The organism is Robinsoniella peoriensis (genome assembly GCF_000797495.1).
In the GTDB taxonomy this organism is placed as follows: domain Bacteria; phylum Bacillota; class Clostridia; order Lachnospirales; family Lachnospiraceae; genus Robinsoniella; species Robinsoniella peoriensis.
This window is the reverse complement of record NZ_JTGN01000001.1, coordinates 699,556-757,226: the sequence shown is the minus strand read 5'-3', so window position 1 is coordinate 757,226 and position 57,671 is coordinate 699,556. Positions and strand designations below refer to the sequence as shown.

At 41.9% G+C, this 57,671-nt stretch carries 44 protein-coding genes (2 of these 44 only partly in view); 36 read left to right on the top strand and 8 right to left on the bottom strand.

From position 1 onward, the window contains the following. Positions 1 to 196, bottom strand: partial view of a DUF1846 domain-containing protein gene (locus tag QR40_RS03160; RefSeq protein WP_027293252.1) — the start only. The gene continues 1,283 nt to the left of window position 1, outside the view; only the first 196 of its 1,479 coding nucleotides appear in the window; it begins with the start codon at positions 194 to 196; its stop codon lies beyond the left edge, outside the window. A 196-nt stretch (positions 197 to 392) separates the two neighbouring features. Here QR40_RS03160 and ftsH point away from each other — a divergent pair, with 196 nt between their 5' ends. The 4 genes from ftsH (at position 393) to QR40_RS03140 (ending at position 6,344) form a co-directional block, all read left to right on the top strand. Continuing rightward, positions 393 to 2,474 (top strand): ATP-dependent zinc metalloprotease FtsH, encoded by a 2,082-nt coding sequence (gene ftsH / locus QR40_RS03155; protein ID WP_081998763.1) that lies wholly within the window; start codon positions 393 to 395, stop codon positions 2,472 to 2,474. Positions 2,475 to 2,556: 82 nt separating this feature from the next. Next, positions 2,557 to 4,404 carry an excinuclease ABC subunit UvrC gene (gene uvrC, locus QR40_RS03150; protein WP_027293253.1) on the top strand — a complete coding sequence of 616 codons (1,848 nt, stop codon included), beginning with the start codon at positions 2,557 to 2,559 and terminating at the stop codon, positions 4,402 to 4,404. A 59-nt stretch (positions 4,405 to 4,463) separates the two neighbouring features. Further along, complete coding sequence (gene hprK, locus QR40_RS03145) at positions 4,464 to 5,405, top strand: HPr(Ser) kinase/phosphatase (RefSeq protein WP_027293254.1); 942 nt, start codon at positions 4,464 to 4,466, stop codon at positions 5,403 to 5,405. A 6-nt stretch (positions 5,406 to 5,411) separates the two neighbouring features. Further along, positions 5,412 to 6,344, top strand: coding sequence for an ROK family glucokinase (locus tag QR40_RS03140; protein WP_044293240.1), 933 nt, complete (start codon positions 5,412 to 5,414; stop codon positions 6,342 to 6,344). 105 nt (positions 6,345 to 6,449) lie between these two features. On the opposite strand, the gene QR40_RS03135 is transcribed toward QR40_RS03140, so the two are convergent. Next, on the bottom strand, positions 6,450 to 7,505 hold the full coding sequence (locus QR40_RS03135) for a BtrH N-terminal domain-containing protein (RefSeq protein WP_044293239.1): 1,056 nt from the start codon (positions 7,503 to 7,505) through the stop codon (positions 6,450 to 6,452). 219 nt (positions 7,506 to 7,724) lie between these two features. Here QR40_RS03135 and QR40_RS03130 point away from each other — a divergent pair, with 219 nt between their 5' ends. From QR40_RS03130 to QR40_RS03110, 5 genes are all read left to right on the top strand, one after another. Beyond that, positions 7,725 to 9,254, top strand: a complete 1,530-nt coding sequence (locus tag QR40_RS03130; RefSeq protein WP_044293238.1) for an ABC transporter substrate-binding protein — start codon at positions 7,725 to 7,727, stop codon at positions 9,252 to 9,254. Between the two features lie 124 nt (positions 9,255 to 9,378). Then, a complete protein-coding gene (locus QR40_RS03125) occupies positions 9,379 to 10,248 on the top strand; it encodes an ABC transporter permease (protein ID WP_044289842.1) in 870 nt (289 codons plus the stop codon). Positions 10,249 to 10,267: 19 nt separating this feature from the next. Beyond that, positions 10,268 to 11,161, top strand: a complete 894-nt coding sequence (locus QR40_RS03120) for a carbohydrate ABC transporter permease (protein WP_027293259.1) — start codon at positions 10,268 to 10,270, stop codon at positions 11,159 to 11,161. Positions 11,162 to 11,241: 80 nt separating this feature from the next. Beyond that, a complete protein-coding gene (locus QR40_RS03115; RefSeq protein WP_044293237.1) occupies positions 11,242 to 12,996 on the top strand; it encodes a sensor histidine kinase in 1,755 nt (584 codons plus the stop codon). Further along, positions 12,974 to 14,557 carry a response regulator transcription factor gene (locus tag QR40_RS03110; RefSeq protein ID WP_044293236.1) on the top strand — a complete coding sequence of 528 codons (1,584 nt, stop codon included), beginning with the start codon at positions 12,974 to 12,976 and terminating at the stop codon, positions 14,555 to 14,557. The genes QR40_RS03115 and QR40_RS03110 overlap by 23 nt, the downstream gene beginning before the upstream one ends. Before the next feature lie 82 nt (positions 14,558 to 14,639). On the opposite strand, the gene QR40_RS03105 is transcribed toward QR40_RS03110, so the two are convergent. Further along, on the bottom strand, positions 14,640 to 17,480 hold the full coding sequence (locus QR40_RS03105; RefSeq protein WP_063837565.1) for a transglycosylase domain-containing protein: 2,841 nt from the start codon (positions 17,478 to 17,480) through the stop codon (positions 14,640 to 14,642). Between the two features lie 288 nt (positions 17,481 to 17,768). Here QR40_RS03105 and QR40_RS03100 point away from each other — a divergent pair, with 288 nt between their 5' ends. The 3 genes from QR40_RS03100 (at position 17,769) to QR40_RS03090 (ending at position 19,815) form a co-directional block, all read left to right on the top strand. Continuing rightward, entirely contained in the window at positions 17,769 to 18,419 is a 651-nt protein-coding gene (locus tag QR40_RS03100; RefSeq protein ID WP_044293235.1) for a YigZ family protein, read from the top strand. Between the two features lie 108 nt (positions 18,420 to 18,527). Then, entirely contained in the window at positions 18,528 to 19,352 is an 825-nt protein-coding gene (gene murI / locus QR40_RS03095; protein ID WP_027293263.1) for a glutamate racemase, read from the top strand. Positions 19,353 to 19,362: 10 nt separating this feature from the next. Further along, entirely contained in the window at positions 19,363 to 19,815 is a 453-nt protein-coding gene (locus QR40_RS03090) for a YwiB family protein (protein ID WP_027293264.1), read from the top strand. 86 nt (positions 19,816 to 19,901) lie between these two features. Here QR40_RS03090 and QR40_RS03085 read toward each other — a convergent pair whose 3' ends face one another. Continuing rightward, entirely contained in the window at positions 19,902 to 20,384 is a 483-nt protein-coding gene (locus tag QR40_RS03085; protein ID WP_027293265.1) for a hypothetical protein, read from the bottom strand. A gap of 221 nt (positions 20,385 to 20,605) precedes the next feature. On the opposite strand from QR40_RS03085, the gene QR40_RS03080 reads away from it, so the two are divergent. After that, a complete protein-coding gene (locus QR40_RS03080) occupies positions 20,606 to 22,063 on the top strand; it encodes a polysaccharide deacetylase family protein (protein WP_044293234.1) in 1,458 nt (485 codons plus the stop codon). A 71-nt stretch (positions 22,064 to 22,134) separates the two neighbouring features. Next, positions 22,135 to 23,493: a trigger factor gene (gene tig, locus QR40_RS03075; protein WP_160295765.1), complete on the top strand. Its 1,359-nt coding sequence runs from the start codon at positions 22,135 to 22,137 to the stop codon at positions 23,491 to 23,493. Between the two features lie 84 nt (positions 23,494 to 23,577). Here tig and QR40_RS03070 read toward each other — a convergent pair whose 3' ends face one another. Further along, complete coding sequence (locus QR40_RS03070) at positions 23,578 to 24,579, bottom strand: AraC family transcriptional regulator (protein WP_027293268.1); 1,002 nt, start codon at positions 24,577 to 24,579, stop codon at positions 23,578 to 23,580. A 257-nt stretch (positions 24,580 to 24,836) separates the two neighbouring features. Here QR40_RS03070 and QR40_RS03065 point away from each other — a divergent pair, with 257 nt between their 5' ends. From QR40_RS03065 to QR40_RS03005, 13 genes are all read left to right on the top strand, one after another. Beyond that, positions 24,837 to 26,564, top strand: a complete 1,728-nt coding sequence (locus QR40_RS03065; RefSeq protein WP_027293269.1) for an ABC transporter ATP-binding protein — start codon at positions 24,837 to 24,839, stop codon at positions 26,562 to 26,564. Further along, positions 26,564 to 28,324 (top strand): ABC transporter ATP-binding protein, encoded by a 1,761-nt coding sequence (locus QR40_RS03060; protein WP_044293232.1) that lies wholly within the window; start codon positions 26,564 to 26,566, stop codon positions 28,322 to 28,324. Before QR40_RS03065 ends, QR40_RS03060 begins: the two co-directional genes overlap by 1 nt. Positions 28,325 to 28,581: 257 nt before the next feature. Beyond that, entirely contained in the window at positions 28,582 to 29,136 is a 555-nt protein-coding gene (locus tag QR40_RS03055; RefSeq protein ID WP_027293271.1) for a TetR/AcrR family transcriptional regulator C-terminal domain-containing protein, read from the top strand. A 172-nt stretch (positions 29,137 to 29,308) separates the two neighbouring features. Next, complete coding sequence (locus tag QR40_RS03050; RefSeq protein WP_044293231.1) at positions 29,309 to 31,042, top strand: oleate hydratase; 1,734 nt, start codon at positions 29,309 to 29,311, stop codon at positions 31,040 to 31,042. A 490-nt stretch (positions 31,043 to 31,532) separates the two neighbouring features. Next, complete coding sequence (locus QR40_RS03045) at positions 31,533 to 33,254, top strand: B12-binding domain-containing radical SAM protein (RefSeq protein ID WP_044293230.1); 1,722 nt, start codon at positions 31,533 to 31,535, stop codon at positions 33,252 to 33,254. 115 nt (positions 33,255 to 33,369) lie between these two features. After that, positions 33,370 to 34,023 carry an endonuclease III gene (nth, locus tag QR40_RS03040; protein ID WP_044293229.1) on the top strand — a complete coding sequence of 218 codons (654 nt, stop codon included), beginning with the start codon at positions 33,370 to 33,372 and terminating at the stop codon, positions 34,021 to 34,023. Between the two features lie 109 nt (positions 34,024 to 34,132). Further along, complete coding sequence (locus QR40_RS03035) at positions 34,133 to 34,891, top strand: 3'-5' exonuclease (RefSeq protein WP_242849067.1); 759 nt, start codon at positions 34,133 to 34,135, stop codon at positions 34,889 to 34,891. Between the two features lie 129 nt (positions 34,892 to 35,020). Then, positions 35,021 to 36,688, top strand: coding sequence for a VanW family protein (locus QR40_RS03030; RefSeq protein ID WP_052430666.1), 1,668 nt, complete (start codon positions 35,021 to 35,023; stop codon positions 36,686 to 36,688). Between the two features lie 373 nt (positions 36,689 to 37,061). Next, a complete protein-coding gene (locus QR40_RS03025) occupies positions 37,062 to 38,045 on the top strand; it encodes an AIR synthase family protein (protein WP_027293276.1) in 984 nt (327 codons plus the stop codon). Between the two features lie 30 nt (positions 38,046 to 38,075). Then, the gene (locus QR40_RS03020) at positions 38,076 to 38,558 is read left to right on the top strand and encodes an Lrp/AsnC family transcriptional regulator (RefSeq protein ID WP_027293277.1); all 483 of its coding nucleotides are present in this window, start codon (positions 38,076 to 38,078) and stop codon (positions 38,556 to 38,558) included. After that, positions 38,555 to 39,718: an aminotransferase class I/II-fold pyridoxal phosphate-dependent enzyme gene (locus QR40_RS03015; RefSeq protein WP_044293228.1), complete on the top strand. Its 1,164-nt coding sequence runs from the start codon at positions 38,555 to 38,557 to the stop codon at positions 39,716 to 39,718. Before QR40_RS03020 ends, QR40_RS03015 begins: the two co-directional genes overlap by 4 nt. Before the next feature lie 120 nt (positions 39,719 to 39,838). Next, the gene (locus QR40_RS03010; protein WP_027293279.1) at positions 39,839 to 40,339 is read left to right on the top strand and encodes a tRNA (cytidine(34)-2'-O)-methyltransferase; all 501 of its coding nucleotides are present in this window, start codon (positions 39,839 to 39,841) and stop codon (positions 40,337 to 40,339) included. Then, on the top strand, positions 40,326 to 40,721 hold the full coding sequence (locus QR40_RS03005) for a ribosomal maturation YjgA family protein (RefSeq protein WP_044293227.1): 396 nt from the start codon (positions 40,326 to 40,328) through the stop codon (positions 40,719 to 40,721). Before QR40_RS03010 ends, QR40_RS03005 begins: the two co-directional genes overlap by 14 nt. Positions 40,722 to 40,908: 187 nt before the next feature. Here QR40_RS03005 and QR40_RS03000 read toward each other — a convergent pair whose 3' ends face one another. The 3 genes from QR40_RS03000 to QR40_RS02990 are packed head-to-tail and all read right to left on the bottom strand — an operon-like array spanning position 40,909 to position 45,470. After that, positions 40,909 to 42,342 carry an ATP-binding protein gene (locus QR40_RS03000; protein ID WP_027293281.1) on the bottom strand — a complete coding sequence of 478 codons (1,434 nt, stop codon included), beginning with the start codon at positions 42,340 to 42,342 and terminating at the stop codon, positions 40,909 to 40,911. Further along, the gene (locus tag QR40_RS02995; protein WP_027293282.1) at positions 42,342 to 43,043 is read right to left on the bottom strand and encodes a response regulator transcription factor; all 702 of its coding nucleotides are present in this window, start codon (positions 43,041 to 43,043) and stop codon (positions 42,342 to 42,344) included. The genes QR40_RS03000 and QR40_RS02995 overlap by 1 nt, the downstream gene beginning before the upstream one ends. Positions 43,044 to 43,091: 48 nt before the next feature. Further along, positions 43,092 to 45,470: an endonuclease MutS2 gene (locus QR40_RS02990; protein ID WP_044293226.1), complete on the bottom strand. Its 2,379-nt coding sequence runs from the start codon at positions 45,468 to 45,470 to the stop codon at positions 43,092 to 43,094. A 218-nt stretch (positions 45,471 to 45,688) separates the two neighbouring features. Here QR40_RS02990 and QR40_RS02985 point away from each other — a divergent pair, with 218 nt between their 5' ends. The 9 genes from QR40_RS02985 to QR40_RS02945 form a co-directional block, all read left to right on the top strand. After that, the gene (locus tag QR40_RS02985; protein WP_044289250.1) at positions 45,689 to 47,002 is read left to right on the top strand and encodes a S1C family serine protease; all 1,314 of its coding nucleotides are present in this window, start codon (positions 45,689 to 45,691) and stop codon (positions 47,000 to 47,002) included. An 81-nt stretch (positions 47,003 to 47,083) separates the two neighbouring features. Further along, complete coding sequence (locus QR40_RS02980; RefSeq protein ID WP_044293225.1) at positions 47,084 to 48,028, top strand: 3'-5' exoribonuclease YhaM family protein; 945 nt, start codon at positions 47,084 to 47,086, stop codon at positions 48,026 to 48,028. Between the two features lie 166 nt (positions 48,029 to 48,194). After that, on the top strand, positions 48,195 to 49,580 hold the full coding sequence (gene rlmD, locus QR40_RS02975; RefSeq protein WP_044293512.1) for a 23S rRNA (uracil(1939)-C(5))-methyltransferase RlmD: 1,386 nt from the start codon (positions 48,195 to 48,197) through the stop codon (positions 49,578 to 49,580). A 50-nt stretch (positions 49,581 to 49,630) separates the two neighbouring features. Then, positions 49,631 to 52,429, top strand: a complete 2,799-nt coding sequence (locus QR40_RS02970) for a DNA-directed RNA polymerase subunit alpha C-terminal domain-containing protein (protein ID WP_044293224.1) — start codon at positions 49,631 to 49,633, stop codon at positions 52,427 to 52,429. Positions 52,430 to 52,625: 196 nt separating this feature from the next. Continuing rightward, on the top strand, positions 52,626 to 54,329 hold the full coding sequence (locus tag QR40_RS02965; protein WP_044293223.1) for a peptide ABC transporter substrate-binding protein: 1,704 nt from the start codon (positions 52,626 to 52,628) through the stop codon (positions 54,327 to 54,329). Between the two features lie 44 nt (positions 54,330 to 54,373). Further along, positions 54,374 to 55,312, top strand: coding sequence for an ABC transporter permease (locus tag QR40_RS02960; protein WP_242849069.1), 939 nt, complete (start codon positions 54,374 to 54,376; stop codon positions 55,310 to 55,312). Beyond that, complete coding sequence (locus QR40_RS02955) at positions 55,302 to 56,306, top strand: ABC transporter permease (RefSeq protein ID WP_044293221.1); 1,005 nt, start codon at positions 55,302 to 55,304, stop codon at positions 56,304 to 56,306. Before QR40_RS02960 ends, QR40_RS02955 begins: the two co-directional genes overlap by 11 nt. Then, the gene (locus QR40_RS02950; protein ID WP_044293219.1) at positions 56,263 to 57,252 is read left to right on the top strand and encodes an ABC transporter ATP-binding protein; all 990 of its coding nucleotides are present in this window, start codon (positions 56,263 to 56,265) and stop codon (positions 57,250 to 57,252) included. Before QR40_RS02955 ends, QR40_RS02950 begins: the two co-directional genes overlap by 44 nt. Next, positions 57,252 to 57,671: the beginning of an ABC transporter ATP-binding protein gene (locus QR40_RS02945; protein WP_044293217.1), read on the top strand. Its footprint extends 543 nt past the window's final position; only the first 420 of its 963 coding nucleotides appear in the window; the start codon lies at positions 57,252 to 57,254; its stop codon lies off the right edge, out of view. The genes QR40_RS02950 and QR40_RS02945 overlap by 1 nt, the downstream gene beginning before the upstream one ends.

The following is a 57,671-nucleotide window of genomic DNA, read 5'->3' as shown; positions in this document are numbered from 1 at the left end:
CCTGGTCGGAGAGCTGCATCAGCATACGCAGTTTACTGTCCGGTGCAAATCCTGGAAGAACTCTGGCTGCGTGAAAGTCATCAAAAAGTTTTCCGCCGAATTCCAGATAGAGTTTGTTGCCAAACTGGCTGATTCTTTTTCTGATATGCTCAGATTGCATCTGTAAGTATTTCTCGTTATCAAATCCTATTTTCATTGGTTCACCGATCCTAAATTTTATGGTATGATTCTTTACTGAATTAGTATACTACAAAGTATCAGAGTTATGCCAGTCATTTTTTGAGGATTTTTATAAAAGTTTAAGAATTATGGAGGCTTTTTCACAAACTCGATATTGATTTCTGGGTGAAGTATCTTTATAATAGAGAGGACGTATCACGAGGAGGAAGATGATGGATAATAATCAACAGCCAGGAAATGGACCGAATAACGGATCCAATAATAATAATGGCAAGCCGTCTAAAAATGGGCAGACGATCATGATATTTTTAGTAGTAACACTGATAGCCCTGGTCGGTATGAGTATTTTCAATAATATGCTGAAGAATTCTACCGAAAAAGAAATCACATATAACAAATTTATGGAAATGGTAGAGAAGAAAGAAGTCAAAAAGGTTGACATACAGTCCAGTAAGATTGTTATTACTCCTAAGGAACAGCCATTCCCAGGGGTGACGATGACGTATTATACCGGCGTTGTACCCGACCCGAACCTGACCGAAAAATTAATTGCAGCAGGTGTGGACTTTAATGGAGCGATTCCGGACATGACATCTGCAATTCTCTATAATATTTTAAGCATTGCGATCCCGCTGATTCTGATCTGGGTTGTACTTGGATTTTTCCTGAGAAAAATGTCCAAGGGCGGCGGCATGATGGGCGGTGTTGGCAAGAGCAAGGCTAAAGTATATGTGCAGAAAGAAACAGGAGTCACATTCCGGGATGTGGCAGGACAGGATGAAGCCAAGGAGTCCTTGCAGGAAGTCGTTGATTTTCTTGAAAATCCAGGAAAATACACGAAGATTGGTGCCAAGCTTCCAAAGGGTGCTCTTTTAGTAGGACCTCCTGGAACAGGTAAAACACTTCTGGCAAAGGCAGTTGCAGGAGAAGCACATGCGCCGTTCTTCTCATTATCCGGTTCTGATTTTGTGGAAATGTTCGTAGGTGTCGGTGCATCACGTGTCCGTGATTTATTTGAAGAGGCGAAAAAGAATGCGCCATGTATTATTTTTATTGATGAAATTGATGCAATCGGTAAGAGCCGTGACAGCCGTTATGGCGGTGGAAATGACGAACGTGAGCAGACCTTGAACCAGCTGCTTGCTGAGATGGATGGTTTTGATACCTCGAAGGGATTACTGATTCTGGCAGCTACAAACCGTCCGGAAGTTCTGGATCAGGCGCTTCTGCGTCCCGGTCGTTTTGACAGACGTGTAGTTGTAGATAAGCCGGATCTGAAAGGCCGTGTGGATATTCTGAAAGTACATTCCAAAAATGTTCTTCTGGATGACACCGTAGATTTGGAAGCTATTGCACTTGCTACTTCAGGAGCTGTTGGTTCCGATCTGGCAAATATGATTAATGAGGCAGCAATTCTGGCAGTTAAGAAGGGCAGAAATGTAGTTTCACAGTCTGATTTATTTGAGTCTGTAGAAGTTGTATTAGTCGGTAAGGAAAAGAAGAACAAGATCCTGAGCAAAGAAGAGCGAAGAATTGTTTCCTACCACGAAGTAGGTCATGCATTGGTAAGTGCGCTTCAGAAGGATTCTGAGCCGGTGCAGAAGATAACTATTGTGCCAAGAACAATGGGAGCACTTGGATATGTCATGAATGTTCCGGAAGAAGAAAAATTCCTGAATTCAGAAGGTGAGATCCGCGCAAAGATTATTGAATTTGTGGCAGGGCGTGCAGCAGAAGAACTGGTATTTAACAGTGTAACAACCGGAGCCGCAAATGATATTGAGCAGGCTACCAAGCTTACCAGAGCGATGATTACACAGTATGGTATGTCGGAAACTTTTGGAATGATGGGAATTGAAAGTCCTGAGAATCAGTATCTGGAAGGCAGAACCATGTTAAATTGCAGCGACAGAACGGCAGCCGAGGTTGACCGTGAAGTTATGAAAGTGCTCAAAGATGCTTATGTAGAGGCGAAGAGACTTCTCAGCAAACATAGAATAGCACTGGATAAGATTGCTGCATTCCTCATTGAAAAGGAAACCATTACCGGTAAAGAGTTTATGAAGATTTTCCACGAAGTGGAAGCAGAAGATAAGGCGGCCTTGGAAGGATCTGCGGCAGGAGCTGTTGAAGGTGCCAGCCAGCCTCAGTTGGAAGCGGAAAGTAATCATCAGGTAAAAGCTGCAGAAATTGATGCATCGGTTTCTGGTGATAATGTGCAGCAGATACAAAAGCAGTCTGAAAATGTGGATACTGTGGATAAGAATCCCGATAACAACACTGTGTGTGAATAAATTCTTTAAAAGACAAGATAAAATACAGTAAATTTGTGAATAACAGATTTGCTGTATTTTTTTAGAAAGGGAGGTGGTATCGTTGTTTGATATCCAGGAGGAACTTAAGAAACTACCGGCGAAGCCGGGTGTATATATTATGCATGATGCAAAGGATGCCATAATCTATGTAGGAAAGGCAATCAGTCTCAAGAACCGGGTACGGCAGTATTTTCAAAGCAGCAGAAATAAGGGTGCTAAAATCGAACAGATGGTGACAAAGATCCGCCGCTTCGAATACATCATTACAGATTCGGAGCTGGAAGCGCTGGTTTTGGAATGTAATCTGATTAAGGAACACAGACCAAAGTACAATACCATGTTAAAAGATGATAAGTCCTATCCATTTATTAAGGTTACGGTACAGGAGGAATATCCCAGGGTTTTATTTGCACGTATCATGAAAAAGGACAAATGCAAATATTTCGGACCATATACCAGTGCCGGAGCGATTAAGGATACGATTGAGCTGATTAACAAGCTGTATAAGCTGCGTACCTGCAACAGAAGCCTGCCAAGAGACATCGGGAATGAGAGACCCTGTCTGAATTACCATATTAAACAGTGCAACGCCCCCTGTCAGGGCTATGTTACCAAAGAGGAATACCGTAATCAGGTGAATGAAGCTATTGCTTTTCTGGACGGAAATTATGATCCGGTAATTAAAATGCTGGAGCAGAGGATGCAGGATGCTTCTGAACGAATGGATTTTGAAGCAGCAATCGAACAGAGAGAGCTTCTGAACAGCGTGAAACAGATTGCCCAAAAACAGAAGATCACCATGAGTGATGGGGAAGATAAGGATATTATTGCAATGGCTTCCGATGATACGGACGCTGTGGTACAGGTGTTTTTTGTACGGTCGGGCAGGCTGATTGGAAGGGACCACTTCTATCTGAGAGTAGCTCCCCACGATACAAAAGGAATGGTTTTAGACAGTTTTATCAAGCAGTTTTATGCAGGGACACCATTTATTCCCAAGGAACTGATGATCCAGGAAGAAGTGGAAGACTGCGAGGTTATTGAACAGTGGCTTTCTAAGAAAAGAGGACAGAGGGTACATATCAAAGTTCCCAAAAAAGGCACGAAAGAAAAACTGGTAGAATTGGCGGCCAGAAACGCAGAATTGGTTTTAAGCCAGGATAAAGAAAAAATCAAACGGGAAGAAGGACGTACCATTGGCGCCATGAAAGAGATTGCAGGCCTGCTGGGGCTTGAGAATGTAGTGCGTGTGGAAGCGTTTGATATTTCCAATATCAGTGGATTTGAATCGGTAGGATCCATGATTGTATACGAAAAGGGTAAACCAAAACGAAGCGATTACCGTAAGTTTAAGATCCAATCGGTAAAGGGACCGGATGATTATGCCAGCATGGAAGAAGTGCTGACCAGAAGATTCAGCCATGGTCTTGCTGAGCTTGAGGAAGCGAAACAGGAGAAAGAATTCAGCAGTTTCAGCAGATTTCCGGATCTGATCATGATGGACGGCGGTAAGGGCCAGGTCAATGTAGCGCTGAGGGTTATGGATAATCTGAAAATGAACATTCCGGTCTGCGGTATGGTCAAAGATGATAATCACAGAACCAGAGGATTATTTTTTAATAATGTAGAAATACCAATTGAAAAGTCTTCGGAAGGTTTTCGTCTGATTACCAGAATTCAGGACGAGGCACATCGTTTTGCCATTGAATATCACAGGTCCCTTAGAAGCAAGCAGCAGGTACATTCTATTCTGGATGATATTGATGGAATCGGGCCTGCCAGGAGAAAGGCATTGATGCGGACATTTAAGTCTCTGGAAGCCATTAGGGATGCTTCCGAAGAGGAACTTGCCAAGGCGCCGTCCATGAATGCAAATAGTGCAAAAAAAGTGTATGATTTCTTTCATTGATGTTCGGGCATAATTATGATAATATTAACATATTAATTAAATTTTGAAGGAGAAGAGATATGGCAAGTGTAGCTTTAAGCAAGTTGGTTGAGAAACTGGATTTAAAGAATATGACTCCGGATGTGGATATGTCTGCTATTAAGATTACCCTCCCGGATATTAACCGTCCTGCATTGCAGCTGACGGGATATTTTGATCATTTTGATTCTGATCGCGTACAGATTATCGGATATGTGGAATACACCTATCTGGAACATTTAGACAGAGAAAAGAAGCTTCCGATATATGAGCAGTTTATTTCCAGTAAGATACCATGTATCGTATACACCACAAGGACAGAGCCGGATGCAGATATGATGGAACTGGCGAATAAATATAATGTTCCTATTTTCACTACCAGGAAGACTACATCCTCTTTTATGGCTGAGATTATCCGCTGGCTGAATGTGGAACTGGCTCCCTGTATTTCCATACACGGCGTTCTGGTGGACGTTTATGGTGAAGGGGTCCTGATTATGGGCGAAAGCGGTATTGGTAAGAGTGAGGCTGCATTGGAGCTGATTAAGAGAGGGCACCGGCTTGTTTCGGATGACGTTGTTGAGATCCGTAAAGTCAGTGACGAAACCATAATTGGTTCTGCACCGGATATAACCAGGCATTTCATCGAACTCCGCGGTATAGGAATCATTGATGTGAAAACACTGTTTGGTGTGGAAAGTGTTAAGAATACACAGTCTATCGATCTGGTAATTAAACTGGAAGAATGGGACAGAGAAAAAGAATATGACAGACTGGGATTGGAAGAGGAATATACAGAATTCCTTGGAAATCAGGTGGTTTGCCATTCATTGCCGATCCGTCCGGGCAGAAACCTGGCTGTTATCGTAGAATCTGCTGCAGTTAACCACAGACAGAAAAAGATGGGTTATAATGCTGCGCAGGAATTATATAACCGCGTACAGAATAGTCTTGCAAAAAGACGCGGACCAGAAGGAGAATAAAGAATTATGAAGAAATATTGTTTTGGAATTGATATTGGTGGTACATCCGTAAAATGCGGTCTCTTTGACGTGAAAGGGGAAGTTCTTGACAAATGGGAAATTAAAACAAGAACAGAGAATAACGGAATTAATATTATTCCGGATGTGGCAGGCGCTATCAATAATAAAATATTAGAAAAGCAGCTGGAAAGAGAAGATATCGCAGGCGTTGGTATCGGCGTACCGGGACCGGTTAACGAAGCAGGTGATATCCTGTGTGCAGTTAATCTTCACTGGGGCTATGTAAATCTCGTGGAACAGATGGAAAAGCTGATTGGTCTTCCTGTAAAAGCCGGAAACGATGCCAATGTAGCGGCTCTTGGAGAGATGTGGAAAGGCGGCGGCGCCGGATATCATAATGTAGTTATGGTAACTCTTGGTACGGGTGTTGGCGGCGGAATCATTATTAATGGACAGATCGTTACGGGTTCTCATGGAGCAGGCGGAGAGATCGGCCATGTTCATGTGGAAGACAGTATGGAAGAAGCATGCAACTGTGGTAACAAAGGCTGTCTGGAACAGGTAGCATCCGCAACCGGAATTGTCAGATTAGCCAATGCACGTCTGGCTGCTGATGCAGAGCCGTCTGTACTGCGTGATGGAGAAGTATCAGCTAAAACAGTATTTGATGCTGTGAAAGCAGAAGATAAAGTAGCAATGGAAATAGCAGAAAGTTTTGGTAAATATCTGGGCAGTGCCCTGTCTGTAATCGCAGGTGTGGTAGATCCGGAAGTCTTCGTTATTGGCGGAGGCGTTTCAAAAGCCGGAGATATTTTGCTGGATTATATTCGTAAATACTATAATACATATGCTTTCAGTGCCTGTAAAGATGCTGTGTTTGCACTGGCGGAGCTGGGTAATGATGCAGGGATCTTCGGCGCAGCTAAGATGATCCTGTAGGCATACTTACAGAGGCATACAGTAAAAGGATTCATAATAGAAATAGACCACATTCCTCTAAAACATGCACAGGCAGGAATCTTATCCTGCCTGACCGGGCATATATCAGAGGTGCTGTGGTCTTTTCAAATCCAGAAGCTCCTGAAAAAGTTCTGTTTCCTGAGTATGGATGTCTTCAACTTTGACAGATATGCCTGCCAGCAGATCAGTATCTCCGGTTTCGGACAGGGCCCACATCGCATCAGCCACAGTATCCCATTGATCAGCCACAGCTAAAAAGCGTACACCGATATCTTTTAAATTTTCTAAGCCAGTAACGTCAGCAGCTTCGATTAAAAAATCCCCATACATACTTCGGAAAATTCCACCACCGGTACCGCCGTCGGCGTGAATCATAAAATAATTCGTACTACCGGATCTTTTTCTTTTTTCTAAATCAAAATTTTTCCATTTCAAAACTTCTTTCGAAAACTTTTTAATTCCATTCAGTCCAAGGAGATGGGCAGGCGCATTTCGCATACTAAGGCAATTTTCCTGTATAGCGTCCAGTATCATTTCCTTTGAAACGGGACGGATGTGAGAGAAATCAAATTCCAGATATTTGTTATGTGCAGGAAACGGGCGATGATGGCTGGAACGTGCATTTTCTGTTTCTTCATAAGATACCAGGTGGTAATCCCGGGCAATGCTGCCTTTGGGAGTACGGATTGGATGATGGCGGCTGTCACGATCGCTGATATAGAATATCTTCTGATCATCGTCATATCCGAATAATACAACAGCATGGGCGCCAAAATGATAGTCCTCATCCAGGTTTAAATATTTTAAGTAGGGCATATCAACATAGATGAAAACGGGATGGTTCTGGTCGATGGAATTCCTGGCGGATGCAAATGCTTTCATATAATCCTTTTGCTGCCGGCAGCGGATGGTTATATTCAGCCTGTTAGCCAGAATTTCTTCAAAGACAAAAGGTTTGATACGTCCGTTAATCATGGGGGAGGCTACCTGGTTCAGATAACAAAACGATATGCCGCAACCCAGACCAAGAAGCATTTCTTCTGACATCGGATGTCCATAGTAATTGAAAATTAGTTTTAGAGCATTTGTGATACAGTGTTTTCCGCCGCCGGGGGTAAAATCAGAGATTATTTTTTTCATATCAGATACCTTTCTGGAAAATAAATTTGTTTGGTAAGTATAGAATAAGGGGTGCCGCGCGGGGGAAAGTCAAGAGGGAAAGGAGAATTTACAGATAGTCGGATGGATAGTCCGAATTGTAACAGTACAAAGTCCTTATAGTTGTAGAAATAAAAATCCTGCTATTCTATAATACCCGTATCAAATAAAACATTAACGGAGGAAAAGGAGGATTATGATATGAAGTTTAAAAAAGTTATGGCGGGAGTACTGTGCACTGCACTGGCAGCAGGTATGATATCCGGATGCGGCGGAAACACTGAGGGAAGCAGTAGTGGTAACGGCAAAGAAAGTACAGCTGCAGCGGCGGATTCAAAAAGCAAAGAAACTTATAAGGTTACCATGGCATATATCGGCGATGCTTATGAAGAAGCAGAGCCTGCGGTTCTGGAGAAAGTGAATGAAATATTGAAAAAGGATATCAACATGGAGCTGGATCTGGTACCTTGTTCCTGGGGGACTTATACCAATGAATTGTCCCTGATGCTATCCGGAGACGAAGCTTTGGATATTGTTCCAATAATTGTAACCAATGCAGCGGGGTATGTAAGTAACGGACAGGTGTTGGACTTGACGGATTATATTGAAAAATATGGTACCAACATGAAGAAATATGTGGATGCAGATTTCCTGAAATCCCCCCGGATCGGTGATTTTACGTATGGGGTAACGACTATGCGGGAACAGATCACCTGGGAAGGAATTATGATGAGAACGGATCTTTTAGAGGAATCCGGATTCAAGGCAGAGGATATCAAAAGCGTGGATGATTTGGACAAGATTTTTGCAGCGGTAAAGGAAAAGCATCCGGATATGACTATGCTTGCAAGTACACAGGCAGGAACTCCGTTATTCAGATGGGAAACGGCAGATTTTCTCACAGATGGATTTGGAACGCTGATGGATAAAGGGCAGTCTACGGATGTTGTAAACCTCTATGAGACAGAGGAATTTAAAACATTTGCAAAGAAATTATATGACTGGAATCAGGCGGGATACATTTCCAAGGACGGTGCCACTACTACCGAAATACTGGTAAATCAGGTAAAGGCCGGAACAGCATTTTCCTATTTTACACCCCTCAAAGCAGGTGCCGAGGAACAGGATGAATTGTCAACGGGTTATGATTTAAGTTCTGCCTCGTTATTTGGTGATCCATATATCACAAGTTACAGTGTGAACTTTAATACCTGGGGAATTGCAAGGAATTCAAAGAATCCGGATAAGGCGTTCCAGTGTCTGGACTATATCTATGGAAGTCCCGAAATTATGAATTTGCTGAACTGGGGAATTGAAGGAGAACATTATCAATTTGTGGATAAGGAAAAGGGAATCATCACTTATCCGGAAGGTGTTGATGCATCCAATAAGAAATATGGTCTGAATATTGGCTGGGAACTTCCGAATCAGACAATTGCCTATGTCTGGGAAGGGGAAGATCCATCAAAATGGGATACACAAAATGAATTAATCCAGAAGGCATCCAGATCAAAGGCGCTGGGATTTACCTATGATTCTACCAATGTGGCAGGGGAATTAACTGCATTGACAAATGCAAAGAACCAATTTTATGACGCCATTGGAACGGGGTCACTGGAGCCGGAAGCGGCAATCGGGCAGTTTAATGATGCGCTTTACAAAGCGGGGCTGCAGACTGTAATAGATGAGAAGCAGAAACAGTTGGATGAATGGCTGGCAGCGCAAAAGTAGGAAGGAGAACTTTATGGCATTTCGGAAGGTAAATGGTACAGAACAAGGTACGGCAGCCATTGCAGCAGCAGGGCGTAAAAAGAGCAAAAGAGTACAATTCAGAAAGTGGCTGCCGGTATTTATCATGATGGCGCCCGCACTGATTTATCTATTGATTAATAATTATCTTCCGATGCTGGGATTGGTAATTGCATTCAAAAAGGTGAATTTTTCCACAGGGATTTTTCAAAGTCCCTGGTGCGGGCTGGATAATTTTAAGTTTTTATTTAATACAAGTGATGCGTGGACCATAACCAGAAATACGCTGTTGTATAATTTCGCTTTTATCATTGTAAATACCCTGATGGGGATTCTGATTGCGGTTCTCATAAGTGAAATCCGGTCTAAAAAGGGGAAGACGATTTATCAAAGTTCGGTATTGCTGCCATTTTTGATGTCCTATGTAATCGTTTCCTATATTGTATACGCTCTGTTTAGCGGAGACAATGGAATGCTGAATAATACTATACTTCCGGCATTTGGCATGGAGCCTGTAAACTGGTATGCAGAGGCAAAGTATTGGCCGGTAATTCTGGTGGTTGTGAACTGCTGGAAGGGCGTGGGCTATGGAACCCTTATTTATATCGCTGCTATTGCAGGAATTGACAGTTCCTATTACGAAGCGGCAGCTCTTGACGGTGCAGGAAAATTAAAGCAGATTTTTTATGTAACACTTCCGGCACTGGTTCCTTCTATTATAACCTTAACGCTGCTGAACATAGGAAGAATTTTTTATTCGGATTTCAGCCTGTTCTATCAGGTGCCCATGAACTCCGGGATGTTATATGCCACCACACAAACCATAGATACCTATGTATATAGGGGGCTCTTGACACTGGGGGATGTGGGTATGTCTTCGGCAGCCGGATTTTATCAATCCTGTGTAGGCTTTATTCTGGTCATGGTATCTAATCTGATCGTGAAAAAGATCAGCCCAGATAACGCACTTTTTTAGGAAAGGAGAGTCATAGATTATGATAATAAGTAAATCACAAAAGACTGCAATGGTCTTTGTACATATTTTTTTAACCGCTTTGGCGCTAATGATGATTCTGCCGTTTATACTGCTGTTTATCGGTTCTATAACGGAAGAAAATACGCTGATTGCAAATGGATACTCTTTCTTTCCAAAGGTATTAAGTACATCCGCTTATGAATATTTAATTCAAAGCTCGGGAGAGATTGGAAGAGCGTACATGATGACCATTCTCATCACGGTAGTGGGGACGGGGTTAAATATTTTGCTTTCATCTATGCTGGCTTATGGTTTGTCCCTCCAGAATCTTCCATTTAAACGGCTAATCTCCTTTTTTGTATTTTTTACCATGCTGTTTAATGGAGGTCTGGTTCCCACGTATCTGATGTATACCACTTATTTACATATCAAAGATACTTTTGCCGGACTGGTTGTTCCCCAATTCCTGGTCAGCGCTATGAATGTTATTATGATTCGGACATTTTTTACAAACAGTATTCCATCGGCACTTTACGAAGCAGCCAACATTGATGGAGCCGGGCATTTTCGGATTTTCAAAACTATTGTTCTGCCTCTTGGAAAACCGATTCTGGTATCTATGGGACTCTTTTCCGCTCTGACCTACTGGAATGACTGGACCAATGCGCTGTATTATATCCGGGATAAGAGAAGCCTGTGGGGGATACAGAGTCTGTTAAATAAAATGATTACAGATATCCAGTATCTTGCCCAGAACCCCAATGCGGGGGCTCAGGTGGATATGAGTAATATGCCAAGCGCATCTATGCGTATGGCAATCGCATTTATCGGCGTGCTTCCCATTCTTTGTATTTTCCCATTCCTGCAGAAGTATTTTGCAAAAGGTATTGCGGTAGGAGCTGTCAAAGGTTAAACTAAAACAAACGAATGATATAGGCAAGGCAGCCATCTGTTGGCGGAAGTTCAGAAGATTGTAATGGGGGGACCGGCAATATGTTATCAAAAGAAAAGCGTACTATGGAGGAGAAATTTCGGAAATATGATTTTGTCAGGTTACTGAAGTGGTTTTCTTTGCTGCTTATTCTAATGGTAATTATTAATGTCGGACTTAGTATGTATGCCTCCTATACGGTTTCAAAATACAGCCGTGACGGAAGAATTCAGGTTCTGGACAGCCAGATTCAGGGGATTCAGAATACCATGGATACAATAAAAGAAAATGTAGCCACAGAGCTTGGATATGATATCGAGCTGGAAAGGCTGGCTAGTGTCACAGACGAACGGGAATCCATACTGCTGCAAAGAAGTGTGAAGAAGCAGTTAAGCAAATGGAGCGTACAGAGTGATCATCTTGTAAACTATGCGGTATATCTTCAAAAAGGGGAGATTATGGTAAATGGATGTGCTACGGATTCTGCCTATGATAATTGGAGAAAGGCCGGAGGAAAGCTGCTTAAATTTGCCATAGAAGAAGCAGAAAAGGGCAGGTGGCTCATGCACGATTTAGATGGGGAAACTTACCTGATATATGTGCGCAGGAATAATGACATGTATATGTTTTCCTGGATGCAGTTAAACCAGCTGCTGCGCTCTGTTGATAACAATGCTTTTGGAGAGGATTATTATATCGCCGTCACCTCAAAGGAAAATGCAGTATACAGCGGAAGTGAAAAGCTGAAAGAGGATCGTATTGATCTGTCGGGGGTTTCAGATGATGAAGTGAGCGTAAGCCTATTAAAAGGGTATACGGTGATCCGGCGTCCCGGCACGGAAGATTATGACTTCACACTGGTGATTCATGAACAGAATGTAATGAATCTCTTGAAATTTCAGTTTGTTGCAGGCATGTCAATTACAATTCTCGGACTTTTTTTACTGATATTCCTTTACTTCTTGTATCGGACATTGGTACATCCCATTCAGACATTTACAGAGAACATTGACCGCCTGAACGAAGACGAGGGTTACTCGGTAGCTACTCATTACCAGATTAACGAACTTGGAAAGGCAAGCGAGATGCTTGCCAACCTGGTAAGCCGGATTAAGAATCTGAAAATTAATATCTACGAAAAGACGTTAGAACAGCAAAAAATCAAAATGGATTTCCTGACGCTTCAAATTGAACCGCATTTTTACTTGAATTGTCTGAACATTATCTACAATATGGCACAGATGGGAAAAGACAAAGAAATACAGGAGTTATCCAAAAATGTATCCGCATATTTAAGGTATATTTTTAAGAGTAATGAAAACATGGTATGTTTGGGTGAGGAACTTGAACACACCAGGAGATATCTTAAAATTCAGGAAATTCGTTATAAAGGAGGATTCCGTTCCGACATCCATGTAGAAGAAAGTGTTTTGGATGCAAAAATACCACCCCTGATACTGCAGACCTTTGTAGAAAATACAATCAAACATGCTATGACCTTTGATTACGAAACGAAAATTCTGGTAATTGTACGCAGAGTAAAAATACATGGTAAGTATAAGCTGGAATTGATTGTGGAAGATAACGGAGAAGGATTTCAGGCGGATATCATGGAAAAATTGAACCGGAAAGAAGATATCTCCCATGACGGCAAACAGATAGGGGTTATGAATGTGATTAAACGTCTGGGGCTTTTCTTTGGAAATGAAGCAGAAGCAGAGTTCTACAACAAAGAGGATCAGGGAGCAGGGGTTCGGCTGTATATGCCATTTATTTGGAACGAGGAGGAAAAGGATGAACTTATTACTTGTAGATGATGACGCCTATGTATTGGAAGCCGTTAAAAATACCCTGGACTGGAAACAACTTCAGATTGAAAATGTCTATACTGCCCAGAGTGTTAGAAATGCAAAAAAGATCATACTGGATGTACCGATTCATCTGGTGGTTTCCGATATTGAAATGCCACGTGAAAATGGACTGGAACTGATCTCGTGGATACGGCAGCAGGATCTTGTGATAAAGGATATCCTTCTCACCAGCTATGCGGAGTTTGAATACGCAAGACAGGCGGTGAAGCTGGGGTGTTTTGCTTATACGCTAAAACCAATTGATTATGGAGAACTTGAGGAGCTTTTGAGAAAGGCAGCAGCGGCAGAGCAGGAGGAACTGGAGCGGCTGGATTACCGCAGATACTATGATCACTGGAACCAGACAGAAAAGAGCCGGAAGGAATCTTTCTTTCGGGGGCTGATGCTGGAGCAGCAGATCCCAGGCCAAAAGGATCTGGAAGCTGCACTGGAGCGTTATATGCTTCGCTATGAAGATTCAGTCCGGTTTGTAGTAGCAGTCTGCCAGCTTTACGATTATGAATGGGCTTATAATGATCTGGGTATGGGAATGCTGGTGTGGTCTATGAAAAATGTGTTAGAAGAGTTGTTTGACACTCCTGATACACATGTAGAATGTGTGCTTTCCCATACGAAATCTTCCTGCATTGTGGTGATTAAAACCATGGGAGAAGATGCACTTTACAAAATAGGGGAAAAAGGGAAAAACCTGATCGAAAATATTACAAGGCATTTTCGGTCAAATTGTTGTTTTGCAGTGGGAAATGTCTGCAGAATACTTCAAATACAGGAAAGCTTTGCAGATGTGGCACAGATGCTGGATCACTGTGCAGACGGGGAAGGACAGGTGGTAATGCAGCAGGACTTTGTGTATAAAGAAGCAGATTATCAGCCGCCCAATTGGCAGATCTGGGAGAGCCTCATGCAGGAGAGCAGTTCTATCATGCCTGTTGTGAATGAGTATTTAGACAACCTTGTAAAAAGAAAATCTGCAAATACAGAGATACTCTCCAGATTCACACTGGATTTCGCCCATACATTCCGCCTTGCTTATCAAAAAGAAGGTATCAGCACGGAAGAATTGGAAGAAGCTGGATACCGTATACATAACTTAAAGGATGCCATACATTCCGTAAAGGAATGTAAAATATTTATTGAAAAGATGGTGGGGGAGGCCGCCAGGCTTCTGAATGAAAAGCAGCAGTCTAATTCAGTAGTAGAAAAGGTGAAAAGATTTATTGATGAAAATCCTGATCAGGAAATAACCAGAGAATCATTAGCAGAAAAAGTATATTTGAATCCGGACTATCTGGCTAGAATTTTTAAAAAAGAGGTAGGGGAACCCATCGGTGTATATCTGGCAAATCAGAGAATCAGACTGGCTAAGGAATATTTGGAAAAGACGGAAGAACCGGTGAATCTGATTTCCATAAAAGCAGGATATGATAATTTTTCCTATTTTTCAAAGATGTTTAAAAATATGGTGGGGATGTCGCCAAAGGAATACCGCAGTCAATTTCGAAAATAAAGAGGATATACTGTAATAAAAAAATGGAGAAGAAATCTTATTATTTAGATTTCTTCTCCGTTTTTTGCTGTATACAATGGTTTTATTGCGGTGGAGCATCAATTACCCCGTCGCCATTGGTATTCCCCCCCGGATAGGAAGGCGGTGTGGTCTGGCCTCCGTTTCCCTGGTTTTGATCACCCGGAGGTGTAGTTCCATTGCCCGTACCGTTTCCTGTTCCTTCTCCATTGCCCTCACCGGTTGTATCATCCGGAGTGTTGGTTCCGGGGTACGATGGTTTATTGGCATCTTCCGGATTCTGTGGTTTGTTTTCTTCTCCGTCCGGTGAAGTCTCAGATTCTTTTTTATTTTTATCTTTATCTCCTTTTAGCAGATCAGATAATTTGTCCAGTATGGTGTGTCCGCTGCAGGTGCCGCCTGGCGGTGCATAAGCAGAATCGTCGGTAGTTCCTTCGCTTCCCGTCGGTCTTTGAACGAAGACCTTGGTTACAGGTTCACAGGTGCTGGTTGCTTTCAGTCCGGTCTTAGAACAGATCTTGACAGCTACGTGTACATCACATTCAGCTACCGGCTGTGTACCTCTTACATAGTATTCAGTGTATACCTGAGAGCCTCTTGGATCTGCACTGCAGACACCCGGTATTGCAAGCTTGCCGGATTTTTTACAAACCGAAGCGGTTACAATATCCTCCGGCTGTTCAAATTCTTTTACAGGAAGATCCTGGTGAATCCTCTGCATAATAGCGTTCCAGAGTACCTTGCTGTAGGAGTGGTAAATATCTCCGTCAGGAAGGGCTACATTATTGTCATAGCCGCCCCAGATACCGCAGGTATAATAGGGTGTATAACCTTCAAACCAGATATCCTTTGTATCATCCGTGGTACCTGATTTGCCGGCTACCGGCATATCACCCAGATTAATGGTTCCATATGCAGTACCTTCCGGTTTTTTAATAACATCTTCCATGGCACTTGTCAGCAGGAACGCAGTGGATTGCTTAACTGCACTGGAGCTGACAGGCGTGGTGTTATCAATGACGATATTTCCGTTCAGATCCTCAATCTTAGAATAAAATTTCGGCTCGATATACTGGCCTTTATTAGCAATGGCGGCGTATGCACCCGTAAGTTCCAGATTCACAACACCGTCCCGTACACCACCCAAAGCCAATGGCTGGTTAGCGTCCGTCAGGACATCTCCGTTACTATTCACATCATGGTTATAAAGTGTTGTGATACCAAATTTCTCGGCATAATCTATACCTGTCTGAGGAGATATATCCGTCAGACATTTTACGGCTATGACGTTGATGGACTTGGTAATGGCGGAGCGGATCGTTTCTAAACCGCTGTATCCATAATCGCTGTCCCAGTTCCGGACTTCCGGCCCGTTGGTATAATTATAAGGTGCGTTATCATAAACGGTGGAAAGTGTCATGCCTGCACGGTCAATTGCAGGACCATACACGGTAATCGGCTTAAAAGTAGATCCCGGCTGTCTTCTGGTAGAAGTGGCACGGTTTAATGTCAGGCTGGCTTCCTTGTTACCCCGTCCGCCTACGATGGCTTTTACATAGCCGGTACTCTGATCAATAATTACCACGGAAGCCTGGGGCTGTGGAATCAGTGAGATACGTTCTGAGAGCACCGTATCGCCGGATTTCATAACAGCCTGCTTATACTGCGCAGCATAGGAATTCGCGGTATCGGAATCAGGAAACATCATATTAAAGGATGCATCCTGTGCTTCAAAATACACTCTCATACTCTCGCTGTCATAGAAAGATGCCTCTCCGTCAGCGGATTCCAGAGTCAAAGCATAGTCCAGGCCGATTAAAGTTCCGGATGGGAAATTAGCAGGATTCGCAAATTCTTCATCACAAATCTGCTGAATATTTTTGTCCTGGTTGGAAAATACTTTTAAACCGCCGGAATACAGAGCTTTATAAGCCTGATTCTGGGTGTAGCCTTTGATTTCCATCAGGTCGTCCATAGCCTGGTCGATCAAAGCATCTTCATAATAACTGTAGATTGATGTCTCGCCGGTTTCCACATCGGTTTCCTGGATTCTGGAATAGACATCATCATTCAGAGCTTCATCATATTGTGTCTGATCAATGTACCCCTGTTCAAGCATATGGTTTAATACTTTAACACGTCTTTTTGCATTCTCTTCCGGATAAAGGATAGGATTGTAACCGGAAGGATTCTGGGTAATACCTGCGATAACAGTACTTTCAGAAAGGGTAAGCTCCGATACATCCTTGTTGAAGTAGCGATGAGCGGCAGCCTGAACGCCATACGCACCTGCTCCCAGGTTAATGGTATTCAGATAATCTTCCAAAATCTGATCTTTTGTAAGGCTTTTTTCCAACTGCAGTGCCAGGTACTGCTCCTGGAATTTACGCTTGAATCGCTCCGCAAGGGAAGATTCGCTGACCCAGTCGGGAAATACATTGTTCTTTAAAAGCTGCTGGGTAATGGTACTGGCGCCTTCGGAAAAGTTCCCGCTGCTGACACCTACAACAAACGCACGGATAATTCCGCGGACATCAATACCGTTATGTTCATAGAAACGTTCATCTTCTACTGCAACTACGGCGTGCTGCAGGTCAATGGGTATTTTATCAATAGTAACCGGAGTTCGGTTAGAATCCGATGCAGTCAGCTTCTGGATGGGATTTCCATCGGTATCATAAATGTAAGTTGCCGCCTGGGTAGGTGCTACGCTCATACCGGAAATATCAGGCGCATTTTTTATCAGTCCATTGATCAGACCAAACCCAATGCATGTCCCACCAACGATCAGGGCAACGAAACATATTAGCAATACTTTAACAAAAGTGAAGCCAATTTTTTTGCCCACCTTCGCAGAAGTCTGTTCTTTTTGTTTTTTGGAAATTTCTTTTTTTCCATAATTCATAGGCACGGCCTCCTTAATACTTGCAAACAGCGGAATTGGATCCATAGACTTACAGAAATTCCACTGGTCTATGTATTATAACAAATAAAGTAGATGAAATAAAGGGTGAAGTAACAAGTTCATTTTTTTTTAAGTACTTCATAAAATATATAGATTGTGAAAATGGGCTTCTTATCTTATAATGTACGCAAAGAGAAATTTGTATACATCCCCTTTTAGCTGAAATTTGTGAAAAAACGGACACAAATAAAAAAAGAGGGCGTTACATTAAGAAAAGGATGATCAGTTATGAAAAATCTGAAAATAGTCTATTTGGGCGGCGAGGGAGAAATCAGTGAAAAAAAGTCCCGGTTTATCGCCACGGTTCAGCCTGTCATCAATGAAGAAGAGGCATTGGAATTTATTGCGGCAATGAAAAAGAAATACTGGAATGCTTCACACAATTGTTTTGCATTCGTTCTAGGGGAAAATCAGGAAATACAAAGATGCAGCGATGATGGGGAACCCGGCGGAACTGCCGGCAAACCTATGCTGGATGTTTTGCTGGGAGAAGAAATCCACAATGCAGTTGTAGTTGTGACCAGATATTTTGGAGGCACGCTGTTAGGAACGGGAGGACTTGTACGGGCTTATTCAAAAGCGGTCCAGGAAGGACTGCGGGAAAGCATTGTCATTACGAAGCAGCATGGGTGGATTCTGGAGATTAAAACAGATTATAATGGTATCGGCAGGATACAGTATTTACTGGGGCAGAGAAAGATCGCTGTCCTGGATTCGGAATATACGGATATTGTAATAGTCAAAGCATTAGTTCCGGGTGATGAACTTCTGGATCTGAAAGGGGAAATTACCGAGGGAACAAACGGCAAAGCGAAATACTTAAGTGAAACAGAGGTTTATTTTGCATTTATTGATGGGAAACCTGAGATTTTTTCCTGAGAAAACGGCAGCTTGCAGGGGTCCCGGTAATTCAGCACTTGAATTATTTGATGATTGCTAGTAGAATAGTGGAAGAAAAGCTTTAAAAATCAGATTGAGGATATAATAATGAATAATATAAATCAGAAACCAATCGGCATATTTGACTCAGGAGTAGGAGGTTTGACCGTTGCCAGAGAGGTCATGCGCAACAGCCCTCAGGAGAGGATTGTCTATTTCGGCGATACTGCGCGGGTGCCTTATGGCAGTAAATCAAAAGATACCATTTTAAAATATTCCAGGCAGATCATACGTTTTCTGCAGACACAGGAAGTAAAGGCGATTGTGATTGCCTGCAATACGGCCAGTGCATTTGCTTTAGAAGAAGTGCAAAAAGAACTGGATATTCCAATTATCGGAGTAGTAAAGCCGGGAGCCATGGTGGCATGCGAGACAACCAGAAATGGAAAAATCGGGGTTATCGGAACCGAAGGTACGGTAAACAGTCATATGTATCTGGATTTTATCTGTGGACAGAATCCGGATATTCAGGTGATCGGAAAAGCCTGCCCGCTGTTTGTGCCTCTGGTAGAAGAGGGGCTGTTAAAAGATCCGGTAACCGTAGAGATAGCAAACCGCTATCTGTCAGAATTAAAAGAACAGGACATTGATACGCTGATCTTAGGCTGTACCCATTACCCGCTGATTCGGTCTACAATCGGAGCGATCATGGGAGATAAGGTAACACTTGTAAATCCTGCTTATGAAACAGCAAGGGGATTAAAAGAATTATTACAGAAAAAGGGAATCGCCAATACAGAAAGCTATGGGGAAGATGAGACACCTTACCAGTTTTTTGTAAGTGATGCGGCGGACAAATTCAAACAGTTTGCCAATTCTATTTTACCATATGATATTGAAACCACAAAACAAATCAATATAGAAGAATTTTAAGGTGAGTACGATGACGGGAGAAGTGTTAATAAGTATCAAAGGAATGCAGACACTGGAAACCAGCGGTGAAGATCCGGTGGAGGTTGTGACTGCCGCGAAGTATCTGCAGAAAGACGGAAAACATTATATCAGTTACGAAGAAGTTATGGAAGGCATGGATGGAAAGATCCAGAATCTGATTAAATTAAAAGAGGATGGTCTGGAAGTTACAAAACGGGGACTGACCAATGTACATATGGTGTTTGAGCAGAATAAAAAAAATATGACGTATTATGATACACCATTTGGAAATCTCCTGATTGGAATTTCAGCTACCAGTATCCATGTGGATACGTCGGATGACAATATTGATGTGAAAGTGGACTATGCCCTGGAAGTTAATTATGAACATCTGGCTGACTGCTGTATTAATATGAATATTAAATCCATGGACAACAAGAGCTTTCAGTTAATGGGAAACTAAGAATGTAATATAAGAATGTAATATATGTATAAAGAACCGGTCAGAATGAAATAATATATTCTGACCGGTTCTTAATATGTAGATGCTTATTTTTTCTTTTTATCTTTGTCCTTGGTTTTGTTTCCTGTAATTTTGCTTTTTGCCTTCTGGAACCAGTTTTGCTTTTTCTGTGGAACTTCCAAAGGACCGCGAACACCTTTGACTTCGGTAATGTAGATACCGCTTACTACGGCTTTAACTTCTTTCTTAATCGGAACTACATCGTAGATTTTAGCATCACATACAAGAGTCATGATCTTAGGGCCGACTTTCGCTTTTACGATCGGAAGCTTTGAACCACGCATAAGTCGCGGGGTCTGGTCAATTACCATCTGCGGAAGGCCGGACTCTTTTATTTTTAGCCGCTTTTTATCGATTATCAGCATGGATACCGTTTGCTTGGCTGCCTCCATCTGTTCTTGTTGAATGGCTTGTTTTTTCTGTGCTTTTCGTCCAAAGAAGTACAGGACGCCCAATAATACGACCAGAACTGCTAAAATAATCAGCAGAACAGTTAAAAAAGTTGACATAGGTTACCCTCCTGAATAAAGTAGAATCGGTAGAATCAAATATTTTTCACACCTTGTTACATTCTACCATTCTTTCCTTAAAAGTGCAATATTTCTTTATTTTTTCTTAAAAAACTATTTTGAGGTAGATTTTAGTGCGGAATATGCTATAATATAACAGATGCAGTCCGCATAAAATATGAGGACTGGTAGATTTAACAATACATTGAGGGAGGAAGAGAATGGAGACAAACGGAAAAGATAATCGGGCAGAAGCCAGAAAAGCAAAACGCAAAAAACAAGTGCTGATGGGGAAAATCATTATTGCAGTATTAGTTTTGGTTATTGCGGCGCTTTGTTTCTTTTTAATAAAGGGTGTACTTGACAAAAAAAATAATACGAACGGAACTTCATCATCGGGTAATAAGCAGACGGAAAGTCAGTCTGGAGCAAGTGAAAAGCAGGAATCAGAGACACAAAAAGTAACCGAAGCACCGCAGGAAGACCTGGTAGCAAAAGCGGACAGGCTTGCAGCAATGTATGACTATGATGCAGCGATCGAGCTTCTTAAGAGTTCAGCAGGTTATGCCAATGATACAGCCATGCAGTCTAAAGTATCCGGATACGAAGCAACCAAGGCAACCTGTGTGGAATATCCCCTGGAAGAGGTAACTCACGTATTTTACCATTCACTGGTTAAAGATACGAAGCGGGCTTTCGGACCTGGTGACCACACTTCAGGCGGAATCAACCAGGTTATGACAACAATTGAAGAGTTTAACAAAATTACACAGTCTATGTATGAAAAAGGCTATGTAATGGTAAAGCTTTCCGATATGGCTACGTTTGATGAAAACGGCAACCTCGTAAAAGGCAAGATTATGCTGCCGCCGGATAAAAAGCCATTTGTCCTTTCACAGGATGATGTGAGCTACTATCATTACCAGGAAGGCTATGGTATGGCTGATAAACTGGTTGTGGATGAAAATGGGGAAGTGAAAACTTCTTATACGGAAGACGATGGTTCGGTGACGATTGGTAACGATGACATGGTACCGTTAATTGATGAATTTGTTAAAGAGCATCCGGATTTTTCCTATCGCGGAGCAAAAGGAACACTGGCAATGACCGGATATAACGGTGTGTTTGGATATCGTACGGATATCGTGTACAAGACCAGAGATCCGGAAAGTTTAGATACAGATCAGAAAGTTTGGCTGGACAAACACCCTGATTTCAATTATGATCAGGATGTGGCAGATGCAACGAAAGTAGCGGATGCAATGAAAGCCAATGGATGGACATTTGCAAGTCATACCTGGGGGCATCAGCCGGTAGGTACGATTAGTCTGGACAAGCTTAAAGTAGATACGCAGAAATGGCTGGACACTGTAGAACCGATTTTAGGACCTACAAACATTATTATCTTTGCCTTCGGCCAGGATATTGGTCCGGTAGAGGGATATACAGCCGAGAATACAGACGGCAAATTTGAGTATTTGAAGAGTGTTGGATTTGATATCTATTGTAATGTAGATTCATCCCAGTACTGGGTACAGTTTGGTGATAACTTCATGCGTCAGGGCAGAAGAAACCTGGATGGATACAGAATGTATTATAATCCGGAACTGGTAAGTGATTTATTTGATGCGAATTCCGTATTTGATAAGTCCAGACCTACACCTGTCCCGCAAATGTAGTTGTTTATATTAGCAAAGAAATGAAAGAGCCGGAAGTAAAGCGGCGTAAAATCAGAGAGGATATTTATTTTATGAAGAAAAAAATTGTAGTTGCATTATTATTAAGCCTGAGTGTTTTGGCAGCAGGCTGCTCTAGCGATAAGAAGACAGCAGATACGTCAACACAGGCTGCAACAGAGGCAGCATCCGCTACATCAGAAGCCGGAAGTGAGAAGGCATCTGAGACGAAAGAAGGTACAGAAAAGACCTCTGAGAATGCAACAGAAGCAACTTCTGAGACCCAGAAACAGACAGAGCGTGCGAAATATGAAGCTCTGGATTATGTAACACTGGGAGAGTATAAAGGCCTGGAAGTTACACTGGAGACAGAAGAAGTAACCGATGAAGAAATCAATGAGCAGATCAAAAGTACTGTTACACAGCAGAATAAGATGGAAGAAGTTAAAGACGGAACAGTTCAGGATGGCGATATTGTAAATATTGATTTTGAAGGTAAAGTTGACGGAGAAGCAGTAGAGGGAGCAACGGATAAAGGATATGAATTAACCATTGGTTCCAATGCTTTTATCGAAGGATTTGAAGAAGGATTAATCGGAGTTAAATCAGGAGAAAACAAAGATCTGAACCTGAAATTCCCGGATAGCTATCAAAAAGAAGAATTACAGGGTAAAGACGTTGTATTTAGTGTAACCGTTAATTCCATCAAGAGATTACCTGAAATAACAGATGAACTGGTAAAGCAGATTTCAGATGCTAAGACAGTAGATGAATACAAAGAGCAGGTGAAAGCAACCCTGATGCAGCAGAAGGCACAGAGCCAGAGAACAGCAGAAATAAATGACCTGATCTCTAAGGTTTACAGCAATTCCAAGATTAATGATTATCCGAAGGAATTAGTAGACCAGAATGTTCAGAGTATGAAGACATACTATGAATCCTACGCAAAACAGTCAGATCAGTCCTTAGAAGAGTTTCTTCAGGCTAATATGCAGATGTCCGAAGATGATTTCATGAAAAAGGCAGAAGAAACAGTAAAGCAGGGATTGGTTCAGGAAATGTTATTAAAAGCAATTGCTGAAAAAGAAAAAATCACGATCTCTGATCAGGAATACAAAGATGGACTTACAAAATACAGCAAAGATTATGGTTTTGAAAGCGAAGATGAATTCCTGAAACAGTATGGAAAAGATATCATTGAATTAAGCCTGATCCAGGATAAAGTAGTGGAATTTCTGTTAGAAAATGCAAAAGTAACAAATGAAGAAGCAAGGGTAACCGAAGCTGCTACAGAAAAAACTACAGAGAAAGAAACTGGAAAAGAAGGATCAACGGAAGAAACCACGGAAGCCGGTTCAGATAAAGCAACAGAAAAGACTTCTGACAAAGCGACAGAGAAGACAACCGAAAAAACAACAGAAAAATCAGAGTAGTCTGATTCCTGATAAAAATAAGCAGTCCCGAATAACGGGCTGCTTATTTTTATTGCGGAGAACATTAAAAAGTTGTTGTACTGATTAACGGCGGTGTTTCATCCGGTATTCTTTTGGGGAACAGCCATAGCCTTCTTTGAATTTCTTATAAAAAAAGCTGACATTTTCGTAACCCACCTGATTAGCGATGACACTTACCGGAGTATTCGTATTCGCAAGTAGTTTCTCGGAACTTTTAAAACGCTGCATCTGCACCAGTTCTTTGTAGGAGTACCCGGTATTTTGCTTGAGCAGAGTAGTCAGATAGTTGGCATTTAAATTAAAAAAGGCAGCAGTAGATTCCAGGGTACAGGTTCTGAAGTTTCCTTCTATGTATCGAAGTATGGGGATCACAGTCCCTTTCAGTCCTTTTCGTTCACATTTACCAAGATCGTTTTCATATACGTTGATCAATTCTGAAAGGATGAGATTGAAAAGACTCTTGAGCATATCGGTAGAATTCAGTGACGGGTCATAGCATTCACAAAGAAATTCCCGGAAAAATATAGGAATGCGCCTGCTGTTTTGGGATTGAAATATAATATAGTGTATATCACTTGTATTTTCAACGATTGTATTAATGAAAAATTGAGAAAGAATGCTTCCTTTTGCAAGTCTGCTGAAAAAATTCATATTCAGATAATTTTTGTCGATAAGGAGGCTGATCATGATATCATTTTCACCGATTTTCCCCACGGAATGAGGGGTGTCTGAGTCTATGAAGATCACCTGATTTTCTTCTAAAATATGTGTTTCTTCGTTTATGATCTGGGCACAGGATCCGGAATACATATAATTAATTTCCACCCATTTATGTATGTGCAGGGGACAGGCCTGAAACCTGGAATGCTTACGCACAAAAAGACTGTTGGGAATAGCACAGATGTCATTTTCGCGGCTTCGGTTAATAAATATTTTATATATAGTTTTACCGTTCCGGATTTCCGTTGGGAAATGTGACCAGAAATGGCTTCGGATTCCCTGACGGTACTCTTGTTCTTTTTTTGTTAAATTTCGAAGATTAGCATCTAATGATGATAAATTCATTGTTCACTCCTGATTTCTCTTTGTAGGTTTTCTAAGAATAATAATTGCTAATTTAATTATAAGTGTCCGTATACGGACTGTCAATGACAAAAATCTGAAGTTTGGACAGTAAAGGAATGAATTTTTGGTAAAATGTATGGGTGTTTTGCTTACTTTATAAGTTACCCCTATAGTTACCTAAAACTACCTATACAGATTTCTGAAATCGTTGTATAATTGAATATAATTTTTAAATGAAGGAGATATGGAGTACACCAATGCGTAAACTAATAAAATATCTGAAGGGCTATGAAAAGGAAAGTATTATAGGGCCACTATTTAAGCTTCTGGAAGCGTGCTTTGAACTTCTGGTACCGCTGGTAATGGCGAGGATTATTGACATTGGAATTAAGAATGCAGACCTTCCATACATATTAAAAATGGGAGCGGTTCTGATTGGCTTTGGCATTTTGGGACTGACCTGTTCCCTGACAGCCCAGTATTTTGCGGCAAAAGCAGCTACAGGGTTTGGTACGGAGCTTCGAAAGGATTTGTTTGCCCATATTAATGGTTTGTCTTATACCGAACTGGATACCATAGGAACATCTACACTGGTAACCAGAATCACCAGTGACATCAATCAGGCACAGGCAGGGGTAAACCTGGTATTGCGGCTTTTTCTAAGATCCCCGTTTATTGTTCTGGGGGCTGTTATCATGGCATTTACCATCAATGTGAAATTGGCGTGGATATTTGTTGTTCTGGTACCTGTTTTGTCTGCTGTAATCTATGGGATTATGATGATCAGCATTCCCATTTACAAAAAGGTTCAGAACAAGCTGGATAAAGTACTGCTGATTACCCGTGAAAATCTTACCGGTGCGAGAGTTATCCGGGCATTCTCCAGACAGCAGGAAGAGATGGAAGACTTTGACCGGGAAAGCAGGCAGTTGATGGGAATTCAGCTGCGGGTAGGAAGAATTTCGGCGCTGTTAAATCCAATTACTTATGTAATCGTAAACGCTGCAATTATTATTGTGCTCTGGTTTGGCGGAAAAACTGTTTACAACGGGATCATTACCCAGGGAGAACTCATAGCACTGATTAATTATATGTCACAGATTCTACTGGCGCTTGTGGCGCTGGCTAGTCTCATTATTTCATTTACGAAAGCTTCTGCATCTGCAATCAGAATCAATGATGTATTTGAACAGAGATCTGATATGCAAGAAGGTGACCAGCCGGTTCAGCCAGAAAAAGGCGCTCCCAAAGTTTCCTTTGATAAAGTGTGTTTTGCCTATAAAGGAAATAAGGATTCTCTGACAAACCTGTCTTTTGAAGCAGCAAGTGGACAAACCATTGGAATCATCGGAGGTACAGGCTCCGGAAAAAGTACCCTGGTTAATCTGATTCCCCGTTTCTATGATGTAAGAGAAGGGGCAGTTAGGATGGATGGCATAAATGTTAAGGATTATCCTTTTGGGCAGCTTCGCAGAAAAGTAGGCGTAGTTCCGCAAAATGCAGTTTTATTTGCAGGGTCGATCCGTGAAAATATGAAATGGGGCAAAAAAGAAGCTACTGATGAAGAAATATATCGTGCACTTGAGATTGCCCAGGCCAGGGAATTTATTGACGGGAAGCCGGAAGGCTTGGATACAAAGATTATGCAGGGGGGCAAGAATTTATCCGGAGGACAGCGCCAGAGGCTTACCATTGCCAGAGCGCTGGTTGGACAGCCGGAAGTGCTGATTTTGGACGACAGTGCATCGGCGCTGGATTTTGCCACTGATGCAAAGCTAAGAAGGGCGATTACTGAAAAAACAAAGGGAATGACCGTTTTTATCGTATCGCAGAGAGCTACGACAATACGGAATGCAGATCAGATTATCGTATTGGATGATGGCGGACTGGCTGGAATCGGCACGCATCAGGAATTATTTGAAACGTGTGAAGTTTATAAAGAAATCTGTTTGTCACAGCTTTCGGAAAAGGAGCTGCGTGGATAATGAAAAAGCAGGGAAATAACAGAGAAACAGAAAAAAGAATATTGAGATTAATTAAACCTTACGGACACCTTCTCATTATGTCCTTGATCTTTGCGGTGGTCAGTGTAGTATTGACGCTTTATGCACCGGTAATTACAGGGCAGGGAATCGATCTTATTCTTGATAAAGGACAGGTTGATTTTGCTGCTTTAATGCCTTTGCTGGTGAGGTTTGGGATCGTTGTGGGAATCACAGCACTTGCCCAGTGGCTGATGAATCTGTGCAACAATAAAATAACTTATCATGTAGTAAAAGATATCCGAACAGAGGCATTTGAGCATTTGGAAATTTTACCTCTTCGATATATAGACAGCAATCAGTATGGTGAAGTGATTAGTAAGGTCATTACCGATGTGGATCAGTTTTCGGATGGTTTACTATTAGGATTTTCACAGTTATTTACAGGAGTCATAACGATCCTGGGTACGCTTTTATTTATGCTGAGTGTTAACTTTAAAATAACCCTGGTGGTCGTCCTGATTACGCCGCTTTCTTTATTTGTGGCAAGCTTTATCGCCAGAAGGACATTTTCTATGTTCAAACTGCAGTCGGAAACCCGTGGTGAGATGACTTCGCTGGTAGAAGAAATGGTTGGAAACCAAAAGATTGTAAAGGCATTTTCCCATGAAGAAGAGGCAGAAGAGAAGTTCCGGGTTATTAATGAAGATCTCAGGAAATGCAGTCTGAGAGCAATCTTCTTTTCTTCCATTACAAATCCGGCAACCAGGTTTGTAAACGGTTTGGTTTATGCAGGCGTCGGCATTGTAGGTGCTATTTCTGCTATTCGGGGAGTGATCAGCGTAGGGCAGCTGTCTTGTTTCTTAAGCTATGCCAATCAGTATACAAAGCCATTTAATGAAATTTCAGGAGTGGTAACGGAATTACAAAACGCATTGGCGTCAGCTACCAGGGTTTTTGCACTGATCGATGAAGAGCCTCAGACTCCCGATACTTCGGATGCTTTAGAACTAAAGCCGGAGATGGTGAATGGAAATGTGAAATTGAAAAATGTTCAATTTTCTTATAACCCGGAAGTATCCCTGATACAAGGATTGAACCTGGATGTCAAATCAGGACAGCGTATAGCAATTGTTGGGCCTACCGGGTGCGGCAAGACAACGATTATTAATCTTTTAATGAGATTTTACGATGTAGACAGTGGGGAGATCTCGGTAAGCGGCCATCCGGTCAGAACGCTGACGAGAGACAGTCTGAGAACAAATTATGGAATGGTTTTACAGGAAACCTGGTTAAAATCCGGCACGATTGCAGACAATATAGCATATGGGAAACCGGACGCATCCAGGGAGGAAATAATGGAAGCGGCAAAATCAGCGCATGCCCATAGTTTTATCAAGAGAATGCCGGATGGTTATGATACGGTCATATCAGAAGCCGGAGGAAATCTGTCCCAGGGACAGAAACAGCTGCTCTGCATTGCCAGAGTGATGCTCTGTCTTCCCCCGATGCTCATACTGGATGAAGCAACGTCTTCTATTGATACCAGGACGGAGATCAAGATACAGAAAGCATTTGAAAAAATGATGCAGGGAAGAACCAGCTTTATTGTAGCGCACCGTTTATCTACTATTAGAGAGGCAGATATTATACTGGTAATGAAGGATGGGGCAATTATAGAACAGGGAAATCATGAGTCGCTGCTGGGAAATAATGGATTTTATGCGGACTTGTATAACAGCCAGTTTCAGCAGAATGCTTAGAGCGTGTCTTGAAATTGTTTTCTGGCAGCTGCAGGCGGCAATATGCAGAAGCCTTATAGGCGCCAGACGTGGGCAGGCGGCAATATGCAGAAGTCATTTAGGAGTCAGATATGGCAGGCTGTAATAGGCAGAAGTCATTTAGGAGTCAGATATGGCAGGCTGTAATAGGCAGAAGTTATATAGGAGTCATGGCAGGCAGCAATATGCAGAAGCTACAGAATCGGATGTAGCTTCCGGTAAGTTGGGAGGTGCGTTATATGGAATCAAATGCGAAAGCGGATATGGGCCAGGCATTAAAACAGCTTGCGAGGAAAAAGCCTTTTGATAAGATATCCGTATCGGATATTACCGCAGTGAGCGGCTATAACAGACAGACTTTCTACTATCATTTTCAGGATAAGTACGAACTTCTGAACTGGGTATACTATCAGGATATTTTTGCAGACCTGGTAAAAGGAATTGACTTTGATAACTGGGACGGACATTTGTGTAAGATGCTGATCAGGATAAGAGCGGAAAGTTATTTCTACCAAAATACCATCCGTTATGCACAGGATAACTTTCAGGAACATCTATTTCACGTAACAACAGAACTTTTCGGGGAAGCAATCGAAGCACTTGATATGAGACAAAGACTTTCCAAAGCGGATAAGAAATTCTATGCGGGATTTTTTGCCCACGGAGCCTGCGGGTCTGTGATTGACTGGATGAAACGTGGCATGAAAGAAGAACCGGAAGTATTTGTGAAGTTTATGAAGGGGCTTGTTCTGAGCAGTGAAAAAGCTGCTTATGATAGATACAGCGGTAATTAAAACGTTTTAAATTCCGTTACTGACCATATCCGGAGATTTAGACAGGCAGTTCAAAGTGTCTAGTTACATTTTGAATTGCCTGTTTTATAATTTAGCCATAAGGGAACAATAAAAGAAAAAGAGAAAACAAAGTAAATTCAAACTGGCAAAACAAAGAAATGAGGTAATGATTATGGCTAAGAAAACATGGAAAAAATTAGTGAAAACAGGCGTTATCATAGGAGGTGCAGCAGTAGCAGCAACCGCTTATAAGAAATCCAGAGATCAAAAAGAAGAGAACAAACAGCAGGAAGACTATGAATATGATTTTAATGAAGAAATAGACCATGGTGATAAACAGATTCACTTTGTAGGCGGCGGGCTGGCTTCTATGGCAGGGGCAGCTTATGCAATCAGAGACGGACATTTTAAGGGTGAGAACATCCATATCTACGAAGGAATGCACATTCTTGGAGGCAGTAACGACGGAATCGGTACACCGGCAGGAGGATTTGTATGCCGTGGCGGACGTATGTTAAATGAAGAAACTTATGAAAATTTCTGGGAATTATTTAAAAGTATTCCATCTCTGGAGTATCCCGGGAAGAGTGTAACCGAAGAGATTTTAAGCTTTGACCATGCGCATCCGACCCATGCTAAGGCACGTCTTATCGATAAAGACGGTGTAATTCAGGATGTTAAGAGTATGGGATTTAACAATGACGACCGTATGACTCTTGGAAAATTAATGATCACTCCGGAAAGTGAACTGGATGACATGACCATTCTGGAGTGGTTCAAAGACACGCCGCATTTCTTCGAGACGAATTTCTGGTATATGTGGCAGACGACATTTGCATTCCAGAAATGGTCCAGCTTATTTGAATTCAAACGCTATATGGAAAGAATGATTTTTGAATTCCCAAGAATTGAGACATTGGAAGGTGTGACCAGGACTCAGTTTAACCAGTATGATTCTGTTATCCTGCCGATTCGCTCCTATCTGGAAGCACATGGTGTGGATTTTGTAACCAATGCAACCGTAACGGATATTGATTTTGCAGAAGGGTATTCTATCACGGCTACTGCAATGCACATTTTGAAAGACGGAGAGGAAAGTATCGTAACCTTAAAAGAAGGCGATCTGTGTATTATGACAAACGGTTGTATGACGGATTGTGCAACACTTGGTGATTTCAATACTCCGGCAGAATATAAACCGGAGAATCCGATTTCCGGTGAACTGTGGAAGAAAGTGGCTGCAAAAAAGGATGGTCTTGGAAATCCAGCACCATTCTTCACAAAACCGGAAGAGACTAACTGGGAAAGCTTTACGGTTACCTGTAAAGGCAATAAGCTGTTAAAGATGATTGAAAAATTCTCAACCAATATACCCGGAAGCGGTGCGCTGATGACCTTTAAGGATTCCAACTGGTTAATGAGTATTGTCGTAGCAGCACAACCTCATTTCAAAAACCAGCCGGCCGACCAGACTATTTTCTGGGGATACGGACTGTATACGGATAAAGTTGGGGATTATGTACCAAAGGCAATGAGAGATTGTACAGGCGAAGAGTTATTGACCGAACTGCTTCATCATCTGCATTTTGAAGATAAGATTGATGAGATTATGGAAGACGTTATAAATGTAATCCCATGTATGATGCCATATATTGATTCACAGTTCGAACCAAGAAAAATGACAGACAGACCAAAAGTAGTGCCTGGCAATTCCACTAATTTTGCTATGATCAGTCAGTTCGTTGAAATTCCGGAAGATATGGTATTTACAGAGGAATATTCGGTGAGGGCTGCAAGAACTGCAATCTATAAACTGCTGCGGATCAATAAGAAAATCTGTCCGGTTACACAGTATAAGAAGAACCCTAAGGTGTTGGCTGTGGCATTGAAGACGGCTTATAGATAAACTTTTGCTTTTGGGTTTTGTTGAGTAAGGGACGCTTAATGGAAATGCAGGGAGCGATGGCAATATTTGCAGTAAACCTCAAACGAATCATGAAAGTGATGGGGGAAAAATAAAGGAATCCCTGGGTCAGAATAAGGAATCATCCATAGAAAATACACACAAATCCACCAGAAAAATTTAAGGCTGGTGGATTTTGTGTTTTATTAATCAGGAAGGATTTAAAAATCTATGTTTCCCACTCCCATCTTTCCGTACATTACCCAACATATACAAAGAGTCCCCTTTTCGCATCTCCCCTCTCAAAAAGTAAATTTGCAGCCGCATAAATACTCATTTTTTGTCGTTTCTTCCAGTTGAAAATCCATATGAGTATGTTATACTAAAAAGGTATGAATAAATTTCAGGAGATAAAGTGTGAAAGAAAAGCGCTTTCAAACTACTTATTAAGACAGTATCACAGGCAGGCCTGCGATATGCAGGAGGTATAACTATGAAGTTACTTTTAGCTGCAATCAATGCGAAATACATTCATTCTAATCTGGCTGTTTACAGTCTGCGGGCTTTTGCCAGGGAGTTTGAGGAGCATATTGAAATTGCAGAATATACAATAAATCATTATACGGACGATATTCTTCAGGATATTTATAAGAAAAAACCGGATGTTATCGCTTTTTCCTGCTATATCTGGAATCTGGAATATGTGAAGATTTTAATGGAAGACCTGGCAAAAATTCTGCCGGATACCAGGATTTGGGCAGGGGGGCCGGAAGTTTCTTTTGATGCGGTAACGTTTCTGGAAGCATATCCCCAGGTGAGCGGTGTTATGATTGGGGAAGGGGAGCAGACCTTTTACGACTTGACGGCGTATTATGTGCGGGGCGGTGAGCTTGAGCAGATTAAGGGGATTGCATACCGTAATAAGCAGAATAAGATTATTCAAAATCCGTCCAACCCGATTCTGGATATGGATACTTTGCCGTTTATGTACGGTGACATGAAGGATTTTGCCAATAAGATCGTTTACTATGAAAGCAGCAGAGGCTGCCCTTTTTCCTGCAGCTATTGTCTTTCTTCCATAGATAAGAAGCTGCGGTTTCGAAGCCTTTCCCTGGTAGAGAAGGAACTGCAGTTTTTTCTGGATCATAAGGTACCCCAGGTTAAATTTGTGGATCGTACTTTTAACTGCAACCACAGACATGCCCAGGGTATATGGAATTATATCCGGGAGCACGACAATGGAATTACAAATTTTCATTTTGAAATCGCAGCGGATTTATTAAATGAAGAAGAGCTGCAGCTGCTTGGAACTCTGCGCCCTGGCCTGGTACAGCTGGAAATCGGCGTACAGTCTACGAATATGGAAACGATACAGGAAATCGACCGTGTCATGGATTTTGAAGCTTTAAAGCAAATCGTGGGGAGAATCCGCAGGGGGAAAAATATTCATCAGCATCTGGATCTGATAGCCGGGCTGCCCTATGAAAATTATGATAGCTTTGTTCGGTCTTTTAATGATGTCTACGCACTGAAACCGGATCAGTTCCAGCTTGGATTTTTGAAGGTATTAAAGGGATCGAAAATGCATCTGAATGCCGAACAGTATGGTATCTCTTATAAGACACGCCCTCAGTATGAAGTGCTGAGTACAAGATGGCTTTCTTACGAAGAAGTACTAAAGCTGAAGGCAGTGGAAGAGATGGTAGAGGTCTATTATAACAGCCTTCAGTTTGCGAACACGGTTCAATTTCTGGAAAGGGCGTTTGGCTCTGCCTATGAAATGTTTGAGCAGCTGGCATTATTTTATGACCGAAACGGACTGGGAGGACAGAAACATTCCCGCATGGCTAGAATTGAGCATCTAAGAAATTTTGCCAGAGAACAGGATGAAAAAAATGCCGGGCTATATGATGAATTGCTTTTGCTTGATCTGTATCTGCGTGAAAACAGTAAGAGCAGACCTTCCTGGGCAGATGATCCGGGAGACTATAAAGAGCGCATTTACGAATTTTATAAAAAGGAAGCAGAGAATCCCTCTTATTTAAAGGGATATGATGGATATAATTATAAGCAGTTATCGAAGATGACACATTTTGAAGTGTTTCATTATCAGGTGCTGGATCAGCTGCAGGAGGGGTGCTTTGGGGTGGTATTTGATTACCGCAGCAGAAATCCATTGAGTGATGACGCATCTGTTTCTGTAATTGATTTTTGAACCCAATAAGATGAAATGCTGTATCAGATAGGAGTAAGTTTGAAAGAAAAGCGCTTTCAAACTACTTATTAAGGCAGTATCGCAGGCAGGCCTGCGATATGCAGGAGGTATAACAATGACAAAAAGAACAAAGGCCATCCTGGATAAACTGGATGAAGTATACACAAGAGAGTATAAATGCTATCTGGACCATGAAACACCGTGGCAGCTATTGATTGCAACCATGCTCAGTGCCCAGTGTACGGATGCCAGAGTTAATATAGTGACTAAAGAATTATTTAAAAAATATGATACCGTGAAAAAATTCGCCAATGCGGACTTAAAAGAATTAGAGCAGGATATTAAGCCAACCGGTTTTTACCATAACAAAGCGAAAAATATCATATCCTGTACCAATACGCTGATGGAAAAATACAATGGAGAGGTGCCGGATTCTCTGGAAGACCTGACAGCTCTGGCTGGAGTTGGAAGGAAAACGGCAAACGTAATCAGGGGAAATATCTTTAACCAGCCTAGTATTGTAGTGGATACCCATGTAAAGCGTATATCCAAAAGGCTGGGGCTTACAAAGGAAGATGACCCGGAAAAGGTAGAATTTGAGCTGATGAAAGTCCTCCCCAAGGATCACTGGATACTCTATAATATACAGATTATTACATTTGGAAGGCAGATCTGTTTTGCAAGAGGCCCAAAATGTGAAGAGTGTTTTCTGACGGATTATTGTCTGGAATACAAAGAAAAGAACAAAAAGAAAAAAATAAAGAAGTAATATACAGCATACCGGAGTGTGTGTGAAAATGCTCCGGTATGCAGGAGTAAAAGTTGAAAGAAAATTGAAATCATAGAAAGGAAGCCACGATCTTTCAACCTGTTTTATTGTGGCAGTATTGCAGGCAAGACTGCAATATGCAATGGGACTAAAGATGAGTGAAAATTATGTTGCGCTGGATCTGGAAACTACCGGATTAAATCCTAACCGGGACAGAATATTGGAAATCGGCGCTGTGAAGGTAATAGGTGGGGAAGTTACGGATACATATGAAACGTTTGTGGATTGTCAGATGCGTATTCCGGAGAAAATAACAGCATTAACGGGAATTGATGATTCTATGATGAAAGGCGCCGAGTGTACGGAGACAGCAGTAAGGACCCTGGTGGACTTTTGTGAGGGATTGCCGCTGCTGGGGCACAATGTAATATTTGATTACAGTTTCATCAAACGTCAGGCGGTTAATTATAAATTGTCATTTGAGAAAAAAGGAATTGATACCCTGAAGATTGCAAGGCAGTGTCTGGACGATGTACCGAGCAAAAGCCTCACTTCTCTGTGCTGCCACTTTGGGATTGGGCAGGAGCGGCATCACCGTGCTTTGGATGATGCGATTTCATCAAGTGAGCTGTATAAGCTGCTGGCAGGTGAGTATGCCAGGGCGATTCCCAGGGCATTTGTGCCTCAGGAACTGATATTTCAGGTAAAAAAACAGAATCCGATTACAAATTCTCAAAAAGTTTACTTGATAGATTTGGTAAAATATCATAAAATAGAACTGGACGTCACAATCGAGAGCATGACCAGAAATGACGCCTCTAGATTGATAGATAAAATAATACTAGAATATGGAAGGATTAAGAGGTGATTTCCTATGATGAATTTTCACAATAATAAGACAAAGCGTATTATTGCAGCAGCTATTATTGTAGTCATTGTGTTGGCTATGGTGGTACCTATGGTTTTGGAATTATTTATTTAAGAAGGGGAAATGAAGATGAATAAGTGGAATAAGGTGGTTTTGCCTGCTGTAGTTCTGACAGCGGTATTGGCAGCCGGGGGAAGTATCCTGTCCGCCAATGCGGAACAGTCCGACGGAACGATTAACAAAGGCGTGTATATTGGTGATGTTGACGTATCCGGAATGACAAAGGATCAGGCAGAAGAAGCAGTAAAAGGAGAAGTTGCAAAAATGGAATCGGCTTCTATTACGCTTCAGGTAGGCACAGATACGGCAACGGCAACAGCAGGGGAGCTGGGAGCTAAATGGGCGAATACAGATGTGGTGGAACAGGCATTAGAACTGGGAAAAGCCGGTAATCTGATTAAGCGTTATAAAGAAAATAAAGATTTGCAGCATGAGCCTGCAAAATTTGAACTGGAATATACTGCGGATGCTTCTACTGCCCGCAATTATGTAGAGACAAAATGCAAAGTATTTGAAAAAGAAGCGCAGGAGGGCAGCCTTACCAGAGAAAATGGCGAGTTTGAGGTTGTACCCGGTGTCATCGGACAGAAAATCAACGTTGAAGATTCGGTATATGCGATTACCAATTATATGAACAGTGATTTTAAGGGAGAATCGGGAACGGTTACACTTTCCGTGAATCAGGATAAGCCTAAATTTTCAGATGAAGAATTGTCAAAGGTAGAAGATGTTCTGGGAACTTATACTACATACTATGGTTCTACCACAGGAAGAAACCAGAATGTAGAAAGAGGAGCGGAACTGCTGAACGGACATTTGCTTTATCCAGGAGAAAGCTTCTCTGTTACAGATGCAGTGGTACCTTTTAATGCTGAAAATGGATATGAAATGGCACCTTCTTATGAGAGTGGCAGAGTAGTAGACAGCTATGGCGGAGGTATCTGTCAGGTTTCCACTACGTTATACAATGCATTGCTGCTGGCGGAGTTGGATGTAACGGAAAGATCGAATCACACAATGATTGTTACTTATGTAGAACCGTCCATGGATGCAGCTATTGCAGAAGGATTGATGGATCTTGTATTTGTAAACAATACGGATGCACCGATCTATCTGGCAGGATCGGCATATGGCGGCGAACTTACTTTTACGATTTACGGTCATGAGACAAGACCTGCTGACCGGGTGCTGGAATATGTAAGTGAGACAGTGAAAACTTTTAGTGCAGAAGGAGTTGCACTGTATGCCAATCCAAATCAGAATGTCGGATACCTGCAGCAGACCCAGAGTGCACTTACCGGTAAGGAAGCAAAGCTTTGGAAGTATGTTACGGAAAACGGAGAAACTACCAAGACACAGGTAAACTCCAGTTACTATCAGGCAGCCCCGTTAGGTTATGAAGTTGGTACAGCTACGGCGGACCCGAATCAGGCAGCAGCGATCAGCAATGCGATTGCCGCAAATGATTTAAATGCGGTTCAGGCAGCGATCAGCGGCGCGGCGTCCACGCCTCAGACACAGCCGGCCAGTGAGCCCCAGACACCATCTACGGATCCGAATCAGACACCTACAACGGATGCACCTCAGACAGAGCCAAACCAGACGCCTTCCGACCCGCAGACACCTCCGGATCCGAATCAGCCGCCTGTAACGGAGGCGCCCCAGCCGGATGCAAATGGACAGCCGCCGATTGAGGCACCAACAGATCCAAATACCGCGAATGGAGCAGCACAGTAATGACGAGAAGATCAATGACGAGAAGATCAATGATGGAAAGATCAATTACGGGAAGATAAAAGCAGCTTGACAGCAGGCGTAATAAGATAAAAGCAGAAGAAAAGAAATCATATGAAGAAATAATCGGCAGCTACATATTTGTGGCTGCCGATTTTGCCGGTTTATGCCGGAATGATTACGCTATGACCAGAAATGATATACCGGTGATGACTGTGGGACTATATGGCGGCTAACAGTTGCAATTGCACTTAAGTTGTATTAAAATGTATCCAACAGGCTTTTTGTAAACGAAAAATATTTTCAGGTGGTCATTCTATGCAGAGGGCAGGAATGATTTTTTGAATACGCTCTGGTGTACCAGAAGGAGAAATTTATGAAAATTGGTAAAATTTCAGAACAGACCCTAAAAAGGTCTGTGTTCAGACAGATAAAAACAAAACGAAGTGAAGTGCTTCAGGGGGCAGGGGTCGGAGAGGACTGTGCGGTGTTAAAGCTTGCCGAAGGGGAAGTGTTTGTATGCTCGATTGATCCGGTTACAGCGGCGGCAAAGAATGCCGCAGCCCTGGCAATACATGTAACTGCCAATGATATCGCAACATCCGGAGCCCAGCCGGTAGCAGTGCTGCTCAGCATTCTGCTTCCTGTTTCCATGGAAGAGCCCGAACTGCGTGCCATGATGCAGGAACTGGAAGATACCTGCGCCTCACTGAATATACAGATTGCAGGAGGGCATACGGAAACGACCACGGCGGTTAATCAGCCGGTCATTACAGTGTCGGGTATCGGGAAAGCATTGGAAAGTAAAGTCCTGGCAACAGGCGGTGTGAAACCGGGGCAGGATCTGGTACTTACCAAGTGGATTGCCCTTGAGGGAACCGCTATTCTTGCAAAAGAAAAAGAAGCGGAACTGAAAAATAGATTCCCAATGGCTATGATTGAAACCGCAAAGAAATTTGACCGGTATATTTCCGTTGTGCCGGAGGCAGCCGCCGCAAGCCGCTTCGGGGTATCTGCCATGCATGATGTGACAGAGGGCGGAATCTTTGGTGCACTCTGGGAGCTGGCTGAAAGTGCAGGTGTAGGACTGGAAGCGGATCTAAAGAAAATACCGGTGAAGCAGGAAAGTATAGAAATATGTGAGTACTTTGGGTTGAATCCTTATGTTCTGATGTCCAGCGGAGCCCTTCTGATTGCAGCAGACGATGGACTAGGACTGATTGCCGAATTGGGAAAATGCAGGATACCGGCATCACTGATCGGAAGAACAACCGATGGCAATGACCGGGTATTGTTTAACGGAGAGGACAGCAGATTTCTGGAACGTCCCCAGCCGGATGAAATATATAAATTGTTGTAGCAGCCTGGCAGCAGGCAGATAGGAGCTAAGATGAGAGAGCAGATATTAACATTTTTAGAGAAAAACAGCCGCATCGATCTGAAGGAACTGGCGGTATTACTAGGTTCGGATGAGATAACGATAGCAAATGAGATTGCAAAAATGGAACATGAGAAGGTAATCTGTGGATATCACACCTTAATTGACTGGGACAAGACATCTACAGAAAAGATTACGGCACTGATTGAAGTTCGGGTAACGCCCCAAAGGGGACAGGGATTCGATTCCATTGCTGAGCGAATTTATAATTATCCGGAAGTACGTTCCGTATATCTGATTTCCGGTGCTTATGACCTGATGGTAATTCTGGAAGGGAAAACGTTAAAAGAGGTATCCGGATTTGTTTCGGATAAACTTTCTACGCTGGATACGGTATTAAGTACAGCGACACATTTTGTTTTGAAGAAATATAAAGATCATGGAACGATATTTGATAAAAAAGTCAAAGATGAAAGGATGCTGGTGACCCCGTGAGAAATCCTATAGCAGATAAGGTGGTTGGAATCCAGCCATCCGGTATACGTAAATTTTTTGATATTGTAAGTGAAATGGATGATGTCATATCACTTGGCGTAGGGGAGCCGGATTTTGATACTCCCTGGCATGTGAGAGATGAGGGAATCTATGCCCTGGAAAAGGGAAGGACTTTTTATACTTCCAATGCAGGACTAAAAGAACTCCGTGTGGAGATATGTAAATATTTGAAACGCAGATGTAATATAGAATATTCTCCGGACAAGGAAACTCTGGTTACCGTTGGTGGAAGTGAGGCGATCGACCTGGCAATGCGTGCCATGCTGAACCCGGGGGATGAAGTTCTTATCCCTCAGCCAAGCTTTGTGTCATATCTGCCCTGTGTTGTACTGGCAGACGGGGTGCCAAAGGTAATCAATCTGAAAGAAGAGAATGAGTTTCGTTTGACGAAACAGGAACTTCTGGATGGAATTACGGAGAAAACCAAGATTCTGGTTCTGCCTTTTCCAAACAATCCAACCGGTGCAGTCATGAGCCGGAAAGACCTGGAAGAAATAGCAGAGGTAATCATTGAAAAAGATTTATATGTACTATCAGATGAAATTTATTCGGAACTGACCTACAACGGAGATCATGTATCTATTGCAAGCCTTCCCGGAATGCGTGAGAGGACCATTACGATTAATGGATTTTCCAAGTCATATGCCATGACAGGATGGCGCTTAGGCTATGTATGTGCGCCGGAGGTGATAACGGCACAGATGACCAAAATTCATCAGTATGCCATAATGTGTGCGCCAACCAACAGCCAATATGCTGCAATTGAGGCTATGAAAAACGGCGATGGTGATGTTGCCGTAATGCGGGAAGCTTATAATGGCAGAAGGCGCTATCTGATGCATGCCTTTAAAGAAATGGGACTGCCCTGTTTTGAACCCTTTGGGGCTTTTTATGTATTCCCGTGCATAAAAGAATTCGGAATGACCTCAGAAGATTTTGCCACAAGGCTGTTAGAAGAGGAAAAAGTAGCTGTAGTTCCGGGATCTGCATTTGGAGACTGCGGCGAAGGGTATCTTCGTATCTCATATGCGTATTCCCTTGAGAATCTGAAGGTAGCACTGAAGCACCTGGAGCGCTTTATTAATAAGCTGCGTGGATAAGGTGTAATCATGTCAGAAAGTGGGAATTCAGATTCATGAAATGAATCTGTAAACACGCGATTAGGACAGAATTCAGAATAAAATACGGAAGATAAGACTGATCAGGAGGATAAGCTTAAAATGGCAAAATTAAATATTGTATTATACGAACCGGAAATCCCTGCAAATACAGGCAATATCGGAAGAACCTGTGTGGCAACAGGAACCAGGCTTCATCTTATTGAGCCACTGGGATTTCGTCTAAATGAAAAAGAAATTAAAAGGGCAGGAATGGATTATTGGAAGGATCTGGATGTAACCACTTACGTTAATTATGAGGATTTCCTAAGTAAAAACCCGGGCGCTAAAATTTATATGGCAAGCACCAAAGCGCCTCAGGTATACACAGAAGCTTCCTATGAGCCGGACTGCTATATTATGTTTGGCAAAGAAAGTGCCGGAATACCGGAAGAAATTCTGCTGGAGAACCAGGAAACAACAGTCAGAATTCCTATGATCGGTGATATCCGCTCCTTAAATCTGGCAAATTCCGTATCCATTGTCCTTTATGAGGCACTGCGTCAGAATCAGTTTGACCATATGCAGCTGGAAGGCCATCTCACAAAATATGATTGGAAATAATAGTAAAAACCGAAAGCGTCTGATATTTGCCGGTCTGTTTGCTGTATTATTTTTAACAGAAGTGTGGATTGCACTATTTGTGCATGATCAATTCATTCGCCCTTATATAGGTGATGTACTCGTTGTGATCGTAGTTTACAGCTTTGTGCGCATATTCTGCCCGGCAGGTATCCACATGCTGCCCCTGTATGTATTTTTATTTGCAGTTTTTGTGGAAGGTTTGCAATATTTTCATCTTGTGGAATTGTTGGGACTGCAGGATAATGCCTTTGCAAAGGTGGTTTTAGGGTCTGTATTTGACTGGAAAGATATTTGGAGTTATGCAGTGGGATGTATGCTGCTTGGATTGTATGAATTTCTAGTGTATCGTAAGCAATTATAAAACATTTAGAGGGTTAAAGCCTATAGTAGATAACATAGCTGGCAGCTTATGTTAAAGCAATCGAAGTTTCTAATAGCAAGTTACGTCTGGCATTCAAAAAAAAATTTAATAAGATTAAAAAAGGAAGACAGCTGTGAGTTCAGGGAGAACCCAAAATCCGGCTGTCTTCTTTTTGTTTGAGATATAATTAAGCTTCCTGATTGGCTGTTTCTTTTGCTTTTGCCAAAGTAAAGGTAAATTCAGTGCCCACGCCTAAGGTGCTGACAACATTGATATTTTCATTATGCGCCTGAATGATCTCTTTTGTAATGGCGAGCCCAAGTCCGGTGCCCTTTTTATCTTTTCCTCTGGAGGGGTCCGTCTTATAGAATCTTTCCCATATTTTCTTGATACTTTCTTTGGGAATGCCTTCTCCGGTGTCTTTTACCGAAACGAATACCTTTTCATGCCTCACCGTAGTTTCAATAAAAATGGAAGAGTCCTGGTGACTGAATTTGATGGCATTGTCGATCAGGTTGTATAGTACCTGCTGGATTTTACCCATGTCTGCATTTACAAACAGATTCTGTGATTCAAAAACAAGCTGTATGGTAATCCGCTTATTGGTACAGGTTCCTTCAAAGGATGCAGCGGTATCTTTTATGATACCGTTAATGTCAAAGTCGGTAAGCTCCAGTAAGGTTCCTTTGTCATCGAAGTTGTTCAAAGTCAGAAGTCCACGGGTGAGCTTGTTCAGCCGTTCCGTTTCCGAAAGTACAATTTTCAGGTACTTGTCCTGCATTTCCGGTGGAATGGTTCCATCCTGGATAGCTTCTACATAGCCTTTGATTGAGGTCAGCGGAGAACGGAAATCATGTGAAATATTGGATATAAATTTTCTCTGATATTCACCCGATTTATTCAGTTCACTTGCCATATAGTTCAGGGAAGCCGCCAGATATCCGATCTCATCGTCAGTCTCCACCGGTAGTGTGTAATTCAGATTGCCGCTGGCATATTCGTTTACCGCCTGGATAATCTTCTTGATGGGGATGTACACCATTGCAGTAAACGCACCCAGTATAATCAGGGATAACAGGAAAATCAGTCCAAAGGTAATGTAGGAGATATTCAGGACTGAATTCTTCTCTGATTCCAGCTGGGACATATTATAATGCATGGAGATATAGCCTTTTACTTTATAGTTGGATGTGACCGGTACTACCACACTTAAAACATCGGTAGAAAAGCTGTTGAAGAAGCTGCCTACCTGATAATAACTGGAAGTCAGCGCCGTAGGGTCAAATCCGTTAATGGTTTTCAAATGTTCCGGATCATAGATTTCTCCGGAATTCAATAAAATCTGTCCCTTAGTGTTAATCAACCAGATCTGGGCGGACTGGTAGGATGCCAGCGCCCGCATATTGGTGTAGATCTCCAGCATGGAAGGTCCGCCACCCGAATAGGATTCTGCGATCTGACCGGAGGCAAGGACATTCAGTTCCTTATACATGGCTTCCGCTTTTGAATTAACCAGGTATTTGTGGGTCAGGAAGGAACTTAAGGTGGAGATCAGTACAAAGCTCAGGATTCCGAATACGAGAAATACGGAAATGAACTTAATGTATAAAGCTTTTTTCATTAAGATTTCACCTCAAATTTGTAACCGATGCCCCAGACGGTGGAAATCGCCCAGTTTGCATGGTCCTTAATTTTTTCACGAAGGCGCTTAATATGTACGTCTACGGTTCGGGTATCGCCGATATATTCATAGCCCCAGATATGATCCAGAAGCTGTTCTCTGGTAAACACCTGATTTGGGGAAGAAGCCAGGAAGTATAATAATTCCAGTTCTTTGGGCGGCATATCAACGGTTTCCCCCATATAGACAACGGAATAATTGGTCTGATTGATCACCAGATCCTGATACTCCACGTATTTTCCGGCTGGCTTTGCAGCTGCAGGTTTCTCCGGCTGGAAGCGGCGGAGTACCGCTTTTACCCGGGCTACCAGTTCTTTGGAATCAAAGGGCTTAATCATATAATCATCTGCACCTAATTCTAAACCTAAAACTTTATCAAAGATTTCTCCTTTTGCGGAAAGCATAATAATTGGAACGGAAGATTTCTGCCTGATTTCACGGCAGACCTGATAGCCATCCATACCCGGAAGCATCAGATCCAGCAGGATCAGGTTTGGTTGAAATTGGTCAAATTCTTTAATAGCCTCTTCCCCGTCATATACCATTTTTGTATCAAAACATTCTTTTGTTAAATACAGAGATATAAGTTCTGCAATGTTAGCATCATCATCTACGATCATGATTTTCTGTCTTGTCACCATAATGACCTCCTTAAATGTGGAATAAATGTAAGTGAATATCCCATTCTACTACTTCTTAAATTCTACGATAGTAACTCCGGAATCACCTTCACCAAATTCACCAAGGCGGTAAGAAGCTACGATTTTTGAACGCTTCAGATAATTGTGCACCGCTTTACGAAGTGCGCCGGTACCTTTACCGTGTACAACGCGTACAGAAGGCATGTGTGCCAGGTAAGCATCATCCAGATATTTGTCCAGTTCGGCAAGGGCTTCGTCAGAGGTCTTGCCAAGCAGGTTGATTTCAATGCCCACAGATGCAGATTTGGACATCTTTATCTTGCCGCTGCTGGATCTGCTCATGTTCGGGGCGGTAATAACCGGTTCATCGATGCGTTCCAGGTCACTTACATTTACCTGGGAGCGCAGAATACCCATTTGTACAAACAGATCACCTTTCGCGTTGGGCAGGGTACTTACGGTTCCCCGCAGATTCAGACTCAGTACTTTTACACTGTCGCCTACGCGAAGTTCTTTCGGCTTGATTGCTTTCACTGCTTTTTTTTCTGTCTTCATAGCCAGATTCTTTTCTACGGAAGACATTTTTTCACGCAGACGGCTGCGTTCCTGTTCCATTTGTTTGGAAGAAATCCCGGCTTTGCCGAATTTGTTGAAATTCTTAATGGTAGTGTCTGCATATTCTTTTGCTTCACGGAGAATCTGGTGGGCCTGTTCATTTGCTTCTCTTAAAATCTTATCTTTGCTGGTATTCAGTTTTACCTGCTTTTCTTCCAGTTTTTCTTTTAAGGTCTGAATTTCCTGCTTATAGCGGTTGATTTCATCCCGTTCCTGTTCAATGGTTACACGGCTGTTTTCCAGATCCGTAATCAGGTCTTCGAAACTCTCATCCTGCTCACTTAAATGTCCTTTTGCTTCCTCAATGATCTCCTGGGGCAGTCCGAGCTTACCGGATATGGCAAAAGCGTTACTTTTGCCGGGAATGCCGATTAAGAGACGATAAGTAGGGCGGAGGGTCTCTACGTTGAATTCGCAGCAGCCGTTTTCCACCCCGGGGGTTGTAAGGGCATATACTTTCAGTTCACTGTAATGAGTCGTGGCCATTGTCCGGATGCCCTGACGGTGCAGATTGCTCAGAATGGCAATTGCAAGAGCGGCGCCTTCCGTAGGGTCAGTTCCTGCCCCTAATTCATCAAACAGTACAAGGGATTTATCTGTTGCATGTTCCAAAATAGAAACGATATTAGTCATATGGGAAGAGAAGGTACTAAGGCTTTGCTCAATACTCTGCTCATCTCCGATATCTGCATATACCTCTTCAAATACCGCCAGTTCCGAGCGGTCAAATGCCGGAATATGCAGGCCTGCCTGTCCCATCAGGGTAAACAGACCTACCGTTTTTAAGGAAACAGTTTTACCACCGGTATTCGGACCGGTAATAATCAGCAGTTCAAATTTCTGGCCAAGCTGGATATCAATTGGCACCACCTTCTTTTTGTCCAGTAACGGATGGCGGCCTTTTTTGATATTAATATATCCCCGTTCATTGAAAATCGGTTCGCTTCCGTTATAAGATTTAGCCAGCAGGGCACGGGCAAAAATAAAATCTAATTTTGTCAGCAATGCCAGGTCGTCTTCCAAAGCCTCCATTTCCTCAGCTGCCTGTGAACTCAACGTAGAAAGGATAACTTCAATTTCTTTTTCTTCCTTTAATTCCAGTTCCCGAATGTCATTGTTCAGCTTCACTACAGCCATAGGTTCCACGAATAAAGTGGAGCCGGTAGAAGACTGGTCATGGATCATACCAGGTACCTGACCCCGGTATTCTGCCTTTACGGGAATGCAGTAACGTCCATTTCTCATAGTAATAACCGCATCCTGTAAATAAGTACGGACTGAGCCATTTACCATAGAAGAAAGCTGGGAATGGATCTTGTCATTCGTCTGCTTCATCTGGCGTCTGATGTGATGCAGGGCAGGGCTGGCATCATCGCTGATCTCCGTTTCTGATGGGATACAGCGTCTGATTTCCGTAGAAAGCGGAGTCAGCGGCTGCAATGCCTCGAACATCTCATCCAGACAGTCCGGTTCGTCATTGTCAGTCTCACCGCGGGAATAGGATTTCACGCGGCTGCAGGTCTCAAGCAGCTTACAGATACGAAGTAATTCTTCCATACTAAGGATACTTCCAATATCAAGGCGCTTTAAAGAACCCCGTATATCCGTTACCCCGGAAAAGGAAACGCTGCCTTTTTGATAAATGCGTAAAAGGGCGTCTCTGGTTTCGTGCTGCATTCTGCCAATTTCTTCTATATCAGAGGAAGGAAGAAGATTCTTACACTGTTCTTTTCCAAGAAGGGAACCTGCAAATTCCGTAAGCTGATCTATGATTTTGTAATACTCTAATGTCTTTAATGCTTTTTGATTCATAAATTCACCTGTTTATCTTTTATTTTATAGTTAGAGCGTGGGGATTGGTGCAGTGGTTTTTCAGACACGCTCTGGTAAGCCTGCTTCTATCATACCCCATAAACGGACAATTGAAAACCTAAATTTTTTTAAAATTCATAGATTGTTCATATGTGTTTGATAGAATTAGGACATTACTGTGGGGATATGTGTTTTACTGTGAGAAGGAGAGTACTTTTATGTCGCAACAAGGAAAAAAGGATTTTACTTTTATCAATGAGCATATTAAGACAAAGCCATTTTATAAGAAGAAATGGTTTCTGAAGACGGGAGCGGCTGTAGGACTTGCAGTTGTGTTTGGCGCTGTAGCCGGATTGACATTTGCAATCATCACACCTTGGGCTAAACAGAAATTTGGTGAGCCCCAGACCCCGACACAGATCGTAATTGCGCAAGAAGAAGAAACGGATAAGCCAGCGGAGAAACCGACCGAAAAACCGACAGAAAAACCAACCGACGCAGCGGTGACGGAAAAAGAGAGCGAGATCATACCGCAGACAGTTATAGAAGAAAAGGCACTGAATCTGTCTGATTATAAGAAACTTTACAGTCAGATGTATTCCGTTGCCAGAGAAGCACAAAGAGCTGTGGTCACAGTGACGGGAAGCAGCAGCAATGTAGACCTGTTCAATGAACCTTCCGAAAATAATGTGGAGGCATCCGGACTGATTGTGGCTGCAAATGGCGCTTATATGTACGTGCTGACAGAGTCTGCCGTAATAGAAAGTGCAGAACGTTTACGGGTAACATTTCCAGATGCGACAACTGTGGATGCGGACTTGCAGAAACAGGATCCCACTACCGATATGGCGCTTGTGAGGCTTCCGATCAGCAAGATTCCGGAAGAAACGAAGAATCTGATCGATACCTCAGCATTAGCGAGTTCCTGCTCGGTTGCGCAGGGAGCTCCTGTAATAGCCATTGGCAGTCCCCTGGGCTATACAGAATCCATTGCTTTTGGAATGGTCACATCCATATTACCAACTTCGGTAGAGGACAGGGAATATAACATGATCAATACCGATATCATTGGAAGCAGCGAAGGCAGTGGTATTCTTGTCAATCTGGACGGTAAAATAGTAGGAGTCATCACCAGGGATTTTTCAAATCAAGCGGAACAGTCCACAGTAACCGGTGTATCGATTTCCGAAATACGGCAGATGATTGAGAATATGACCAATAACGTAGAAATGGCTTATATGGGCATTATCGGAAAAGAAGTTACGGAGAGCATCCAAAAGGAATCCCATATCCCGGAAGGTGTCTATGTAAAAGAAATAGCCGCAGATTCTCCCGCAATGTATGCCGGTATACAAAAAGCAGATATACTGATATCCATTAATGGGGAAAAAATCACGAATATGAAACAGTACAGCGACCAGCTTGGTAAATTAAAGCCGGAGGAGATCGCCCATGTACTGCTGATGCGCCAGGGAATGGATGGAAATTACGCAGAAATTCCCGCTGACGTGACACTTGGAAATGCACAGTAGATTCCTGAGGTTATTTGTGGTATAATCGTGGACGGCGAATATAAATAATATACAGTTTGGAAAGGTAAGAGAAAAAAGATTATGAAATACATTGAAATGCTGCATGAGAGTGAACGTGTAGGAGATATCTATTTATGCAAATATAAACAATCCGCGGTTACTAAAAACGGAAAAACATATGAAAACGTAGTTCTTCAGGACAAAACAGGCACAATCGATGCGAAGATCTGGGATCCTAATTCCCAGGGAATCGATGATTTCGATGCCATGGATTACATAGATGTAGTAGGAGACGTAACCAGCTTCCAGGGAACTCTGCAGTTGAACATAAAACGTGTAAGAAAAGCACAGGTTGGCGAATATGAACCAGCTGATTATCTTCCGGTGAGCTCCAGGGATATTGAAGAAATGTACAAAGAGCTTCTGAGTCTGATTGGACAGATCCAAAACCCATATCTCAAAGAGCTTACAGACAGCTTTTTTGTAGAAAATGAAAGTTTTATCAAAGCATTTAAATTCCATTCGGCTGCGAAATCCGTACATCATGGATTTGTCGGAGGATTATTAGAACATACACTTGGTGTACTGAACCTCTGCGCAGACTATGTACGTCAGTATCCGTTTTTGAATAAAGATCTGCTGTTTACCTCAGCAGTATTCCATGATATCGGAAAAATGCGTGAATTATCTGCATTTCCGGAGAATGATTACACAGATGACGGACAGCTTCTGGGACACATATTCATCGGTGCGGAATTACTGGGCAGCAGTATCCGGAAAATACCAAATTTCCCGGCAAAACTGGCAAGCGAATTAAGACACTGCATCCTTGCACACCATGGAGAACTGGAATACGGTTCCCCGAAAAAACCGGCACTGGCAGAAGCGGTGGCACTTAATCTGGCGGATAATACGGATGCGAAGATGGAGACCATGAAGGAGATTATCATGGGTGCCGGGGATAACTCGGACTGGCTTGGGTACAACCGGTTGTTTGAATCTAATATTCGAAAGACCAGTATTTAATGGAGAGATAGATGTTATTTAAAAGATATGATGCAGCAAAATAGTTAGAAAGTGTATAGCAGGCAGCCCGGTCGGTGCCTGCTATATTTGCAATTGTAATTTACATCAGGCAGATGAAAGGGAAATTATTTTAATGAAAAAGAATGGTCGAGCAGAAGTTATTTCAATGAAGAAGAATGATTTAGTAAAAGTAAAAATAGAAGATATTGGTATGGATGGAGAAGGAATCGGCAAGGTAGACGGATATACGCTGTTTGTCAAAGATGCTGTGATAGGAGATGTGATCGAGGCAAAAATCACGAAAGCCAAGAAAAATTATGGCTACGCAAGAATGCTAACTATTAAAGAGCCGTCCCCATACCGCATAGAAGCAAAATGTCCGGTTGCCAGGCAATGCGGTGGCTGCCAGATTCAGGAAATGTCCTACGAACAACAGCTCAAATTCAAAGAAAATAAAATCCGTAACAATCTGATCCGAATCGGGAAGTTTGAAAATCCACCCATGGAGCCTATCATAGGAATGAAAGAACCGTTTTATTACCGGAACAAAGCCCAGTTCCCCATCGGAACAGATAAAGACGGCAATATTATCGCAGGCTTTTATGCAGGAAGAACCCATAATATTATTCCCAATCGAAAGTGCTTCCTCGGCGTTGACATCAACGAAACCATATTAGATAAAGTCATTGATTATATGACCGAAAACAAAGTTTCTTCTTACGATGAAGCTACCGGAAAAGGGCTGGTGCGCCATGTTCTGATCCGTTATGGTTTTCGGACAAAAGAGATTATGGTCTGCATCATTGTAAATGGGAAGTCTCTGCCAAATCAGGAGGAACTGATCAAAAGCCTCTGCGAACTTGATGGAATGACCAGCATAACCCTGAATGTGAATCAGGAGAAAACAAATGTAATTCTTGGAAGAGAGATTGTAGAATTGTGGGGAAAAGGATATATTGAAGATTATATCGGTGATGTGAAGTATCAGATTTCTCCGCTGTCTTTCTATCAGGTAAATCCGGCACAGACGGAGAAACTTTATGGCACCGCACTTGAATATGCGGGGCTTACCGGGAATGAGACGGTGTGGGATCTTTATTGTGGAATCGGGACCATATCGTTGTTCCTGGCTCAGAGGGCAAAGCAGGTTTATGGGGTGGAAATCGTGCCGGAGGCGATAGAGGACGCCAGGAGGAATGCGAAGTTAAATGGGATTGAGAATGCGGAGTTTTATGTGGGGAAATCAGAAGAGGTACTGCCTAAGAAGCTGGCTGAGGAGAATGTGAAAGCTGATGTGATTGTGGTTGATCCGCCCAGGAAAGGGTGTGAGGAAGCTTTGCTGAAGGCTATCCTGGAGATGGGGGTTTCGAAGGTGGTGTATGTGAGCTGTGATAGTGCTACGCTGGCTAGGGATCTTAGGTATCTCTGTGATGGGGGGTATGAGGTTGAGAGAGTGCGGGGGGTGGATATGTTTGGGAATACTGGGCATGTTGAAACTGTGGCACTTCTCATGCAGAAAGCTTATTCTAAGAGCATTTGCGATACTATTTGATGGAAATTAATAAACTATGATATGTAAATAACTTTTAAAGGAGTAATATCATGATTGGGGAAAATAAAGATATATTAATAGACAAGCTGGGGTTTTCATCAAATACGTTTAACGTTATAAAGAAATATAATATTAGTAATTTAGGTGAATTGATGCAGCTTTCAATAGAAGAGATACTAGGTATAGATTCTATTGATAAATATGTTGCTGTAGAAATATTAGATGTTATAAAAAAATCTATTCTGGGGGAAATAGAAACTGATTTAAACCTGGAAGCAGAAATAAATGATGTTGTCTTAGAAAAGAACGTTAATTTCAATAAACATAACAATACTACTCAGGAGAAGAAAATCAAGGTTCTGCATTATCTGGATGAAACAACAATTTCGGAAGATGTTCATGATACTTTATTTTACGACTCAAATGGTTTTATTATGAACGATATTGACGTGAATGATATGAGGATGTCTGCAAGAGCTACGGGAGCTTTATTAAGAAATAAATATATGACGGCAAAGTCTATAGTGAACACGGATTATAAAGATTTTTTGGAAGTAAAAGGAATGGGGGCTGGCACCAGAGAAGAAATTTTAAATAAACTTAAAGAAATTATCTGTATTCAATATAAGGCGGATGAACATAGTCATCTCATTGATCTGTATTCTAATAGAATTAAAGAAGATATAAAAATAAATTGTCCGGATCTTGATGATGCGATATATAGTAACCAGGTAAAGGTCATTGTATATAAGAATAGGGATTTACTGGAATCCGATATAGAAATGGTATGGGGAAATAGGAATTTATTAAATAAAATATTTTCAGATGTTTCAATTTTTAAGCTGTTTGAAAACTATATTTGCTCTTTGCTTCAGGAAACTGCAATAGTACCAATGGATACATTAAAGAAGATGCTGCCCTTTGGACTATGTTCATCTGATATTTTTATGGAAATAATTGAGAAGCTTAAAGCCCAAGATAAGGTGGATTATACAGATGATGGATTGCAATATCATCTTTTAACAGTTCAGGATTATACGGATCGGATGGAGGAAGGAAATCAAAAAACAGCTTTAATGTGTCGATTAAAGGGTATGACTCTGGAAGAGACCGGCAGCATTATAGGGATAACTAGAGAAAGAGTAAGACAGATTACAAAAAAGGCAATTGAGAATATGCCGAAGCTTAGAGAAGATGACTTTAAATATTGGTTCGAAAATTATGACATTACGAAGGAAGAGTTTAAGAACATATTTAGTTTGTCAGAAGAATCGTTTAACTATCTTAAAGGAACTTATAAAAAAGGTTCTAAGGGGTTAGAAGAATTACTAAATGATGAGCATATTTCAGGTACAATTGCACAAAAGGCAGTAAAAGAAATGTATAAATACTGTGTAGTAATCGGTGGAGAATATATCCCAATAAAAAGAGAAGCTATAATAAGGAAGTTACTTGAAATAAATTATAGTGATCAGGAGTGTACTATTTCAGAATATTATCAGCTATATATGGATTTTCTGAAAATGAATGGATTAGAGAATGTTGAGCGGCTGTTATATCCCACAGAAAGAGCCTTTGAGGCAAGGATGGATGATCAATGCTATGTTCTTAGCAAATACGGACACCGGATTAGATATTATAATATGCAGGAATATGATCTTGACAGGTTGTTTGCAGAATTAGGTTTTGATTCATTTCAAAACATGGAGATTTCTACACTGAAAATGTTTAATGTTTATCCTGAATTAATGGAAGAATTCAATATTATGGATGAGTATGAATTACATAATATTATAAAGAAAAATATTGATAAATTGCCGATAAACTTATCATTAGGAAGGATGCCATTTATTTCCATTGGAGAATCAGACAGAGAACAGCAGACCGTAGAATTTTTATACAGAGTTGCACCGATTGAGTTTTATGCTTTTGGTAAGGCATATGAGGAAGAATTTGGTGTGAAAAGCGAAACAGCATTGGCTAACTTTACACCTTTTATCAATAAATATTACAATAACGGTATGTTTTCTGTGGACTATAAGATCATGTCAGATGCTGAATATAAAATTATGGGGAATAAACTTATAAAAGACTTTTATTTTATCGAAGATATTGAAAATATCTACATGGAAACATTCCCAAAAGGAGATAAGGAAAAAGTAAATCCATATACACTAAAAACTATGGGATTTCAGGTGTATATTGATTATGTTATAAAAAATACTTATCCGAATGGAGAGGAGTATTTTAAAGCACTTTTACTTAAGGATGAGATTACGGATCTTGACATGTTTGACAGACGTATTAAGTATAATCAAAATTTTGCAGGTGTTCTGGAGGGCATGCGCATTAATTGTGATATTTTGGAATTTGTAAAAAATAAGTATTTGACTTATGGAAGTTTTAGTGAAAAGGCACCGGATATATCGCAAGAAGATTTAAAACAATATGCATTTGATGCGGCACAATATGATAACGAAGAGTTTTTTTCAATAAAATCTATCAGAAAAAACGGATTTACAAGTAAATTGGATAAGCTTGGTTATGACGATTGGTTTTATGGAGCCTTATTGCGCGGTAATAAGGAGATTCGTTATAGTAAAGTAGGCGGTGGTTTCCTTTTTAGTCACATAGGAAGGCAGTTTACGCGTGCTGATTTCTTTTTGTTTATCATGAAAAAGTTGAAGAAAATAGACATTATGGAGTTTATTGAATTTATACAGGAGGAATATGGATTAAACTTTGACAGATATGATATCACTCCGATTATAGGTCAATCAAGTATGTACTATGATTCTAAGCGGGAAAAGATTTATATGAACAAAGAAGTATACTATGATGATATTTAGTATGAAAGTTTTACTTTTACAAAGGTATTCACTTTTCCGGCAGGATGCGCATCGTTTTGCACAGCTATTTTCCGTATTTCCCACCCCATAAAACTCCTCCATGTATAAATTGACAACACATTTCAATAAATGCTATAATTACCCCAAATACATAAATTTCCATTCTACATTAATTAGAAAAAAGGGGAAGTAAATTATGAGAAAGAAAAAATTACTGGCATTTGCAATGATTTTAATCGTGATGTTCAATTTAGTGTCCTGCGGAAATACCAGTGCCGGAGGCAAAACAGATCAGGTGAATACAGATCAAACGGGTCAGGAGAATGCAGTTCAGAAGAAAGCAGGTGCATTCCCAGGCACCACGGATGAAGATACCGTCGTGTTAGACATTACCACAGAACCTGTTGAGATGAACTCCATCCTTGTGTGTGATGCGGTTGCCATGAGTATATTGTCACACTGCATGTCTGGTATTGCCAGACTGGATAAAAATGACGAGCCGGTGGCTGACTTGGCAGAAAAGTGGGACATCAGTGCAGATAATACGAAATATGTTATTTACTTAAAGCAGAATGCAAAGTGGTCCAATGGTGAACCGGTTACCGCAAAGGATTTTTATTTTGCATGGGTAACCCAGATGAAGCCGGATACAGGTGCATTCATGGCTTCGTTTTTATATGAGAATATTAAAAACGGAGAAGCTTTTTATAATGGGCAGGCAGATGAATCGGAACTGGGAATTAAGGTGAGAGATGATTATACATTGGAGATTGAATGGTCACATCCTATGACGGATGGCCTGTTCCTTTTAGCACTGCCCATGTATTTTCCGATGAATCAAAAGGCTTATGAAGAAATTGGTGCTGCGGAATATGGAAAAGATGCGGATAAGATGGTTACGAACGGGGCGTACAGGCTGACGGAATGGACCCATGATGACCATATGATGCTGGAAAAGTGGGATGATTATTACAATGCTTCTGATATCAGGATTCCTAAGGTCAAGCTGGCTATGATCGGCGATACGAATACCCGGCTGAATGCTTTTACAACCGGAGAAATTGATCTGTGCAATATTTACAGTGAGCAGATTGCACAGGTGAAAGATAAAGATGAAAAAGCAATTCATACCTATATTGACGGGGGAACGTGGTATCTCGGATTTAATATGGAGAATGAGTATCTGGCTAATGAAAATATTCGGAAAGCGCTGGCTTATTCCATTGATACACAGAGTCTTCTTGATAATGTGATTGCAGACGGGTCTGTTGCAGCAGATGGTCTCGTGCCGGAGATGATTGCAGGTGCCGGAGAGAAAAGCTATGCCAGTGCACGTGGCAGCCTGTTCGCATATGATTTGGAAAATGCAAAAAAATATATGGAACTTGCTCTGGAGGAATTGAAAATAGCAGCCGCAGATATAAAGCTGACACTGGATGTTGTGGATACGTCTTACAGCCAGAATCAGGCGGCATATATCCAGCAGCAGTGGAAGACAAATCTTGGTATTGATGTGACGATTAATGCCCAGGCATGGAAAGCACTTCAGGAAGCCAAAGAAAATGGAGATTTTAATATAAGCATTGAGGCAAACGGACCGACTGAGAATACTGCAATAACATTTTTGGAATACTTCGCCAGTGATAATGTCAATAACATGGGGAAATACTCCAATCCTGAGTATGACAGGCTTTTGGCAGATGCAGATGAGCAAGGTGATGCAGGCAAAAAACAGGAACTGATGATTCAGGCAGAGAAGTTATTGTTAGATGATATGGCGATGGGGCCGCTGTATTTTACCTGTACTACATATGCAGTGTCAGACAAAGTGGAGGGTCTGGTACGTACGCCGTTCCAGTATTTCAACGTGTGTGACGGTGCGTCTATTAATGCCCGGTAAGGCAGAGAGCAGAGGTGAAAATTTTGCGCTTTCAAGCTCAATATGTGGTAAAAAGGATCATATATGCTTTTTTTACAGTACTGGTATTGACAACCATAACATTTTTATTAATGCATATGCTTCCCGGGAATCCGTTCTCGGGAAATAAAGCAATCAGACCGGCTATCCAGGCCGCCCTTACGGCAAAGTACGGGCTGGACAAGCCGGTCTTTGAACAATATTTTATTTATATTGGGAATGTATGCAGGGGAGACCTTGGAAGTTCTCTTGTAAGCGGCAGACAGGTCACCGATATTATCGGCGGTGCATTTCCGGTGTCCCTGGAACTTGGAATCCGTTCCCTGATCTTTGCGGTTCTGATTGGCTTATTACTGGGGATCATGGCAGCGGTTAAACGAGGGAAAGCCTGGGATACCGGAATTATGATCATAGCATTACTGGGTGTGTCGGTCCCTTCTTTTATTTTGGGAGCTCTACTGCAGTATTTTCTTGGGGTTAAGCTGTATCAGATTACCGGTATGCATGTATTCGACATCATTGGGTGGAAAGGAGAAAGCAGTAAGTTACTGCCCTCTTTTTCGCTGGCATTTGGTACGATTGCAATTATCAGCCGGCTTATGCGTTCCAGTATGCTGGAAGTACTGGAAAAGGATTATATTACGACAGCAAGAATGAAAGGGCTTAGTAAAAAGCAAATTATTTTCAGCCATTGCCTCCGAAATGCTGTTATGCCTGTAATAACAGTACTTGGTCCCATGACCGCGGTATTGCTTACTGGAACTTTTGCGGTTGAAAATGTTTTTGCAATACCGGGACTTGGAAAGTATTTTGTCGATTCTGTTCGGGCAAATGATTATCCGGTTATTGTGGGTACAACTTTATTTTTTGGTATTTTCCTGGTACTTTGTAATTTGGTTGTAGATGTCATTCATAGTCTCGTAGATCCGAGAATCAGGCTGGGAGGTGTTGAAATTGAAGGATGAAAATGGCAGGATACCGGCTGAGTATTTTGAGCGGGTAGCGAAGAATGAACCGAAGCAGAAAGAGAATGCCATACATACTGTACCAAGCTATGGTAAGGAAACATTTCAGCTTTTCCTGAGCAGCCCGTCAACTGGTTTTTTTCTGATTCTCCTTCTGGCAATGATCCTGGGAGCGGTACTGATTCCTTTTCTGAGTCCGTTTGATTATGCGGCACAGAATGTCGCTTTTGCGAATCAGTCATTTTTCAGCAGAGATCCGGTCAATGGATTGATTCATATATTTGGTACAGACCATTTAGGACGTGATATATTCGTAAGGCTCTGGTATGGTGCAAGAATTTCGCTGACTGTGGCAGGTGCCGTGGCATTGATTGACTGTGTTGTGGGGGTTACATACGGCAGTATCTCGGGATATATGGGAGGAGCAGCTGACAATATAATGATGCGTCTTCTGGAGGTAGTCAGCGGTATACCTTATATGGTAATTGTCCTGCTTTTGATGGCAGTTCTGCCAAGAGGAATCGGTTCCTTGATTATTGCGTATTCCCTTGTTGGATGGACAGGTATGGCTAGACTTGTAAGAGGTCAGGTGTTATCGCTGAAAAATCAGGAATTTGTGGTGGCAGCAAAAATAATGGGAGCCAGTGCAGGACGGATTATTTTTATACATCTGCTCCCAAATATGTTTGGAATTATTATTGTTAATGCTACTCTGGATATACCTGGGATTATTTTTACCGAAGCGTTTTTATCTATGCTCGGAATGGGAGTTGCGCCGCCTTATCCCTCTCTGGGGGTCATGGCAAATGAAGGCATCGGTGTGTTTCAGACATATCCGATGCAGTTAGCAGTGCCTGGAATATACATCTGTCTGCTTATGCTGGCGTTCAATCTTCTGGGTGACAGATTACAGGATATTCTGGATCCTAAGATAAGGAGACATATTACACATGGACGAAGTGCTGAAAATAAAAGAGCTGAGAGTGTCATTTAAACAGCGTTATGGGAATCTGGATGCTGTACGGGGGGTATCTTTGTCGGTTAGAAAAGGAGAAATTCTGGCGCTGGTAGGAGAAAGCGGATGTGGAAAGAGTGTGACAGCAAAATCTGTTTTAAAACTCAATGATGTATCAGGGGGGGATATGACAGCAGAAGAGCTCTGGCTTGGTGGAAGAGATATTCTTGCTGCTTCTGAGAGAGAGATGCTTGAAATACGAGGGAAGCTGGCAGGCATGATTTTTCAGGATCCGCTTACATATCTGAATCCAACCATGAAGGTTGGAAAACAGGTGACAGAAACTCTGCGCAGACATGGAAAAAAAACGTCTGCTGAGTGTAAGTCAGAAGCGGTTCGGCTGCTGGAAATGGTACAGATACCGGAAGCATCCCTGCGTGCAGAGCAGTATCCACATCAGTATTCAGGAGGAATGCGTCAGAGAGCCATGATTGCCATGGCTTTGGCATGCAGTCCGGTATTGCTGATTGCAGATGAACCAACAACGGCACTTGATCCCACCATTCAAATGCAGATTCTGGCTCTACTGAAAAAAATGCAGACAGAGCTGCATACGTCTGTATTAATGATAACCCATGATCTGAGCGTCGTAGCAAATGTTGCGGATAAAGTTGCGGTTATGTATGCAGGTAAAATTGTGGAGGAAAGTGATGTTGGAAGGTTGTTTGAAAAACCGGCACATCCCTATACACGCGGCCTAATTGAGAGTTTGCCAAACCTGGAAAAGGATAAGGAACTCCGTGCAATTAATGGAGCCCCGCCGGATCTTGACAAGCTGCCGCAAGGGTGTTCCTTTGCGCCGCGCTGTGAAGCTTGTATGAAGATTTGTCATCTGGCGGATCCGCCTGAAATTGAAATAGAGGATGGACACAGGACATCTTGCTGGCTTTATCACCGGGATAACCCAGAAGGAGGATATTCATAATGGAACCATTACTTCAGTTAGAACATGTCTCCAAGGGCTTTACGATAAATGACAAACGAAGAGTTCAGGCGCTGCAGGATGTGAATCTGAAGATTAATAAAGGGGAAACACTGGGTATTGTTGGAGAATCAGGCTGTGGTAAATCTACACTTGCCAGAGTCATAATGGGTGTTTATCCAAAGGTAGAAGGAAACCTGTACTTCCATGGAGCAAAACTTGATTTAAAGCGGAGAAAACACCGGCTTGCATTTGCAAACAAAGTTCAGATGGTCTTTCAGGATCCATATTCGTCCCTGAATCCCCGGATGACGGTGGGAGATATTGTTGCTGAAAACCTGGTCATTCAGAACAGATTAACGAAAAAAGAGAGAGAAACCAGGGTCTTTGAACTTCTGGAATCAGTGGGGCTGCAGACAGCT

What these genes read in the sequence shown, in the direction of transcription:
- QR40_RS02980 (WP_044293225.1), top strand. Translation starts at nt 47,084, where the DNA reads ATGAAATACATTGAAATGCTGCATGAGAGTGAACGTGTAGGAGATATC.
- QR40_RS03070 (WP_027293268.1), bottom strand. Translation starts at nt 24,579, where the DNA reads ATGAATTTATCATCATTAGATGCTAATCTTCGAAATTTAACAAAAAAA.
- QR40_RS03065 (WP_027293269.1), top strand. Translation starts at nt 24,837, where the DNA reads ATGCGTAAACTAATAAAATATCTGAAGGGCTATGAAAAGGAAAGTATT.
- QR40_RS03130 (WP_044293238.1), top strand. Translation starts at nt 7,725, where the DNA reads ATGAAGTTTAAAAAAGTTATGGCGGGAGTACTGTGCACTGCACTGGCA.
- ftsH (WP_081998763.1), top strand. Translation starts at nt 393, where the DNA reads ATGGATAATAATCAACAGCCAGGAAATGGACCGAATAACGGATCCAAT.
- rlmD (WP_044293512.1), top strand. Translation starts at nt 48,195, where the DNA reads ATGAAGAAGAATGATTTAGTAAAAGTAAAAATAGAAGATATTGGTATG.
- QR40_RS02985 (WP_044289250.1), top strand. Translation starts at nt 45,689, where the DNA reads ATGTCGCAACAAGGAAAAAAGGATTTTACTTTTATCAATGAGCATATT.
- QR40_RS03030 (WP_052430666.1), top strand. Translation starts at nt 35,021, where the DNA reads ATGAATAAGTGGAATAAGGTGGTTTTGCCTGCTGTAGTTCTGACAGCG.
- QR40_RS03010 (WP_027293279.1), top strand. Translation starts at nt 39,839, where the DNA reads ATGGCAAAATTAAATATTGTATTATACGAACCGGAAATCCCTGCAAAT.
- QR40_RS03140 (WP_044293240.1), top strand. Translation starts at nt 5,412, where the DNA reads ATGAAGAAATATTGTTTTGGAATTGATATTGGTGGTACATCCGTAAAA.
- QR40_RS02950 (WP_044293219.1), top strand. Translation starts at nt 56,263, where the DNA reads ATGGACGAAGTGCTGAAAATAAAAGAGCTGAGAGTGTCATTTAAACAG.
- QR40_RS03000 (WP_027293281.1), bottom strand. Translation starts at nt 42,342, where the DNA reads ATGAAAAAAGCTTTATACATTAAGTTCATTTCCGTATTTCTCGTATTC.
- QR40_RS03085 (WP_027293265.1), bottom strand. Translation starts at nt 20,384, where the DNA reads ATGTCAACTTTTTTAACTGTTCTGCTGATTATTTTAGCAGTTCTGGTC.
- tig (WP_160295765.1), top strand. Translation starts at nt 22,135, where the DNA reads ATGAAGAAAAAAATTGTAGTTGCATTATTATTAAGCCTGAGTGTTTTG.
- QR40_RS02995 (WP_027293282.1), bottom strand. Translation starts at nt 43,043, where the DNA reads ATGGTGACAAGACAGAAAATCATGATCGTAGATGATGATGCTAACATT.
- QR40_RS02970 (WP_044293224.1), top strand. Translation starts at nt 49,631, where the DNA reads ATGATTGGGGAAAATAAAGATATATTAATAGACAAGCTGGGGTTTTCA.
- nth (WP_044293229.1), top strand. Translation starts at nt 33,370, where the DNA reads ATGACAAAAAGAACAAAGGCCATCCTGGATAAACTGGATGAAGTATAC.
- QR40_RS03125 (WP_044289842.1), top strand. Translation starts at nt 9,379, where the DNA reads ATGATGGCGCCCGCACTGATTTATCTATTGATTAATAATTATCTTCCG.
- QR40_RS03110 (WP_044293236.1), top strand. Translation starts at nt 12,974, where the DNA reads ATGAACTTATTACTTGTAGATGATGACGCCTATGTATTGGAAGCCGTT.
- QR40_RS03120 (WP_027293259.1), top strand. Translation starts at nt 10,268, where the DNA reads ATGATAATAAGTAAATCACAAAAGACTGCAATGGTCTTTGTACATATT.
- QR40_RS02990 (WP_044293226.1), bottom strand. Translation starts at nt 45,470, where the DNA reads ATGAATCAAAAAGCATTAAAGACATTAGAGTATTACAAAATCATAGAT.
- QR40_RS03105 (WP_063837565.1), bottom strand. Translation starts at nt 17,480, where the DNA reads ATGAATTATGGAAAAAAAGAAATTTCCAAAAAACAAAAAGAACAGACT.
- murI (WP_027293263.1), top strand. Translation starts at nt 18,528, where the DNA reads ATGAATAATATAAATCAGAAACCAATCGGCATATTTGACTCAGGAGTA.
- QR40_RS03080 (WP_044293234.1), top strand. Translation starts at nt 20,606, where the DNA reads ATGGAGACAAACGGAAAAGATAATCGGGCAGAAGCCAGAAAAGCAAAA.
- QR40_RS02965 (WP_044293223.1), top strand. Translation starts at nt 52,626, where the DNA reads ATGAGAAAGAAAAAATTACTGGCATTTGCAATGATTTTAATCGTGATG.
- QR40_RS03045 (WP_044293230.1), top strand. Translation starts at nt 31,533, where the DNA reads ATGAAGTTACTTTTAGCTGCAATCAATGCGAAATACATTCATTCTAAT.
- QR40_RS03090 (WP_027293264.1), top strand. Translation starts at nt 19,363, where the DNA reads ATGACGGGAGAAGTGTTAATAAGTATCAAAGGAATGCAGACACTGGAA.
- QR40_RS03100 (WP_044293235.1), top strand. Translation starts at nt 17,769, where the DNA reads ATGAAAAATCTGAAAATAGTCTATTTGGGCGGCGAGGGAGAAATCAGT.
- QR40_RS03055 (WP_027293271.1), top strand. Translation starts at nt 28,582, where the DNA reads ATGGAATCAAATGCGAAAGCGGATATGGGCCAGGCATTAAAACAGCTT.
- QR40_RS03005 (WP_044293227.1), top strand. Translation starts at nt 40,326, where the DNA reads ATGATTGGAAATAATAGTAAAAACCGAAAGCGTCTGATATTTGCCGGT.
- QR40_RS03020 (WP_027293277.1), top strand. Translation starts at nt 38,076, where the DNA reads ATGAGAGAGCAGATATTAACATTTTTAGAGAAAAACAGCCGCATCGAT.
- QR40_RS03060 (WP_044293232.1), top strand. Translation starts at nt 26,564, where the DNA reads ATGAAAAAGCAGGGAAATAACAGAGAAACAGAAAAAAGAATATTGAGA.
- hprK (WP_027293254.1), top strand. Translation starts at nt 4,464, where the DNA reads ATGGCAAGTGTAGCTTTAAGCAAGTTGGTTGAGAAACTGGATTTAAAG.
- QR40_RS03115 (WP_044293237.1), top strand. Translation starts at nt 11,242, where the DNA reads ATGTTATCAAAAGAAAAGCGTACTATGGAGGAGAAATTTCGGAAATAT.
- QR40_RS03025 (WP_027293276.1), top strand. Translation starts at nt 37,062, where the DNA reads ATGAAAATTGGTAAAATTTCAGAACAGACCCTAAAAAGGTCTGTGTTC.
- QR40_RS03135 (WP_044293239.1), bottom strand. Translation starts at nt 7,505, where the DNA reads ATGAAAAAAATAATCTCTGATTTTACCCCCGGCGGCGGAAAACACTGT.
- QR40_RS03050 (WP_044293231.1), top strand. Translation starts at nt 29,309, where the DNA reads ATGGCTAAGAAAACATGGAAAAAATTAGTGAAAACAGGCGTTATCATA.